This window comes from Fulvivirga imtechensis AK7 (genome assembly GCF_000331535.1).
In the GTDB taxonomy this organism is placed as follows: Bacteria; Bacteroidota; Bacteroidia; order Cytophagales; family Cyclobacteriaceae; genus Fulvivirga; species Fulvivirga imtechensis.
This window is the reverse complement of sequence record NZ_AMZN01000050.1, coordinates 1-57,671: the sequence shown is the minus strand read 5'-3', so window position 1 is coordinate 57,671 and position 57,671 is coordinate 1. Positions and strand designations below refer to the sequence as shown.

At 41.3% G+C, this 57,671-nt stretch carries 55 protein-coding genes (1 of these 55 running past the window's edge); 25 read left to right on the top strand and 30 right to left on the bottom strand.

The features are described from left to right. On the bottom strand, positions 1-109 hold the 5' portion of the coding sequence (locus tag C900_RS15010; RefSeq protein WP_009580865.1) for a hypothetical protein. The gene continues 362 nt to the left of window position 1, outside the view; only the first 109 of its 471 coding nucleotides appear in the window; its start codon is at positions 107-109; the stop codon falls past the left edge of the window. Positions 110-205: 96 nt separating this feature from the next. Here C900_RS15010 and C900_RS15005 point away from each other — a divergent pair, with 96 nt between their 5' ends. Continuing rightward, positions 206-1,321, top strand: coding sequence for an NAD(P)/FAD-dependent oxidoreductase (locus C900_RS15005; RefSeq protein ID WP_009580861.1), 1,116 nt, complete (start codon positions 206-208; stop codon positions 1,319-1,321). A 129-nt stretch (positions 1,322-1,450) separates the two neighbouring features. On the opposite strand, the gene htpG is transcribed toward C900_RS15005, so the two are convergent. The 3 genes from htpG to C900_RS14990 all read right to left on the bottom strand — a co-directional run bounded on the left by htpG (position 1,451) and on the right by C900_RS14990 (position 4,809). Further along, positions 1,451-3,343 (bottom strand): molecular chaperone HtpG, encoded by a 1,893-nt coding sequence (gene htpG / locus C900_RS15000; protein WP_009580859.1) that lies wholly within the window; start codon positions 3,341-3,343, stop codon positions 1,451-1,453. A gap of 226 nt (positions 3,344-3,569) precedes the next feature. Further along, positions 3,570-4,064: a hypothetical protein gene (locus tag C900_RS14995; protein WP_009580857.1), complete on the bottom strand. Its 495-nt coding sequence runs from the start codon at positions 4,062-4,064 to the stop codon at positions 3,570-3,572. A gap of 265 nt (positions 4,065-4,329) precedes the next feature. Further along, positions 4,330-4,809 carry a DUF4293 domain-containing protein gene (locus C900_RS14990; RefSeq protein ID WP_040496873.1) on the bottom strand — a complete coding sequence of 160 codons (480 nt, stop codon included), beginning with the start codon at positions 4,807-4,809 and terminating at the stop codon, positions 4,330-4,332. Between the two features lie 68 nt (positions 4,810-4,877). Between C900_RS14990 and C900_RS14985 the strand changes: the two genes are divergently transcribed. The 9 genes from C900_RS14985 to C900_RS14945 all read left to right on the top strand — a co-directional run bounded on the left by C900_RS14985 (position 4,878) and on the right by C900_RS14945 (position 11,923). Next, on the top strand, positions 4,878-6,077 hold the full coding sequence (locus C900_RS14985; RefSeq protein ID WP_009580853.1) for an acetyl-CoA C-acyltransferase: 1,200 nt from the start codon (positions 4,878-4,880) through the stop codon (positions 6,075-6,077). A 12-nt stretch (positions 6,078-6,089) separates the two neighbouring features. Further along, positions 6,090-6,719, top strand: coding sequence for a chloramphenicol acetyltransferase (locus C900_RS14980; RefSeq protein WP_040496872.1), 630 nt, complete (start codon positions 6,090-6,092; stop codon positions 6,717-6,719). Beyond that, on the top strand, positions 6,716-7,462 hold the full coding sequence (truA, locus tag C900_RS14975; protein WP_009580851.1) for a tRNA pseudouridine(38-40) synthase TruA: 747 nt from the start codon (positions 6,716-6,718) through the stop codon (positions 7,460-7,462). Before C900_RS14980 ends, truA begins: the two co-directional genes overlap by 4 nt. Before the next feature lie 66 nt (positions 7,463-7,528). Continuing rightward, positions 7,529-9,241 carry an ABC transporter ATP-binding protein gene (locus tag C900_RS14970; RefSeq protein ID WP_083867505.1) on the top strand — a complete coding sequence of 571 codons (1,713 nt, stop codon included), beginning with the start codon at positions 7,529-7,531 and terminating at the stop codon, positions 9,239-9,241. A gap of 144 nt (positions 9,242-9,385) precedes the next feature. Then, positions 9,386-10,021 (top strand): hypothetical protein, encoded by a 636-nt coding sequence (locus C900_RS14965; RefSeq protein WP_157494039.1) that lies wholly within the window; start codon positions 9,386-9,388, stop codon positions 10,019-10,021. An 18-nt stretch (positions 10,022-10,039) separates the two neighbouring features. After that, positions 10,040-10,630, top strand: a complete 591-nt coding sequence (locus tag C900_RS14960) for a hypothetical protein (RefSeq protein ID WP_009580848.1) — start codon at positions 10,040-10,042, stop codon at positions 10,628-10,630. Positions 10,631-10,643: 13 nt separating this feature from the next. Beyond that, a complete protein-coding gene (locus C900_RS14955; RefSeq protein WP_009580847.1) occupies positions 10,644-11,162 on the top strand; it encodes a hypothetical protein in 519 nt (172 codons plus the stop codon). Positions 11,163-11,267: 105 nt separating this feature from the next. After that, positions 11,268-11,510, top strand: a complete 243-nt coding sequence (locus C900_RS14950; RefSeq protein ID WP_009580846.1) for a DUF6364 family protein — start codon at positions 11,268-11,270, stop codon at positions 11,508-11,510. Further along, entirely contained in the window at positions 11,510-11,923 is a 414-nt protein-coding gene (locus C900_RS14945; protein WP_040496871.1) for a type II toxin-antitoxin system VapC family toxin, read from the top strand. The genes C900_RS14950 and C900_RS14945 overlap by 1 nt, the downstream gene beginning before the upstream one ends. Before the next feature lie 14 nt (positions 11,924-11,937). Here C900_RS14945 and C900_RS14940 read toward each other — a convergent pair whose 3' ends face one another. Then, positions 11,938-13,728: an ABC transporter ATP-binding protein gene (locus C900_RS14940; protein WP_009580844.1), complete on the bottom strand. Its 1,791-nt coding sequence runs from the start codon at positions 13,726-13,728 to the stop codon at positions 11,938-11,940. A gap of 220 nt (positions 13,729-13,948) precedes the next feature. Between C900_RS14940 and C900_RS14935 the strand changes: the two genes are divergently transcribed. From C900_RS14935 to coaE, 7 genes are all read left to right on the top strand, one after another. Next, positions 13,949-15,052 (top strand): Glu/Leu/Phe/Val dehydrogenase dimerization domain-containing protein, encoded by a 1,104-nt coding sequence (locus C900_RS14935; protein ID WP_009580842.1) that lies wholly within the window; start codon positions 13,949-13,951, stop codon positions 15,050-15,052. A 353-nt stretch (positions 15,053-15,405) separates the two neighbouring features. Beyond that, positions 15,406-16,515, top strand: coding sequence for a transcription antitermination factor NusB (gene nusB / locus C900_RS14930; RefSeq protein WP_009580841.1), 1,110 nt, complete (start codon positions 15,406-15,408; stop codon positions 16,513-16,515). An 11-nt stretch (positions 16,516-16,526) separates the two neighbouring features. Continuing rightward, complete coding sequence (locus C900_RS14925) at positions 16,527-16,844, top strand: YtxH domain-containing protein (protein ID WP_009580840.1); 318 nt, start codon at positions 16,527-16,529, stop codon at positions 16,842-16,844. A 90-nt stretch (positions 16,845-16,934) separates the two neighbouring features. Further along, positions 16,935-17,480, top strand: coding sequence for a DUF1573 domain-containing protein (locus tag C900_RS14920; protein ID WP_040496869.1), 546 nt, complete (start codon positions 16,935-16,937; stop codon positions 17,478-17,480). 105 nt (positions 17,481-17,585) lie between these two features. Then, positions 17,586-17,912 (top strand): preprotein translocase subunit YajC, encoded by a 327-nt coding sequence (gene yajC / locus C900_RS14915; protein ID WP_009580838.1) that lies wholly within the window; start codon positions 17,586-17,588, stop codon positions 17,910-17,912. Beyond that, complete coding sequence (locus tag C900_RS14910) at positions 17,909-18,871, top strand: YbbR-like domain-containing protein (RefSeq protein WP_040496868.1); 963 nt, start codon at positions 17,909-17,911, stop codon at positions 18,869-18,871. The genes yajC and C900_RS14910 overlap by 4 nt, the downstream gene beginning before the upstream one ends. Beyond that, entirely contained in the window at positions 18,861-19,472 is a 612-nt protein-coding gene (coaE, locus tag C900_RS14905) for a dephospho-CoA kinase (RefSeq protein ID WP_009580836.1), read from the top strand. Before C900_RS14910 ends, coaE begins: the two co-directional genes overlap by 11 nt. A 189-nt stretch (positions 19,473-19,661) precedes the next feature. On the opposite strand, the gene C900_RS31035 is transcribed toward coaE, so the two are convergent. The 6 genes from C900_RS31035 to C900_RS14875 form a co-directional block, all read right to left on the bottom strand. Then, the gene (locus C900_RS31035) at positions 19,662-19,823 is read right to left on the bottom strand and encodes a pinensin family lanthipeptide (protein ID WP_221408138.1); all 162 of its coding nucleotides are present in this window, start codon (positions 19,821-19,823) and stop codon (positions 19,662-19,664) included. A 46-nt stretch (positions 19,824-19,869) separates the two neighbouring features. Further along, positions 19,870-21,495 (bottom strand): thioredoxin domain-containing protein, encoded by a 1,626-nt coding sequence (locus tag C900_RS14900; RefSeq protein ID WP_009580834.1) that lies wholly within the window; start codon positions 21,493-21,495, stop codon positions 19,870-19,872. Positions 21,496-21,958: 463 nt separating this feature from the next. Continuing rightward, a complete protein-coding gene (locus C900_RS14895; RefSeq protein WP_009580833.1) occupies positions 21,959-23,764 on the bottom strand; it encodes a tetratricopeptide repeat protein in 1,806 nt (601 codons plus the stop codon). Between the two features lie 193 nt (positions 23,765-23,957). Further along, the gene (locus tag C900_RS14890; RefSeq protein WP_040496867.1) at positions 23,958-24,566 is read right to left on the bottom strand and encodes a hypothetical protein; all 609 of its coding nucleotides are present in this window, start codon (positions 24,564-24,566) and stop codon (positions 23,958-23,960) included. A 318-nt stretch (positions 24,567-24,884) separates the two neighbouring features. Beyond that, the gene (locus tag C900_RS14880; protein ID WP_009580829.1) at positions 24,885-25,943 is read right to left on the bottom strand and encodes a lysylphosphatidylglycerol synthase transmembrane domain-containing protein; all 1,059 of its coding nucleotides are present in this window, start codon (positions 25,941-25,943) and stop codon (positions 24,885-24,887) included. 4 nt (positions 25,944-25,947) lie between these two features. Next, a complete protein-coding gene (locus tag C900_RS14875) occupies positions 25,948-26,694 on the bottom strand; it encodes a segregation and condensation protein A (protein ID WP_009580828.1) in 747 nt (248 codons plus the stop codon). A gap of 187 nt (positions 26,695-26,881) precedes the next feature. Here C900_RS14875 and dxs point away from each other — a divergent pair, with 187 nt between their 5' ends. The 3 genes from dxs to C900_RS14860 all read left to right on the top strand — a co-directional run bounded on the left by dxs (position 26,882) and on the right by C900_RS14860 (position 31,023). Beyond that, positions 26,882-28,807: a 1-deoxy-D-xylulose-5-phosphate synthase gene (gene dxs, locus C900_RS14870; RefSeq protein ID WP_009580827.1), complete on the top strand. Its 1,926-nt coding sequence runs from the start codon at positions 26,882-26,884 to the stop codon at positions 28,805-28,807. Positions 28,808-28,810: 3 nt separating this feature from the next. After that, on the top strand, positions 28,811-29,584 hold the full coding sequence (locus C900_RS14865; RefSeq protein ID WP_009580826.1) for an alpha/beta fold hydrolase: 774 nt from the start codon (positions 28,811-28,813) through the stop codon (positions 29,582-29,584). 128 nt (positions 29,585-29,712) lie between these two features. After that, positions 29,713-31,023 (top strand): M20/M25/M40 family metallo-hydrolase, encoded by a 1,311-nt coding sequence (locus C900_RS14860; protein WP_009580825.1) that lies wholly within the window; start codon positions 29,713-29,715, stop codon positions 31,021-31,023. 75 nt (positions 31,024-31,098) lie between these two features. Here C900_RS14860 and C900_RS29925 read toward each other — a convergent pair whose 3' ends face one another. Then, a complete protein-coding gene (locus C900_RS29925; RefSeq protein WP_009580824.1) occupies positions 31,099-31,236 on the bottom strand; it encodes a hypothetical protein in 138 nt (45 codons plus the stop codon). 149 nt (positions 31,237-31,385) lie between these two features. Here C900_RS29925 and C900_RS14855 point away from each other — a divergent pair, with 149 nt between their 5' ends. Next, on the top strand, positions 31,386-33,515 hold the full coding sequence (locus C900_RS14855; protein ID WP_009580823.1) for a S9 family peptidase: 2,130 nt from the start codon (positions 31,386-31,388) through the stop codon (positions 33,513-33,515). A gap of 30 nt (positions 33,516-33,545) precedes the next feature. Here C900_RS14855 and C900_RS14850 read toward each other — a convergent pair whose 3' ends face one another. From C900_RS14850 to C900_RS14825, 7 genes are all read right to left on the bottom strand, one after another. Continuing rightward, a complete protein-coding gene (locus C900_RS14850) occupies positions 33,546-34,259 on the bottom strand; it encodes a YqjF family protein (protein WP_009580822.1) in 714 nt (237 codons plus the stop codon). A gap of 540 nt (positions 34,260-34,799) precedes the next feature. After that, positions 34,800-35,012 (bottom strand): DUF5615 family PIN-like protein, encoded by a 213-nt coding sequence (locus tag C900_RS30245; RefSeq protein ID WP_009580821.1) that lies wholly within the window; start codon positions 35,010-35,012, stop codon positions 34,800-34,802. A 101-nt stretch (positions 35,013-35,113) separates the two neighbouring features. Further along, positions 35,114-35,224: a DUF433 domain-containing protein gene (locus C900_RS30625; protein ID WP_245558443.1), complete on the bottom strand. Its 111-nt coding sequence runs from the start codon at positions 35,222-35,224 to the stop codon at positions 35,114-35,116. Positions 35,225-35,308: 84 nt separating this feature from the next. Beyond that, positions 35,309-35,902: a hypothetical protein gene (locus tag C900_RS14840; RefSeq protein WP_040496865.1), complete on the bottom strand. Its 594-nt coding sequence runs from the start codon at positions 35,900-35,902 to the stop codon at positions 35,309-35,311. Further along, the gene (locus tag C900_RS14835; RefSeq protein ID WP_245558442.1) at positions 35,892-36,383 is read right to left on the bottom strand and encodes an RNA polymerase sigma factor; all 492 of its coding nucleotides are present in this window, start codon (positions 36,381-36,383) and stop codon (positions 35,892-35,894) included. The genes C900_RS14840 and C900_RS14835 overlap by 11 nt, the downstream gene beginning before the upstream one ends. Then, complete coding sequence (locus C900_RS14830; protein ID WP_157494038.1) at positions 36,370-37,227, bottom strand: alpha/beta fold hydrolase; 858 nt, start codon at positions 37,225-37,227, stop codon at positions 36,370-36,372. The genes C900_RS14835 and C900_RS14830 overlap by 14 nt, the downstream gene beginning before the upstream one ends. A gap of 108 nt (positions 37,228-37,335) precedes the next feature. Continuing rightward, on the bottom strand, positions 37,336-37,896 hold the full coding sequence (locus C900_RS14825; protein WP_009580817.1) for a hypothetical protein: 561 nt from the start codon (positions 37,894-37,896) through the stop codon (positions 37,336-37,338). A gap of 315 nt (positions 37,897-38,211) precedes the next feature. Here C900_RS14825 and C900_RS14820 point away from each other — a divergent pair, with 315 nt between their 5' ends. From C900_RS14820 to C900_RS14810, 3 genes are all read left to right on the top strand, one after another. Then, positions 38,212-38,436 (top strand): FeoA family protein, encoded by a 225-nt coding sequence (locus C900_RS14820; protein ID WP_009580816.1) that lies wholly within the window; start codon positions 38,212-38,214, stop codon positions 38,434-38,436. Continuing rightward, a complete protein-coding gene (gene feoB, locus C900_RS14815; protein ID WP_009580815.1) occupies positions 38,437-40,551 on the top strand; it encodes a ferrous iron transport protein B in 2,115 nt (704 codons plus the stop codon). Between the two features lie 138 nt (positions 40,552-40,689). Continuing rightward, a complete protein-coding gene (locus C900_RS14810) occupies positions 40,690-42,489 on the top strand; it encodes a MutS-related protein (RefSeq protein ID WP_009580814.1) in 1,800 nt (599 codons plus the stop codon). Between the two features lie 80 nt (positions 42,490-42,569). Here the strand turns inward: C900_RS14810 and C900_RS29920 are convergent, their stop codons facing one another. From C900_RS29920 to C900_RS14760, 11 genes are all read right to left on the bottom strand, one after another. Beyond that, entirely contained in the window at positions 42,570-42,773 is a 204-nt protein-coding gene (locus C900_RS29920) for a pinensin family lanthipeptide (protein WP_009580813.1), read from the bottom strand. A gap of 171 nt (positions 42,774-42,944) precedes the next feature. Continuing rightward, positions 42,945-44,711: an AMP-dependent synthetase/ligase gene (locus tag C900_RS14805; protein WP_009580812.1), complete on the bottom strand. Its 1,767-nt coding sequence runs from the start codon at positions 44,709-44,711 to the stop codon at positions 42,945-42,947. Positions 44,712-44,759: 48 nt separating this feature from the next. Next, on the bottom strand, positions 44,760-46,604 hold the full coding sequence (locus C900_RS14800; protein WP_185113973.1) for a tetratricopeptide repeat protein: 1,845 nt from the start codon (positions 46,602-46,604) through the stop codon (positions 44,760-44,762). Between the two features lie 390 nt (positions 46,605-46,994). After that, entirely contained in the window at positions 46,995-48,743 is a 1,749-nt protein-coding gene (locus C900_RS14795) for an Ig-like domain-containing domain (protein ID WP_009580810.1), read from the bottom strand. A gap of 3 nt (positions 48,744-48,746) precedes the next feature. Further along, positions 48,747-49,625 carry a class I SAM-dependent methyltransferase gene (locus tag C900_RS14790; protein WP_009580809.1) on the bottom strand — a complete coding sequence of 293 codons (879 nt, stop codon included), beginning with the start codon at positions 49,623-49,625 and terminating at the stop codon, positions 48,747-48,749. Between the two features lies 1 nt (position 49,626). Continuing rightward, a complete protein-coding gene (gene mnmG / locus C900_RS14785; protein WP_009580808.1) occupies positions 49,627-51,492 on the bottom strand; it encodes a tRNA uridine-5-carboxymethylaminomethyl(34) synthesis enzyme MnmG in 1,866 nt (621 codons plus the stop codon). A 91-nt stretch (positions 51,493-51,583) separates the two neighbouring features. Next, positions 51,584-52,006, bottom strand: a complete 423-nt coding sequence (ybeY, locus tag C900_RS14780; RefSeq protein ID WP_009580807.1) for an rRNA maturation RNase YbeY — start codon at positions 52,004-52,006, stop codon at positions 51,584-51,586. Continuing rightward, positions 52,006-52,407 (bottom strand): ATP-binding protein, encoded by a 402-nt coding sequence (locus C900_RS14775; RefSeq protein WP_009580806.1) that lies wholly within the window; start codon positions 52,405-52,407, stop codon positions 52,006-52,008. The genes ybeY and C900_RS14775 overlap by 1 nt, the downstream gene beginning before the upstream one ends. 6 nt (positions 52,408-52,413) lie before the next feature. Further along, on the bottom strand, positions 52,414-55,704 hold the full coding sequence (locus tag C900_RS14770; RefSeq protein ID WP_040496862.1) for a coiled-coil domain-containing protein: 3,291 nt from the start codon (positions 55,702-55,704) through the stop codon (positions 52,414-52,416). Between the two features lie 271 nt (positions 55,705-55,975). Further along, positions 55,976-56,347, bottom strand: coding sequence for a hypothetical protein (locus tag C900_RS14765; RefSeq protein ID WP_009580803.1), 372 nt, complete (start codon positions 56,345-56,347; stop codon positions 55,976-55,978). Beyond that, a complete protein-coding gene (locus C900_RS14760) occupies positions 56,344-56,691 on the bottom strand; it encodes a carboxymuconolactone decarboxylase family protein (RefSeq protein ID WP_009580802.1) in 348 nt (115 codons plus the stop codon). The genes C900_RS14765 and C900_RS14760 overlap by 4 nt, the downstream gene beginning before the upstream one ends. Before the next feature lie 89 nt (positions 56,692-56,780). On the opposite strand from C900_RS14760, the gene C900_RS14755 reads away from it, so the two are divergent. Then, complete coding sequence (locus tag C900_RS14755; protein WP_245558441.1) at positions 56,781-57,419, top strand: ComF family protein; 639 nt, start codon at positions 56,781-56,783, stop codon at positions 57,417-57,419. Positions 57,420-57,671: the final 252 nt, after the last annotated feature.

Sequence of the window (57,671 nt, the reverse complement as noted above, 5' to 3'; positions counted from 1 at the left end):
GGATTCCTTTTAGCTTCTCGTAAATGTTGCTAAGTTCAATAGGGTTATTACCCAATAAGAATACATTAATAGAATCACCAATGGGTTGTTTAGTAGATAATGTTGCCATAGACATCGTGTTTTTTTTATTAAACGTTTTTTTACATCATAATGTTAATCTGGTTGGTTTAAAAAAATCGGTAGGTATATCATTCATTCTTGAAAATTGAGAAAGGTAATCATCATAGGTGGTGGCTTAGCCGGTTTAATAGCTGCCATATGCCTGCGCAGGCATAAAATAGACGTATTATTAATAGAAAAAAAAGTTTATCCCTTTCAGAGAGTCTGTGGTGAATACATATCTAACGAGGTAAGAAATTTTCTTGAGCATCTGGACATTTACCCTCACCGCCACGTTCCATCACAGATCAACCGGTTGCAACTTTCTTCTGTCAATGGTAAGTCTGCCTTCCTGGCGCTTCAATTAGGTGGCTTTGGTATCAGCAGGTTTACCTTTGATCATTTTCTTTATGAAAAAGCTGTTGAAACAGGGGTCGACTTCATGCTGAACACACAGGTAGCAGATGTGAAATTCAGCCAGGATCTCTTTACTGTAGCTACCGATAGCGGGGAAACGCTGCAATCAACGGTGGTAATAGGCGCCTTCGGTAAGCGCTCTAAGCTGGATAAGTCGCTGAATCGGCCATTCTTTAAACGCAAGTCGCCTTATTTGGGCGTGAAATATCATGTAGAATATGGCTCGCATGCCCATGACCTTATAGCACTGCATAATTTTAACAATGGCTATTGTGGTATTAATAAAATAGAGGATGGAAAATATAATCTCTGTTACTTATCAGCGCGGTCTAACCTGAATAACAACAGGAAGATTTCCGAAATGGAGCAAAATGTACTCTGTCGAAATCCTGAGCTGGAAAAGATATTTTCCTCGGCCAAATTCCTTTTTGACAAGCCTGAGGTGATCAATGAAATTTCCTTTGAAACGAAAAAACCTGTTGAACAGCATATATTAATGTGTGGCGATGCTGCCGGCATGATTACACCCCTTTGTGGCAATGGCATGGCTATGGGCATTCATTCTGCCAAAATCCTTTGCGAGGAGATCGTCCCGTACCTGAACAGCCACAATTCGAGATTTCTGCTGGAGCAAAATTATGTACGCAGATGGAATACGCTTTTCAAAAACCGCCTTTGGTCGGGAAGACAGATACAACGGCTATTTGGCTCTGAACTGGTCTCGAACTTTGCTGTGGAGGTAGCCCGGCGGTCCAAACCTATCTCGAACTTTCTGGTAAGGCAGACTCACGGCAAGCCATTCTGATGGCAAAGCCGGTACTTGTTCATGAGCATCTAATCGGAATGGCTGAAATCTGAGCCGGATATGCCTGATAACAAAAAAGGGGCTCTGATGACCCAGAACCCCTTTAATGTAAATATAATACGGAAGGAATTATTCTCCCGCCAGCTCTATGCTGCGCTTTATAAAATTGGTCAGATCTGAACCGGAAAGCATATTTTGAGAAAGCATAGCCAAATCGTATGCTTGTTTGGCCAACTGCTGCTTCTTTTCATCCTTTTTAGCTCTGAGTATCTTACCTATAATAGCATGGTTGCCATTGATGGTCAGGTCAAACTGATCAGGCATATGGCCCATCATGGCGTAACCTCCACCTCCCATCTTAGCCATATCTTTCATCCTTCTCATAAATTCGGACATGGTGATCGTTACGGGCATTTCGTCCGGGGAAAGAGACTCAACAGAAATATTCATGTTCTTGTTGTTCACCGCTTTTTCGAAGATCTCCTTTACCTTTTCCTCCTCATCCTTACTTAATACGCTTTCTATTTTCTCATCCTTATCGATAAGCTTGTCCATGGTATCGGCATCGACACGCTTCAACTGTGTTTTTTCCAGCTTTTGCTCCAGGAAGTTTACGAAATGGCTGTCGATGATACCGTTCATAAGCAGTACATCATACGACTTGCTTTTGGCTGCCTGTATGTAGGTATCCTGTTTTGCCGGATCGGAGGTATACAAGTACACCAGGTTTTTATCCTTGTCCTCCTGATTAGTCTTTACGTGCTCCTTGTACTCATCCAGGGTAAAGAACTTGTCATCCAATGTTTTCAACAGGGCAAAATCCTTGGCTTTTTCATAGAATTTTTCTTCGCTAAGCATTCCATATTTTACGAATATGCCTATGTCATCCCACTTTGACTCGTATGACGTTCTGTCATTCTTGAATAATTCTCCTAACTTATCCGCCACCTTCTTGGTGATGTGGTTATTGATCTTCTTCACGCTACTGTCAGACTGCAGATAGCTTCGGGATACGTTCAGTGGAATGTCGGGAGAATCGATCACTCCATGAAGCAGCATGAGAAACTCAGGCACTACGTCCTTCACTTCATCCGTAATGAATACTTGTCTTGAATAAAGCTGGATCTTATTCTTTTGAACTTCAAAATCGGTTTTTGCTTTAGGGAAATAAAGTATACCGGTCAGGTTAAAAGGATAATCAACATTCAGGTGTATCCAGAACAAAGGATCTTCTGACATAGGGTACAGTTCCCTGTAAAACTTCAGGTAATCTTCGTCTTTAAGATCAGCCGGAGCTTTGGTCCAAAGCGGTTCAGTGTCATTGATAATCCTGTCTTTGGTTACGGATTTATACTTTGGTTTGTCATCTTTGTCTTTACCATCTTCTACCTGCTCTTCTCTGGTGCCGAATTTAACAGGCACTGGTAAAAACTTGCAGTACTTATCAAGTATGGACTTTATCCTCCACTCATCAAGGAATTCTTCAGAATCATCCGCTATGTGCAAGATCACTTCGGTTCCTCTGTCTTCTTTATCTGCTGTGGTAATTTCAAACTCCGTAGAGCCGTCACATGTCCACTTGGCAGCCTCTGCCCCCTCCTGGTATGATTTGGTGATCAATTCAACTTCTTTGGCCACCATAAAGGCAGAATAAAAACCTAAGCCAAACTTACCGATGATGTCTTTGGCATCACCTTTATCTTTGAACTTCTCCACAAACTCTGCAGCACCGGAAAAAGCAATCTGATTAATGTACTTTTTGACCTCCTCAGCGGTCATCCCGATTCCCCGGTCGCGGACGGTTATAGTCTTTTTCTCTTTATCAAAACTTACTTCTACGGTGGTGTCACCGATTTCCTCCTTTAGCTCTCCAAGTGAAGAAAGTCTTTTGAGCTTCTGCGTTGCATCTACAGCATTGGATACCAACTCACGAAGAAAGATCTCATGATCCGAGTACAAAAACTTCTTAATGATCGGAAATATGTTCTCGGTGTGGATTGAAATTGTACCTTTTTCAGCCATTTTATTTTTGGTTTTAAAACTTAAAATTCAGGTTTTTTGAATTTTAGCTTTCCAAATTCCATTCCAGCCGCTAAAAGATGACAGAATGACAGTTCGGGTTTCGAAAAGTCATTGATTCAGGCGAAGAAGAGGCAAGCGTAACGCGAACATTGACGTTTTCTTAAAGCCACTTAGAGCTTTCTTACAGACACTATTTATATGCCTGAATGATCAAAAAATCAAGGATTCACTCTCTCACCAGGCCCAAAGTGAGCACAGTTTGATCCCTGTCATCGTGATCAATGGCTGTATTGTCGTAGAGATAGAACTGCATCACAAGATTTTCACCCAGCCATTCTTCAGCGCCTACCACACCCTGCTCTGCGGTATTAAAAGGAGTTGACATGCCATAGTCCGTTTGCAAATGAGAGAGCAGTAAAGAAAATTCGCCTTTGTCAAGCTTGTTAAAATAAACATCCAGATATTCTAATTGATCATCTCTGAAACCGAGCGTAACCTGTGATGGCTTTTTTCCATATAGTTGCTTCAGAAGCGGTCCTTTATATTTATAATACTTTACACCATATGAGATCACCAGGTCCAACTGAAGACTGCCTTTGATGCTTTCTGGCGAACAGCCAAAAGTGAAGCCTAAAAAAGATCTGGTTTGGTCTACGTGATCAAAACTTTGGCTGTAGACAGTGGTGCTCAGAAATAACAATATCACAAGTATGACTCTCATATGTGTCGTTAGTTATAGGGACACTCTTAATTAGTGTTTGTAAGAAAACCCACAACTTATCGTCATTGCGAACGAAGTGCGGCAATCCCCTCATCTTTGGCGTCCATTAAGAGGGGATCGCTTCGATTCCTCCCCGTGGCAAGCCCGGGACAGGCGCGATGACGGCAAGAGTTTTCTTACAAACACTAATTAACCACTGAGGCCAGAGAATCGCATTTTGTAGTTCGTATTGCTGTTCCTTTTCTCAATACTCACAACTCTCGCGCTACCTGATACGATCGACTGATCGCACCAGTTTTTCATCTTTTCGAATAAATCGGTTGGCGATCACGTTGCAGATCATAGCTGCTGCGGGAAAAAATACACCCATTCCATAGTTCCAGCCATATTTAAGCTGTTTTTCATCCATGATCTCACTGGCGAAATATAACCCCAGACCCATAGCCCCTGCCATAAACAATGAATTGAGTGCGCCCAGTTTCATTTGAAGCAAGCGATTCTTGAATTTAGCAATCTCAATTACCCCTACAATGGCCGCTGCAATAGCCAACACCGCCACAAAAGCATACGGGAAGTAAATTCTTTCTGCTAAAGCTGTGCCTTCCTTAGCATCAAGGTAAAAAGAAGTAAGCAGGTAAATAGTGCCCGCGTCTTCCGACTGGTAGGTCCATAATGGCAGAATTAACATAACTAGCATGAGGAGAACTACAAGTAACAGAAATACGGTTTGAATCCTTTGTAACATATGGCTATTGGCTTAAATTGCGACTGCAAATTTAAACCAACCCTTCCGGTTTACAAACGGAATTAGATATGAAAACTGCATATATAGTAGATATTGTAAGAACGCCCATCGGAAAATTCGGTGGTACACTGGCTTCTGTGCGTCCTGACGACCTGGCAGCACACGTTATTAAAAAGCTGATGGAAAGGAATCCGCATTTTGATGCAACTTTGCTGGAAGACGTAATTTTCGGAGCGGCTAATCAGGCTGGTGAGGACAACAGGAATGTGGCGCGTATGGCGCTCCTCATGGCGGGAATACCTATAGAAACAGGGGGAGTAACTGTAAACAGGCTGTGTGCTTCCGGTTTGCAGTCCATTATGGATGCTTCCCGCGCATTGATGCTGAACGAAGGGGCCGCTTACCTGGCGGGCGGAACAGAGAGCATGACCCGCGCACCATTTGTAACTGCCAAGGCAGAAAGCGCCTACAGCAGGTCGGCTGAAACCTATGACACTACTATTGGTTGGCGTTTTCTCAATCCAAAGCTTTCTAAGCTACATTACCCTTTTGCCATGGGAGAAACAGCCGAAAATGTAGCCGAAAAGTGGGGCATCTCGCGAGAAGAGCAGGATGAGTTTGCCTACAATTCCCAGTTGAAGTATAAGCAGGCCCACGAGGCCGGCAGGTTTAAAAATGAGATCGTAGCTGTAGAAATTCCACAAAGGAAGGCTGATCCGATCATTTTTGACACTGACGAACACCCTCGTTTTTCTCCTATCGAAAAACTGGCCGCACTAAACCCGGCCTTTAAAGAGGGTGGGACTGTCACCGCGGGCAATTCCTCAGGAATCAATGACGGTGCTGCTGTTTCGCTGATTGTTGATGAAGATACCCTGAAAAAATTCAATCTGAAGCCCATGGCCCGTGTGGCAGCTATGGCCGTAGCAGGTGTAAGTCCAGATTGTATGGGCGTTGGCCCGGTGCCAGCCACTCAAAAGGCGCTTAGAAGGGCCGGCCTTCAGACTAAGGACCTGGATCTCATAGAATTAAATGAAGCCTTCGCCTCACAATCCATTGCCTGCATGCGCGATCTGGATCTTGACCCTGAAAAGGTAAATGTTAATGGTGGCGCTATAGCTATCGGGCATCCACTAGGTGCAAGCGGCACGAGAATTACAGCAACACTTTTACATGAGATGCAAAAAAGGGATAATGCGAGGTATGGATTGGCAACCATGTGTATAGGCGTTGGTCAGGGTGCAGCAGTAATTTATGAAAAGCTCTAGTTATAAGTAATAGTGAAATCATATCTGAACATTGACGACTGGCCGAGGAAAGATCACTTCTTTTTTTTTAAAGAATTCAATGAGCCATTCTTTGGAGTCACTGTGGAGGTAGACTGTACAGTTGGGTATAGATATGCAAAAGAGGATGCCAGCTCCTTTTTTTTATACTACTTATACCGCTCTTTGAAAGCTGTCAATACTATTGAAGAATTCAGGCTTCGGATAGAGGGTGATCAGATAGCGATTTATGACCATGTTGGGGCTTCCTCCACCGTACCCAGACCTGATGGTACATTTGGCTTTTCCTATATGCCATTCAAGGAAAGCTTTCAAGAGTTTTACGCTTCAGCAAGTGCCGAAATAGAACGGGTAGCCAACAGCACCGGCCTGGAACCCTCTGGCAATAATGAACATGTTGTCCACTACTCCACACTGCCCTGGATCAACTTTACCTCCTTATCTCACGCCAGGCATTATGCCACAACTGATTCAGTGCCAAAAGTCAGCTTCGGTAAGCTGCATGATAAAGAAGATAAAAAAGTGATGCCTATGTCTATACATGCTCATCATGCATTAATGGATGGTTATCACGTAGGAAAATATATCGAGCTTTTCCAGGAGCTGATGAACACCCGGCTATGAGGTATTTTTTCGAAATTTCTTATGATGGTAGTCATTACCATGGATGGCAACGTCAAAAAAATGCAATTTCCGTACAGGAAGTAGTGGAAGATGCGCTTTCCATGATACTCCGTAAGCCCATTGCCATAACAGGCAGTGGACGAACCGATACCGGAGTGCATTGTGAACAGCAATATTTTCATGCCGACATTGACAATCCTGTCAAACCAGAACAATTAAGGCGCCGGCTCAACAGCTATCTGCCTGCGGATATCGCTATACCGTCAGTGAAATGGGTATCAGAGGATGCACACGCGCGCTTTTCAGCCGTTTCACGAAGTTATGAATATAGAATTACTACCGAAAAAAATCCATTTCTTGAAAATTTCAGCTACTTCTATCCAAAATCACTGGATATCCAAACCATGAACGAAGTAGCTACGTTATTACTCGGTGTACATGATTTTGAAGCTTTTAGTAAAGTTAGAACAGATGTTAATAACTTTGTCTGTGAAATAACAGCGGCCCAATGGGTGAAGGAAAAAGATCTGTATATCTTTAAGATCACTGCTAACAGGTTTCTTCGCGGAATGGTGAGGGCTGTTGTTGGTACATTATTGAATGTTGGCAAAGGCAAAATGCCCCCCGGACAATTTAAAGAAATTATAGCAAGCAAAGATCGCAGAGAGGCCGGGTCGGCAGCCCCTGCCTGTGGATTGTTTTTAACAGAAGTGAGGTATCCGGCAGAAATATTTTTAGACTAATCAGGGTTGGAAAAAGAAAAAGTTAATAGCGGAAATATAGTAGACTTCAATGTACTGAGGCGACTCATGAGGTTTTTAAAGCCTTACAAGGGCCGGTTCTTCTTTCTCATATTTCTCACCGTAGCGCTTGGCATCCTTGCCCCGGTAAGACCGCTACTCATACAGGTTACTTTAGATAAGCACGTTGCATTTGGCGACTACAACGGCATGGTAATGATGATCGTGATACTTATCGGATTACTGATCTTGCAGGCCACTGTACAATACTTGCACACCTATTTGTCCGGTTGGCTTGGGCAGTACGTGATCAGAGACATCCGGGTACAGCTATATGAGCACCTTGTAAAGCTTAGGCTCAAATTCTTTGACAATACTCCGATTGGCAGGCTGGTTACACGGACGATCTCTGATATTGAGACCCTTGCCGATGTATTTAGCCAGGGGCTGGCCGCCATGATGGGGGACCTGCTACAACTATTGTTTATCCTGATCATTATGTTCTATAGCGATTGGCGGCTGGCGCTAATCAGCCTGTCAACACTGCCAATACTTTTGGTAAGCACCTATATCTTTAAGGAAAAAATTAAGGTAGCCTTCAATGATGTGCGAAATGCCGTCTCTAACCTGAATTCTTTTGTTCAGGAACACATTACAGGGATGAGCATCGTACAGATCTTCGGTAGCGAACCTCGCGAATATGATAAATTCAAGGAGATCAACAGAGAGCACAAAAGGGCCAATTTGAAGTCTGTATTATATTATTCTGTTTATTTTCCTGTGGCGGAAATTATAAGTGCGGCCGGTATCGGCCTTTTAGTGTGGTATGGTGCAAAGGGCGTACTCCATGAGGCCATTACCGGCATTACCATGGGTAAGCTGATAGCTTTTATTATGTATATTCAAATGTTCTTCCGCCCGATACGTATGATCGCTGACCGGTTTAACACACTTCAGTTGGGTATTGTAAGTTCATCACGCATACTAAAGCTACTCGACAATGATGAGCATATTCCCAATGATGGAAAATATACTCCTGATCACATTGATGGGGCCGTTGAGTTTGATAAAGTGTGGTTTGCCTATAATGAAAGTGAGTATGTATTAAAAGATATCTCCTTCAAAGTTAAACCCGGGGAAACATTAGCACTTGTAGGTGCTACCGGAGCAGGAAAATCATCAATCATCAATCTTCTGAACAGGTTTTACGACATCAATCGCGGTACAATAAGGGTTGATGGTACCGACATTAGTGATTTTGAACTCAGCAGCCTGAGAGAAAAGATCGGGGTTGTGCTTCAGGATGTTTTCCTCTTCAGTGATACCATTTTCAAAAACATTAGCCTGGGCAACGATAACATCACAAAGGAACAGGTGATGCATGCTGCAGAGTCGGTTGGGGCCCGGAAGTTTATTGAGCGCCTGCCCGGAGGGCTTGAATATAATGTGATGGAGCGAGGGTCAACCCTTTCAGTAGGACAGCGTCAGTTAATATCTTTTGTAAGGGCTATGGTTTATGATCCGCGCATACTGGTGCTTGACGAAGCCACATCATCAGTAGACACTGAAACAGAGGAACTTATACAGCAGGCTATCGATAAAATGATGACAAACAGGACCGCTATCGTCATTGCTCACAGATTGTCAACCATTCAAAAAGCTGACAAGATCATCGTACTCGACAAGGGCGAAATTATGGAAGTCGGCACACATGAAGAGCTGCTCTCCAAAAATGGCTACTACACTCAACTGCATAAAATGCAGTACAAAGAAATTATTTGATTATTTTGCAGAGTTTTACACAATTTTCCGGTTAAGCAATTAATTTGGCATATTTGTAGCTCGATGTTATCCACCTTAAGGTACCTTGCATTCATATTGCTCTGTTTGCTGTTGGCTGATCATGCCATGGCTCAGAAGCACAAAATGAAACCTTTCTACAAAGGCAGGTATAAATCTATAAGGGTATCTAAGAGTAAAGCGCGTGTTGTATGCCCTATTTTCGAGCAGAGTAAATACCCCTATCAGGGCATCGGGATCAAATTAGGTGACCCCTTCGCTGTTACGTACAAGTTCTATGCTACAAAGAATTTCGCCATCGCTCTCGATTTTGGCTCTGCAGCCAGCGGCTTATATAATAAATACCACCGGGAAAATTTCCCCTTGTATACCGAAACAGACACTCTTGGTAGTTCGCAAAATATCAGCTACCTCGGCCACAAAGTAAAAACCGAATGGGTGGGTGAAGGAAAACTCCTGTACCATCACGATGCTTCCAAGCTCCTGAAGGGATTGCAATGGTACCTCGGTGCTGGGTGGCAATGGCGAAAATTAAATATCGATTACGAATTTTTTTTAGAAATTAGTCCTAATGAAAATGAAATAGGCCTATTCAACGTTGATAGATTTACAATGGGTCCGACAGGTGTCCTTGGACTGGAGTATGCATATTTTGAACTCCCGATTTCTGCCTTTCTGGAGGTGGAGGTGTTTAAAGATGTGCTCGAAGATCCACAATGGATACGCTTTCAGGGCGGTGTCGGCCTACGGTACGTTTTTTAAAAACTAACCATTCTATCTATGAAAAAATATTATAAAGCTTCGGGCTTTATAGTTGGCTTATTGTTTATTGCTTCTTTTTCAAATGCACAAAAGTATGATCAGGGCATTGGTTTGCGCATAGGTGATCCTCTCGGAGTAACCTATAAACTATACCTCCCCGGCTACAGCGCTGTGGAATTTAACTTTGGTACCACTTCCCGGAACTGGCATTCTTCTTACTACCAAGACACTTTCAATGGTTTGAACAAGTATGATGGCTTCAGGTATTCCGGCCATGATGTAAAGTATACTGTTGCATTGCAGGGGCGCTATCTCCTTCACCAGTCATTCCCTGCCAATGTTGAAGGCCGGCTAGACTGGTATTGGGGACTTGGAGGCCAACTACGACTATCCAAGATCGAATACACGTACTTCACACAGGAGATGCTGCTCGATTCAGACACCAAAACGAACCTGGACCTGGGTCCTGAGGGTATACTTGGTGTAGAGTATGAATTACAAGATTACCCGATAGTGGGTTTTGGCGAAGTGAGTCTGTTAGGAGAAATAGTAGATAAACCCTTTAGATTTCGTTTATTTGCCGCAGTGGGAGTAAGGTACTCCTTCTGATCCGTTTTTGATTATGGTAAAAAGAATATTAATAGCGCTGCTGATCCTGCTCGCTATAGTAACATTTATTTTCTATTATAAACTGGGGGGAAGTCAGCCTTTGGAATTTAAAAAGGCGTCACATCCGGAGTTTTATGTAACAGGACAGTATTTTGAGGGCAAATACCACGACCCGAAAATTGAGAAGTTATTTTTTGATGCCAAGGCAAGGACGGAAAAGGAACAGGGCGCTACATTAACCATTGTTAACTACGGTATACATGGAGATAAAATCATCCGGCAATTCATTGGGACAGGTACTTTAACCCCACCGGGTCAGTTACCTGCTCCTTTGGAAGTTCGGAAATTTCCAAGGCACGAGGTAATATTTACGGAGATAGCGTCACACAATGTAGTAATGCCAACACCTGGTGAGGTACTAAAAAAGGCCCGGGTTTTTGCTGAAGAGTATGGATACGAACTGGACACCATCAGCTATGAGAGTTATATTTCGGACCGGGAGCTGAAGGTGAGTTTTTTGGTGAAGGAGTAAAAAATTATGTGAAGAACCGAAAAGAGCAATTAACAAGAATGGACTTTTTAGTCTTTGTTTTATACGTAAAGATTTATTATTTTTATACGTGCAAGATCAGGTCATATGGATTCAAAATTAACATTAAAGCTTAACCAGCAAATAATTGATCAGGCTAAGAAATACGCTAAAGAGAATAATACAAGTCTTTCTAAGCTAATTGAAAATTACCTGCAGGCAGTTACTTCACGTAAAAAAAAGCGTTCAAAGATCAGTCCTTTGGTGGAGAGTTTAACAGGTGTTATAAAGGCCGAAAACACAGACTATAAAAAAGACTATACAGATTATTTATCTCAAAAATATTCGTAGTGGATAGAATCCTGGTAGATACAAATATCGTCCTCGATCTGTTGGCTAAAAGAGATAAATTCTTTTCTGAAGCTCAAGAGTTGTTTACACTATCCGATCAACGAAAGATTAGGCTTTTTGTTTCCTCATTAACATTTGCCAATACTCATTACCTACTTTCACAAAGTTTAAAAATAGGAAGCGCTCGTAAAATATTGAGAAAATTTAAAGTATTGGTAGAAGTCCTTCCAATGGACGATAAAATAATAGATTTATCCCTGGATTCTGACTTTAAAGATTTTGAAGATTCAATTCAGTACTACACAGCGATTGAAAATAACCTTGATCTTATTATCACACGAAATTTAAAGGATTTTAAATTGTCAAAAATCCCTGTTCTCACTGCTAAGAATTATCTGGAGTCTAATCGCTAATAATATTTGGCACATCATTCCTCCAGTGTCTCTTCAGCAAGCGTCTGCTTGTCATAAAGTTCACGATACATGCCATTTTGCTTCATAAGCATGTCGTGCGTACCAGCCTCCACCACATGCCCGTCATCAAGCACGATAATTTTGTCCGCAAGCTTGGCCGATGAAACGCGGTGGGAGATAATCAAAGAAGTGCGCCCCTTCATAATGCGCTTCATACTGTTTAGTATGGTGTTTTCAGTTTTGGTGTCAACAGCAGAAAGGGCATCGTCAAGCATCAATATCTTCGGGTCCCGGGAAATAGCCCTGGCTATGGATACCCGCTGTTTTTGGCCTCCACTCAATGTAATGCCACGCTCACCAACCCTGGTGTTGAACCCATTGGGAAAATCCATAATATTGTGATAAACATCGGCCTCTTTAGCCGCATCAATAATCCTTTCCTCAGTAGCCTCAGTAGCACCAAAGGCTATATTATTATAAATCGTGTCACTAAAAAGGAAAACGTCCTGTGGCACATATCCGATCTGGCTCCTCAGGCTGATGAGGTTGTATTTCTTAATATCTCGTCCGTCAATCAATATCTGGCCGCCGCTAGTATCATACATTCGGGAGATCAGGTTGGCAATTGTGCTCTTTCCTGAGCCAGTAGTGCCAATGATTGCTAAGGATTGCCCGGGGTGGACCTGAAATGACACATTCTTCAATGCCTGAATGCCTGAGTCAGGATAGGTAAAAGCCACATCTCTAAACTCTATCTCTCCTGCAAGTTCCACCTCAAGGTCTTCCGTGCTTAAAATATTATTTTCTGTTTTCAGAAACTCATTAAGCCTTTTCTGAGATGCAGCAGCTCGCTGAATAATACTGCTGATCCAACCCAGGGATGTAACGGGCCAGGTCAGCAAATTTACATAAATAATAAACTCAGCAATATGACCAAAAGTAAGCGTACCATTGATCACCTCAGCACTACCTGCATATATTGTCAGGATTGTACTCAACCCGATAAGCCCTAATATCAAAGGGAAAAAGAGCGATTGCACCTTCGTAAGCTCCAGGGAGCGGTCTTTATATTCATCGCTTTCCCGAGTAAATTTCATGACGGAGTCTTTTTCCCGAGTAAAGGATTTCAACACACGGATACCGGAAAATGCCTCCTGTACAAATGTGGATAAGCCCGATTGGCTCTCTTGTATCTCCTCCGACCGCCTGTTGATGATATTGTTAACATAATAAATGCTGATAGATAATATGGGCAATGGTATCAGCGCATACAGCGTCAGCGATACACTGATAGACAGCATGTAAGGAATAAGGATTGCAAATAATGTGATCAGATTCAGGCCGTACATGATAGACGGACCCAGGTACATGCGCACCTTGCTTACATCCTCTGAAATTCTGTTGAGCAGGTCTCCGGTGTTATTCCGCCTGTAAAAGCTTAAGGGCAAAGACTGGTAGTGTGCATAGATCTCATTTTTCAGGTCAAATTCGATAAGTCTCGACATCACAATAATGGTTTGCCTGACCATAAATAGAAACACCCCGCGCAGTAATGCCAGAATTAAAATGAGCAACGCATAAATGACTATGCTACTTGCAAATGCATCATAAATATTGTTTTGTAAGTCCAGCCCTTCGAAAGCCCTGTATACGCTGATATTCTCGCTGACCAGGTTTAGTGCATACCGCACCATCTGTGCAGGGATGATTTGAAATATATTGGAAATGACAGTAAATACCACTCCTAATATCAGGTGATATTTGTATTTCCACAGGTATTTATTCAGATAACTTAATTCCTTCATTCAGCGTCTTTCCTGCTTGGCGGAAATGCCTCTCAAAGAGATAAAACCGAAGATTATCAGGTATTCTCAATAAAACGGACAATAGCTCCTAAGGTTTTTCGCAAACGTATGCGGAATTGAAAAAATAACAAAAAAATCATAGCTTTGCGCCACCTTATCTTTTGGAACATTCCTCTTAATAAGGTTCAAAGCTACAATAAACAAATTATTTAACATTATCATGATGGATATAAATGAACTGGCACGAGTAGATGAAGATTCTGTCTTTGGAGGGCTCGCAGAACTTAATCATGAGCAGGTAGTATTCTGCCATGACCAAGCCACAGGGTTGAAGGCTATCATTGGAATTCACAATACAGTGTTAGGACCTGCTCTGGGGGGAACGAGAATGTGGAATTACGCTTCTGAAAAAGAAGCGCTGACAGATGTACTTCGTCTCTCAAGGGGGATGACTTATAAGGCGGCTATCACCGGGCTTAACCTAGGTGGCGGCAAAGCAGTGATCATTGGGGATGCTTCCACAATGAAAACAGAAGCTTTTCTGAGAAGGTTTGGAAAATTTGTAGAAAGCCTGAATGGTAAATATGTTACTGCCGAGGATGTAAACATGAAGACGCGTGATATGGAATATATTTCCATGGAGACCTCGCATGTTACGGGCCTTCCTGAAAACAGAGGCGGTGGTGGTGACCCCTCTCCCGTAACGGCCTTCGGTACGTATCTCGGAATGAAAGCTACCGCCAAAAAGGTATACGGCAACGACAGCCTGACAGGAAAAAAAGTAGCCGTTCAGGGTGTTGGTCAGGTAGGAATGTATCTGGTGGAATATCTTAAAAAAGAAAATGCCGAAGTGTTTATCTCAGATATCAATGAAGACAAGCTGAAGAAAGTAGCGGCCGAGCATGGAGCCAAAGTGGTTGGTATGGATGAAATATACGGGCTGGATGTAGATATTTATGCCCCATGCGCTCTCGGAGCTACATTGAACGATACCACCATTGAAAGGTTAAAGTGTCAGATAGTAGCAGGGGCTGCCAACAACCAGTTGAAGGATGAGAAAAGGCATGGGTATATGCTGATGGACAAAGGTATTACCTATGCTCCTGATTTTCTGATCAATGCCGGTGGTCTCATCAATGTTTATGAAGAGCATCTGGGCAACTATAACCGGGAAAGGGCTTATTCAACAGCAGAAAAAATCTACGATACCTGCTTAAGTATTCTGAATCTATCGGACAGCCAGGGCATTTCACCCCAGGAGGCGGCCATTCAACTGGCAGAAAAAAGGATTGCAGATATAGGCCGGGTGAAGTTGTCCCGATAAGCAAATAATTATTTAATTTTGCAGTTGAAATGTGGGGCCATCTCAAAGCGGAGCCACCCAATGCTATGAAGTTAAGAATGTCATCCCGACCTTTGGAGGGATCTATACACAGATAATTGCTCCAAAGGTGCATGGATCTCTCCCTCTGGTCCCGAAAGCAAGTTCGGGACAGGCGAGATGACTGTACTTCTTAGATGAGTTTTTTCTTAACTCAATAGCATTGCGGAGCCACCTCTAAAGGTGACTATCCGATGAATCGGGCTTTCGGGATGGCCTCTGCTATTTCACACAATTAATATATGTTCTTTCAATTTTTGTAAATGCTCAATAGACGAACGTTAAGAATCAAAGTCATGCAAACCATTTTTGCCTTTCAGCAATGCAGGGAGGCTAATTATGGAATAGCATTGGAATTCATTAAAGAAAGTTTCGCCCCGGATCTGAACTCTATGGAAGTACAGGACAAGGAACTGCTGAAGGCTCAGGCCCAGGAGGCGCGACAGGTTTTCAAAGAGAATTATAAAAACAAAAACTTCAAAAGTACTGCCGGGTCTGCCGACAGAATAAATGAAGTAGTAGACGAAGCCCTCAGAGACTATTACCAACAGATCGATAAAGATTTCCGGTTCTTCAAAAAGAATATGGTAGCTGAAGCGGAAAAGATACTCGATCGCTATATATCTGTCCTTAACCTGATCATTGAATTTGCCCAGCTTGCTGAGGACGATACCCGGCAAGATCATCGCAACTTTGTTAAAAATTTGTTAATAAAGGCGTTAAAATTTAACAAGTCGCTGGAAAATATTAGCTTGAGGCGAAATATCAGTTGGGCCAATGATAAGGCTGAGGTCAGACAGTGGTTTAAAGACCTTGTAAAAACAGATGCGGCTTATAATGACTATTTAAAAGCAACGCAACCTGATTTTGAAGAGGATAAAGCAATAATCACTCATCTCCTGAAAAATATTGTGTTTAAGAGTGATCTGATAGACAAGCACATGGAGGAAAGTGACCTCAATTGGGATGAGGACAGGCCCATTGTCAAAAGTCTGGCAACAAAAACCATAAAATCGATGACCCCGGAATCGGGAGAAGATTTTGAGTTGCAGGAGTTGTCCTATAACTGGGAGGATGACAAATCGTTCTTTATAAGATTGTTTGAAGAGACCATTAAGGTTGAAGCTGAGTTTGAGGATCTGATTGCCAAAAAGACCAAAAACTGGGATATTGAAAGGATTGCCATTACTGATAAAATCATTTTGGAAATGGCCATTTGCGAAATGATTAATTTTCCGAGCATCCCTGTAAAAGTGACAATTAATGAATATATTGAGGTCGCTAAAAGATATAGCACACCAAAGAGTAAAACTTTTATAAATGGGGTGCTGGATGTAATAGCCGAGGAACTTACCAGTTCGGGAACTGTTAAGAAAAGTGGACGTGGATTAATCGACAACAAATAAATGCATTAATTATGAGTAAGAAATCTGGAAACTCTTTTTTGGCCTTTTTACTTGGAGCAACAACAGGCGCCATTGTGGGAATTCTTTATGCTCCGGATAAAGGCTCTAATACCAGAGATAAATTGACCTATCGCCTGGATAAATACAAGAAAATGCTTGAGGACCTGGTGGATGACCTGGTCTCCGAAAAGGATTCCGGCTTCAGTGAAGCTAAAACTCACGGGCAAAAAGTGGTGAATGACGCCAAGGAAAAAGCAGAGCGGTTATTAGAGGATGTGGATCAGTTGATCACCCACATAAAAAGTGGTGAAAAAAATGAAAAGAAGTAAAAGGAACCATTTTTTTATAAATATGTTTAACCAAATACTGCCTGTAAAAGGGGTAGTAAATATTTAATTTTTATAAATAGTTTTTACGATATGAACAAGGGAATCAAATTATCATTATTAGTGGCTGTTTTCGCAATGATATTTGTGGCATGCGGAAATAACAAAGAGTCAGAAAAGCGTATAGCAGAACTGGAAAGCAGGCTTGCTGAAATAGAAGGAGGCAACCATGCCAGCCATGCGACTACTGCTACTCCCAAGCCTGAAGAAAAGCCTGAAGGACCACTTCCTTCTTTTGAATTTTCAGAAGAAGAGCATGATTTTGGTACAATCGAAGAGGGTGAAGTAGTAGAGCATGTTTTTACTTTCACAAACACTGGCGAAGCTCCTCTGATCATTCAAAATGCACAAGGATCCTGCGGATGTACCGTGCCTACCTGGCCTAAAGAGCCAATTCCTGTGGGTGGTACCGGAGAGATTGTTGCTAAATTTAATAGCAAAGGCCAACCTAACGTTCAGAACAAGACCGTAACCATTACTGCAAACACATGGCCTAAGCAAACCCGTTTAAGAGTTAAGGCTAACGTAACTCCGAAAGCATCAACAGAAACTCCTGCTGACGGACCGGTGAAGAAATAAGAATAACTAAAAGAAATACTTTTTTTTCATCCCAGCTCCTGCAAAGGGGTTGGGATGTTTTTTTTATTCACGTATTTTAGCAAAAATTAATGATTCACTAAGATTATGATCAAAACCATATTATTACAGGCCGGTGAAGGCGGAGGAATATCTTCACTTATATTATTTGGAGGTGTCGCCCTCGTTTTTTACTTTTTCATGATAAGGCCACAGCAGAAAAAGCAAAAAGAGCAAAAGAAATTTATAGAAGAGATCAAAAGAGGTGATCAGGTTGTTACTGTTGGTGGCGTGCATGGCAAAGTATTAAGTACTGACGATACTACAGTAGTACTAGAGGTAGATAAAGGTGTAAAAATCACTTTTCAGAAAACTGCTATCTCACTTGACGCCAGCAAACCTGCCGCAACACCTAAGGAAGAGAAGAAAAGTTGAGTCGGTTAAATGAAATACTGAAACCTTTAAGGCCCGATAAGACCAACCGTCTTCGGGTCATACTCTTATGCATATTTGCGGCAACTACTTTCTGGTTTTTAAACGCACTCAACGAAAATTATTCCACCTCGCTGAAGTACCCTCTACAGTTTATTTATGATAAGGAAAACTACATTGCCGTAGACGAATTGCCAGAATACGTGCAGGTAAATGTAAGCGGACTGGGATGGAACCTGTTTCGAAGCAGCCTGGGCATCAAAGTAACTCCTTTGAAAATAGTGCTTGACGAACCGGCCGCTGTAAAGAAGATCACCGGAGGTACCATTCCCGCACTTATTTCTGATCAGATGAATGATGTACAACTGAATTATGTACTTACAGACACTCTTTACCTCAACATCGATCTCAGGACAACGAAAACATTTGCGGTAAGGGTTGACAGTGCCGGAATCTCTCTCGACAATAACCATCGCATTGTCACTCAGGTGAGATATACACCCGATTCTGTAACATTAGAAGGGCCACAAAGTATCCTTAGAAAAATGTCCGATACCCTTCTCATTAGAATCCCTCGGCAGGATATCGATACAGAGTTTAATGAGGACGTAGCCGTAACATCACCTGGTAACGACCTTATTAAAAGAATGCCTCCCACTGTGAGGGTAACATTCGGGGTTGAAGAATTTGTAGCCCGGACGGAGGTAATTCCACTGAAAACAGACAATTTTCCTGAAGACGGAAATGCCTATATACAAGTAAATGATGTCAGGTTGGAATTTATGGCTGCTCAAAGCAAGGCTGAAAGTCTGAATTTGGAGGACTTTTCTGCTGTTGTTGATTTCAAAAAAATGGATAACGCTGACTCAACAATAGCCCCTGAACTTACTAAATACCCCGGGTTTATCCAGGATATTCGTTTGGATACCACAAAGGTTAAGGTTTATTTCAATGAAGAATAATACTCCTTTAAAGGTAGGAGTTACCGGAGGAATTGGATCAGGAAAGAGCCTCGTGTGTAAAATATTTTCAATTCTAAGTGTGCCCGTATACAAGGCTGATGCCCGTGCTAAGTGGCTAACTAATAATGACCCAGTCATCAAGGAGCGTATTGTTGAAAAGTTTGGAAAAGAGGCTTATAATTTCCATGGGTTGGACAGAGACTATATTGCCAATATCGTGTTTAACGATCCGGAAAAGTTGAAAATACTGAACAGCATCGTCCATCCCGAGGTGGGTAAAGACTATGACCGTTGGGTGTATGACCACAACTCTGCTCCTTATCTCATCAATGAAGCAGCCTTAATGTTTGAATCAGGTTCCTATAAAAAGCTGGACAGTGTAATTAATGTTTCCGCTCCTGAGTCGCTGCGTATCCAGCGTGTGCTGAAGAGAGATCCTTTCCGGTCTGAGAAAGAAGTTAAGGCCATAATCGCCAAACAGCTCCCGGAATCTGAACGGCAGGAAAGAGCTGACTACAATATTTTCAATGATGAAAAGCAAATGCTTATTCCTCAGGTATTGGGTATGCATCAAAAATTTTTAGCAAACAAGTACTTATGAGTATTCGGGCAGCAATAAATGTTAAGGTTTGCAGTTGAAGGAAGGGCTGTATCCCTGGATTTTGTTTGAAGATATGCTACGGGTGCCCGGATGATACTAAAGCCCAGCAGTAATGTTAATATAAAATGGCCCTGCATCTAACACAGGACCATCTTTGATCAAATAGAGTTTGCTATAGTTATGACTGGCCTAGCACCAACCAGGACAAGTCCGGTCTGTCTGGCATGGCTTCGATCCCGTTGGACAATGCCATTCTGTTCTCACACCTCCTTTGATAGCGTTATCGTCACCTAGCCTGGTAACAAAGCTTTTAACTTTCAAGTCATTGAGTTTTAACTTTTCCTTTTTCATAAAAATTTAATTTAGGTTATAAATTGATTTTGATTAATATTTGACATCATAACGCCGCCCGTTCAGTGGCTTCCTTTTCATACTTTTCTTCCATGTCATTCAACCGTCCAATTAGAAGCGGAATAAATTCCGGAATCTGTTGAATAGAGTACGGCGGCATAAGTTTGCGTCCATTGATGAAAAGTGTTGGGGTATGCATTATTTTATTTCTTCGACTCCACTCCTCATGTTTACTCATTAAAACACCTGTGTTTACCCTTTCAGTGGCTTTATATTGCTTTTTAAATTGAACAAGGTCCATTTTTTCATACCAGTCGTGAAGTACCCGGCCAACGGCAGTAGGTTTATTGAATATTTCGGGGTGAGAATAAATGTATTGCAATAGGTAATCCACTGCTTCCAGCACCTTGTCGCCGGGGTCTTGACCATCCACGGCAAAACGGATGGTTACGCCTAAATCAGCACTGTACCTATGCAAAAGATGCTGTACTATCATATGAGCCTCTGCACATGGCTGGCAAAAAGGATTACTGACTATTGTTAGCTGCAACAGAGCCTCCGGGTTGCCCATCTGAAGATCATTTTTCCACGGAGTAATATCTGCGGCCTTTTGCCGCTCCAGGTAAGCACAAAAAAGTTCAAAATTACGCTCAAATTGAAGCACCTGTATGTTGGTGCGTTCTTGCTCTTGCAGTCGCACCAACCAGCCTCTGACAATCGACCACAAAATTGCTACCAGAAGATAGATGCACCCTGCAGTGAACAGGTAGTGAAGGTCAATTTTCCAATCAAAATGAATGGTACTGATCAGTACTGTCAATGTCCATAATAGTCCTATAATAATTAAACAAAGGCTACACCATTGACGAGCAACTCGCCACTGATAATACAATGAATATATCGTTACGGGTAAAGCCAGGAAGGTGATAAGGAACATCATTTGTTGGAGTGATCTGCCAAAGATTGGGTGAGAAAAAGCTATACAGATTAACAGGCAAACCATACCGATAAAAAAGGACAGGGCCAGATCGGAAAATTTCATACTCAAAGGCAACCATAGCGATTGATTACGAGTCAGGGTCTCACACCCACCGGTTTTGTTGGTGCTGCAAAACCGGCTGCCAATCACAGTTTTAATTCCCAACTCTTTGAGTACAACCGATCCGCTAACTATTACGCCCCATAGCGCCACAACAAGTACGGCAATAAATTTTGGCTGTTCCAATTCATATACCGTAATAGCCAGCAATAAACATGTACTAATCACCAATATTGAATTGCTGATAAAATTATTTTCGGCAGCATTCGCATGTAAACCGGGTAGGTTGGTATTTAAGATTTCAGGTTTTTCGGCCACCACTACTACCCCCGTCCACTGATCAACAAATTCAGGTGATTGTCTTAATGTTTTATTTAAATCATCGACCAGAACAAAATTATCGTCACTATCGGTTTTAACATGAGCAAGAAAAGGGCACGGCACTTCCCTTAATGCCTCTTTTTCTGTTTGTACGGCAGCATGGTCTATGCCTAACTCACTCAGTAGGGAAGTAACACTAAGTAGCGATGGATAGTCTGGGTGTGATACTAATCGTTTAGTAACATAGTATTTAGGGATTTTAATATTTAATAGTTTCAGCCATTTATAAACGTTATAATTAAGATCTTTCATAGTTGAGGTTGTATGGTATGGCCCGCGACTGGATTCTTAAAAAGCCCAGAATTAATGAGGACCCCCACCGCGAAGTGGGAGTCTTCTACCTAAACCCAGTTATTAGCAGTCACAAACTTTTTTGCAATTGCCATAACTATCGCAGACTTTTATTGGATAGCCTCCACAGGGACACATCCCGCCTCTGATTGCTCGCTGTTGGGCTTGATTAAGTACTCTTGCTGAATTCACAAATAATTTCATGGTTTTAAGTTGTTTACAGATTGCCTACTCTTTAACAGGTTTTCGGCTTCCCCTTTGTGCAATCGCAGCGTGCGAATCGTGAAGTCGAAAAGTATTATATCTCTTCAATCCACGAAAAAAAAAGAGGTTAATTTAAGGTTAACAAGAGTAGTAAGTTACTGACTACCAGATTAATATCAAGATGTAGAGAGGTGTATTTGTGAGGAAACTAAAGGTTGATTCACCGCTTTTCCATCTCAATACCTATAATAAAGCTATTAAGTTCTTCATTAGTGTCAAGGGAAAGCCTTTTGCGAAGTCTGTGTCTGGCTATCTTCACGCTTTCAGGTGAAATATGAAGGATCTCTGCCATTTCTTTTATTGAAAAATTAAGCCTTGAAAGAGTACATATTTTTAGGTCTGTGCCGGTAAGCTTTGGATATTTACTTTTCAGGTAGCTCAAAAAATTTTGATGTACATTTTCAAAATACACCTTAAAATCCTCCCAGTTCTTATCTTGCCGACAGGCATAGCCAACCATTTTTTGAAGAGAGGATAGTTTGTCCAGAAATTCATTTGTGCGTTTACTATAACTAAGTACGGAAAGCTCCTTCCTGACTTCTTTCATGGTATTGCTTCTTTGAACCAGATCCAGTGCCATAGTGGTCAGCTCCCGCCTTTTTCGTTCCAATTCATTTTTTAGTTTACCCTCCTCTAATTCGAGATTTTGAATAGTTTTTAAATAAAATGTACTTGCCGCGCGATGGCGCTGTATCCTGTTCTGCTGGTGTTTGGCAACAACAATGCCTATAACGACTACCATACCGATAGAAAGGATAATGATGGTTATGACTCCCTTTTTCTTTCGAAGCTCCTGATTTTTGAGCGAGAGCTCTAGTTCCATAAGCTTAACTTCCTTTTCCATATTCATCTGTTCGTACCTGGATTCCGCCTCTATCATTTTTCTGATATTATTGAGGTTCAGCAAACTGTCTTTCAGACTGCTATACTGATTAAAATAGATAAGAGCAGCAGCGTAGTTATTGTCTTGCTCATATGCTTCTGATAATATTTGAAGTGATTCTTTTTGAGGTTCAACCATATTAATTTTTTTGGCAAGTTCCAGGGCTTCCCACGCGTACCGGATAGCTTCCTCAGTGTTTTTCATCTCAAGGTAAATTTTAGCTATTCGTATTGAGGTGTTCATAACTCCATATGGGTAGTCTATGGATTTTCTTATATCCAAAGATTGAAAAAAATAATCAAGAGCGGCAGGCACATTATCCATCTCAAAATACAATTCACCTATATTTCCCAACACAAGAGCCTCTCCTTTTATATCACCAATTTCCTTTTTTATACGCAACGATTGTTGGTAAGTGAATAAGGCATTTTTGAATTGACGCTGATTGAGGTAAACACCGGCAATGTTATTCAATACAGATGCTTCCGATACCTTTTCGCCGGTGGATCTTGCCAGATCCAGGCGTTGATCATAGTATTTGAGAGCGCTATCGTATTCTCCCCATTCTTTGTAGGCCAGCCCAAGATTATTAAGTGCGGCTAGTCGATTCGATACAGAGCCTTTTCTTTCATATAATTCAAGAGATCTTTTGAAATACAAAACAGCTTTGTCAAACTCTTTTAGCAATTGATGAATATTACCCAGGCCTTTAAAGCCGTAAGCTAATCCAAGTGTGTCAGAGAGCTGCTCTCTATATGATATCGAGCTCAAAAAGTACTCCTGAGCTCTGTGATAATTACCTTGCATGGCATACACGATACCAAGGTTACAATGGCTGTTGCCCATATTTCGAATGTCTGTCCGAGCCTCAGCCATAGTATAAGCCTCTTCACCATATTGTATTGCTTTTTTAGTATCTACCTGCTTAAGTTCCCAACAGAGCTGACTCAGGATTTCAATTCTATCACTGTCAGAAGCAGCGCTCAGAAGATTTTCAAGGCTATCCACAGAATTCACTGCCTGACTGTAGATCAGGGAAGGAAGACATACCAACAACCCCAGGGATAAGATTATGGCATTCATAACATGGTTTGGTTAAGGTTGAAATATCGAAGGCTGAATTAAAAAGAATGTAAACGAAAAACCGAGTTGATTTTGTTTGAGTGCAAATAGTTTCGTTTATCCGGTATTTCAACACCATACAGTGGAAAAAAATAAGGCTGTATTATCAAAATACAGCCAATTGCCAAATTGTAATGTAGTATATTGCTATACCTTATAGCACATACTTTTTAACGTCTCCGTTAACCTCTACTTCCAACGTTGCGCCCAAACCAATCTCTTTCAAATTGTAAAGTCGGCTGAAGATATTTTCGAATGATTCCACCGTGCTGTATACAAGTTTTTCATTACCATCAAATATTCTGATACTTGCTTTTACTTTACCCGGATTTACAATCGTAAGTTTGTAAACAGACTTCTCACCAGTCAAAGGATCAACTTTCACAACTTCCGGATAAGTCGCCTCTTCTTTAAGTACGGGAGCAACTACACCATGAAAAATGAGTTTTTTGCTTACCGTTCTTCCTTCTATAATTTCTAAAGTGTACACACCATCCGGCATTTGGCTGAAGTTGTAAGGCCTTACAAAAGCATTGATCTTTTTGATTGTTTCTGTATAAACCAGCTTATTTTCAGCGTTCCAAATGTTAATGGTGGTTTTTTCATCGGTTTTTCCCATGAAAAGTAGTTTGTAAATGTTTGCCTCATTTGAAATTACCTCCACTTTTGGAGTGGCCATCGTGCCTTTCTCTCCTTCTGTCGCAAAGGATGCTATGCTGATAACTGTTAAAAGCATAGTGAAAATTAAATTTTGTGTTTTCATGTCTGTTTTAATTTGAATTTTTAATGTTTAATTACACTGCAAATGTCAACAGGAAAAACCAGAGATGTAGTTATCAGGCAATCAAGGCATTTTTAAGTCTTCATTACCGACTAAATGAAAATCGGGAGGGTATGTTATGTTTTTTTGAAAAAGGACAGGTGATTCTAAAAATACCCTTCATGGGGGGATTTTTAAATGATGCCTACCCTGAAACACTATTTTGTCCGGCTACAGTACACAAAATTTTATAGCGTATTTTCTCTGAAGTATGCCTTAAAAGTTGGGGTAATAATTCCGTAATATGGAAACCGGCTCTGATTATGATTCCTGAACGTACGGCTTTTTCTTTTCTTCCTTAAAAAACACTTTTCTTATCCATCGGGGCAGAATAAGTGCACCGATTATAAGGTAGGGATAATAGGTTACAAGTCGCCAGAACAAAGTGGCCCCAAGGGTAAACTCATTTAGGTAGGTGTTGAAAAACTGGATGAAGAAATTTTCGGCCACACCTGATCCTCCGGGGGTTGGTGAGATGAGCATCACTACCCATAATATGAGATGCTTACCCAACATCAACAGGTGATCAGCTATTACCAGCCCATCCGTAAATGCGGCAACTATACAATTCAGGATTGCATAACGAGCCACCCAGGCTACAATGGTAGCTGCTATGATCTTAAACCAGTAGCGCTTCTGCTTTCCTTTGATCAGTGAAGATGCCCACATCACTTCATTTCCATGTTGATAAGCGGCATACCTCCACCTTCTCAGAAACTTAATAGAAGTGATCTTGATCAATATCCACTTAAAAAGGCGTGGGCGGAAGAAAAGGGCAAAGATCATGATGAAGGTATAGATAGTGATAAGTGAGTAGCTGGAAATAAACAACCCCCGGAGTGTGCCGCCAAAATCCGGAAAGCTGCTGTCTCCGATCAAGAGAAGAGCAAGTGGGGCGAAAACAACAAAAAACATGTTATCGAGGATGGCGGTAAGCATTACATAAGCCAGTGATTTGCCAAGGTTGATTCCCTCTTTCAGTAAAATAAAAACAGCTACTGCCGTACCTCCGACCACAGAAGGTGTTACTGCTGAGGCAAATTCCCAAAGCAGAATGACATAAACACTGCTCGTCCAGGTAAGGTCCTTATCGGTGAGTGTTCTTATCCGGTAAATGTATGCCAGCTCTTTGATGAGCAGTACCAAAAAAGCGAGAATCACAGGAAAAATCCTAGCCTGAAAGACCAGGTTTAGCTTTTGTGGTGTGAAATCATCATCGCTAATGATCATCCAGGCAACAAAACCCATACTAATAGCCACCGGTAACCAGATCTTGTTCGGGTTGAGGGTTTTCAGTATTTTCTTGGTATCCAGATTCATCCCGTCAGGCAGCCACTCCCTCCAACTTTTCTACCCAGAAGTTATTAAATCCTTCTCCAATGTGTAATGTAATGAGGTTCATTTGAAGCAGTTCCAAAATGGCAAGAAAATTAAATATCACGGCAATCTTCACCGGTTCATCTTCAATGATCCTTTCAAAAGGGAGCTTGGGTATTGCTCCCAGTCTGTTCATAATGTAGTCGCGCTGGCCGGAAATGGTGTAGGGATACTGGATCACCTCATGTCGTGGTTTATTCTTTTCCACTTCGTAGCGCTCCATTACCTTTTGAAAAACGCGCATGAGTTTATAGAGGTCGAGATCCTGAAGCTCTGATTCCACATTAACACTCTCTGAAAGAGAGCGGATCTCCTTCATGATATTACCGCGCTTTTCCTTAGCGATCTCCGCCTCCTCCATTTCTTTCAACTGCTCCAGCACCGATTTGTATTTTTTATATTCCAGCAGGTGCCTTACCAGCTCCTCACGAGGATCTATTTCATTTCCTTCTTCATCAAGCTGAGGCCGGGGTAGCAGCATTTTGGATTTGATACGCATCAAAGTGGCTGCTACCAAAATGAATTCACTGGCCACCTCAATATTCATCTCCTCGAGGCGGTGCAGATAATCCAGAAAGTCGCTGGTAATCTTTGAGATCGGAATATCATGTATGTCCAGCTCATCTCTTTCTATAAAAAAGAGCAGAAGGTCAAAAGGGCCTTCAAAAAGCGGTAATTTGATCTCGAAACTCACTATAGATTGATACGTTAACTACGTAAATGCAGAACTTCAAAGATATTACTTATAGATCGAAATAATATCCTGTTGTTAAAAAAAATGTAATTTTGCATTTTGTAGCCAATACCATGGTTTGCAATAGGTAAATAAAACACTTACCTTAAGTTATTGTTTAAGAGTTATATATTCGAAATATACATAAATGCTTATTGAACCAGGAAAACTTCTGGCTGCTGTAAATAACCCTGACGATCTAAAAAAATTGGATCAGACCCAGTTAGTACAGCTTTGCGATGAACTCAGAACTTTTATCATCGATAACGTATCTGTTTATGGTGGCCACTTTGGTGCGAGTCTTGGTGTAGTGGAACTAACGGTCGCCCTTCACTATGTATTTAACACCCCTCAGGATCAGTTAGTATGGGATGTAGGCCACCAGGCTTATGGCCATAAAATACTTACTGGCCGAAGAGATGTGTTCCACACTAACCGCATGTATAAAGGCATTTCGGGATTTCCAAAGATCAAAGAAAGTGAATACGATGCCTTTGGTGTAGGGCACTCTTCTACTTCCATTTCTGCTGCTTTAGGCATGGCAGTGGCATCGAAGTACAAGGGCTCCGAAGACCGGCAACATATCGCTGTGATCGGTGACGGTGCAATGACGGGGGGTCTTGCATTTGAAGCAATGAACCATGCAGGCGTATCAAACTCTAACCTGTTGATCATCCTCAATGACAACTGCATGTCGATAGATCCTAATGTTGGGGCGCTTAAGGATTATTTAACAGATATCACCACATCTCATACATATAATAAGATGAAAGATGAGGTGTGGAATATTCTTGGGAGGATAAGCAAGTTCGGACCTAATGCCCGAGAGATCATTTCAAAAGTAGAGAACAGCATAAAATCATTCCTGCTGAGCCAAAGCAACATGTTTGAGTCGCTTAACCTGAGGTATTTCGGACCGGTAGACGGTCACGATGTAAACCACCTGGTAAGTGTGCTTGATGATCTGAAAGATATTAAGGGGCCGAAGATACTACACTGTGTTACGCGAAAGGGTAAAGGATATGGTCCGGCAGAAACAGGCAATCAAACCACCTGGCATGCTCCCGGAAAGTTTGACAAAGTAACCGGAGAGATCCGTAAGAAAACATATGACTCTCCGCAACCACCTAAATATCAGGATGTATTCGGGCATACTCTAGTTGAGCTGGCCGAGAAGAATGAAAAGATAATCGGTATCACTCCTGCCATGCCTTCAGGCTCTTCGCTTAACATCATGATGAAGGCCATGCCTGACCGGGCTTTTGATGTGGGAATTGCCGAGCAGCACGCAGTCACTTTCTCGGCAGGACTAGCCACACAGGGGCTTATCCCATTCTGCAATATCTACAGTAGCTTTATGCAGCGGGGCTACGATCAGGTGATCCACGATGTTTGCATTCAGGACCTGCCCGTAAACTTCTGCCTCGATAGGGCTGGTTTTGCGGGAGCTGATGGCCCGACACACCATGGTGCCTATGACATTGCATACATGAGGTGCATCCCGAATATGATCGTCTCATCACCGATGAATGAAGCTGAACTTAGAAATTTACTCTACACATCACAGCTTCCCCGTGATGGAAAAGCATTCACCATCCGTTATCCTCGTGGGCAGGGCGTAATGCCGCAATGGAAAACGCCAATGGAGGAGATAAAAGTAGGTACCGGGCGAAAAATAAAAGGTGGTGAAGAAGTAGCCATATTAACATTGGGCCATGTTGGTAACTATGCCGTTGAAGCTTGTAAAAATCTTGAGACAAAAGGTCTCAATCCTGCACACTATGATATGCGTTTTGTAAAGCCTTTGGATGAAAAGTTATTACATGAGGTCTTTACCCGCTATAAAAAGATCATTACCGTTGAAGACGGATGCCTGATGGGCGGCTTTGGAAGCGCTGTGGTAGAGTATATGGCAGATAATAATTATTCCGCTCAAATCAAGCGACTCGGAATACCTGATGAAATAGTAGAACACGGAGAACAGATAGAGCTACAACGCGAATGTGGTTTTGATCCGGAGGGAATTGAAAAGGCTGTAATTGAAATGACCGAACAAATTCTCGCAAAAAGCTAATCCATGGCTATTGCATATAGCGACACTGGCAACGGCTTCCCCGTAGTGCTTATACACGGTTTTTGTGAAACCAATAGTATTTGGGACGGTTTCATTCCTGAGCTTTCAAAAAAATATAGAATCCTAAGCCCTGACCTGCCTGGTTTTGGCAATAGTCCTTTACCTGAAGGGGAATTTAGTATCGATGATATTGCCGAAATAGTTTGTGAGTGGCTTGATGCGCTGGGTATTTCTGAAACTGTTGTAATCGGTCACTCTCTTGGCGGCTACGTCACGCTGGCAATGGCCGATCGCCACCCTGAGATGCTTAAGGGTTTTGGATTATTTCATTCCACTGCTTTTGCTGATGATGCTGAAAAGAGGTCTTCACGAAACAAGGTTATTGAATTTGTAAAAGACAAGGGAGTTGAAGTCTTTGCTACGTCATTTGTTCCTCAGCTTTTCTTCCATAAAAATAGAAATGCCCTAAAAGCGGATGTGGATCGCGCAGTGGAAACAGCCGCTAAAACTCCCCTGGAAACCTTAGTCGCTTATACCAGGGCTATGCGTGACCGTCATGATAGAGCAGATGTGCTCAAAACTTTCAACCAGCCGGTACTTTTTATTGCTGGAGAACAAGACGCTTCAGTACCTATTGAAAAAACAGACGAACAGATCCTGCTTCCTCATAAAGCCATTGTGCATATCTACGATCAGGTAGCACATATGGGCATGTTTGAGGCAAAACAGGAAAGTCTGCAGGCTCTGAAGCAATATCTGGAGCATGTGATTGATTAGCATGGTAAACCGGGGCTCGCTTTGAATCCACGCCCCGCAAAAGTGGTCCGGTTATTTCAAAATGATGTGAGTGGTTTCAACAGAACCAATAATTTCAGTATTTTGACCCTGCAAAACCAGATCCTCTCATGAGAAACATTATCCTTTCTATCTGCCTTGTTGTATTTTCATCGGGCCTACTACTGGCACAGCTTTCTAAGACGGAAAAGAAAATTGTCAGGTCTGTAGATCAAAATAACGAACACTATACCTCTCTGCTTAAAGAGATCGTCAATATCAATAGTGGCACCATGAATTTTGAGGGAGTAAAACATGTGGGTATGGTTTTGAAAAAAGAATTTGAGACGCTCGGCATGGAAACAAAATGGGTGGATGGAGCAGCCTTCGGTCGTGCCGGACACTTAGTTGCGGTTAATAAAGGCCAAAAAGGTCCAAAAATGCTATTGATAGGTCATTTAGATACTGTATTTGAGCCGGATAGCCCGTTTCAGCAGTACACCATGCTTAATGATTCTATTATGAAAGGCCCGGGTGTTGCTGACATGAAGGGTGGTGATGTAATTATCTTACTGGCGCTCAAAGCGCTTAAAGAGGCAAATATACTGGATCAAATGCAGGTAGAGGTGGTGCTTACGGGTGACGAAGAAAAAAGCGGAAGTCCGCTGGAGCTTTCCAAAAAAAACTTGGTGGAAGGAGCAAAAAGGGCAGACATAGCATTGGCTTTTGAAAATGCTGACGGAGATCCCAAAACCATTGTCGTTTCTCGCAGAAGCTCATCAGGGTGGACATTAACAGTATCGGGTAATGCAGCGCATTCTTCACAGGTATTTACTGACAAGGTTGGTGTAGGAGCTATTTATGAGGCTTCCAGAATACTGCGGGAATTTTATGAACAGCTTTCCCGTGAAGAGAACCTGACGTTTAACCCTGGTGTAATTTTAGGAGGGACAAGCACAAGCTATGATGCCGGACAAAGTGGAGGCACAGCTCTTGGTAAAAGCAATGTGGTTGCGAAGGAAGTAGTCGTAACGGGAGATATCAGAGCCGTTTCGCTTGAGCAGCTCGAAAAGGCAAAGCGTATCATGCAGGAGATCGCTGCCAATAATTACCCCGGTACTTCTGCGGAAATAATTTTTAACGAAGACGGTTATCCGCCTCTTGCCCCTTCTGATGGAAACCGAAAACTTCTGAGCTATTATGATAAAGTCAGTAAGGACCTTGGCTATGGCCCGGTTGAAGCGGTGAATCCACGTAATGCGGGTGCTGCTGACGTATCTTTCACATCGGGTTATGTAGATATGGCCATTGATGGCATGGGCCTTAGTGGGGCGGATGATCATACCATCAATGAAACCGGCAATTTAAACATGCTTTCAATCCAGGCCAAAAGAGCCGCTGTTTTAATGTATCGACTTGTTTCTGCCCGCGTGAAAGAATAATCAAATAATTCCGCATTAGAGAGGCAGATTTTAAGGCCTTTATTTAACAGGAGCTTTGGGCGTCAAAATAACCATTCACCCTCCACACCCAAGGTTTTTCTTCAGATTTCTTTCAGGAAGGCCTCCATAATCTTTTTCATTCGCCTCTTCGTCAGGCTTTACCTTTTTGATGAGCTCTTTTTCCTTTTTTGCTTTTTTTTCTTTATTCCTCATGCCATAATACTACTTAAGTTGCCTCTTACATCGCTATTTAACCGGATTACAAACGGTTTGTATCAGTTTTAACATTTTTTTCGTTCATTGAGTTTACCTAAATCTTTGAATATTACTATAGTCTGTAAACCATTATTACCTTAACCTCAATGAAAATTATACAGCAATTACCGCTCGCTCTACTTATTACCTGTATTTTTGCAGGCTGTAAAAATAATGAAGAGCGAACCATGACTAAACCTCTACCTCCAAAGGCAGAAAAAATTGAAAAGCACCTTACAGCACACGGTCAAACCAGAATTGACTATTACTATTGGCTCAATAACCGTGAAGATCAAAAAGTGATCGACTATCTTGAGGCTGAAAATGCCTATACCGACACTATATTGAGTCATACCAAAGGTCTTCAGGATAAGCTTTTTGAAGAAATTGTTGGGCGCATAAAACAAACAGACGAATCTGTACCATACAAATCCAATGGGTACTGGTACTATACACGATTTGAAGAAGGCCAGGAGTACCCTATCTACTGCCGGAAAATGGGTGGTATGGATGGTGAAGAGGAGGTAATGCTCAATGTGAACATTATGGCCGAAGGCCATGAATACTACCAGGTGACGGGGCTAAATGTAAGTCTCGACAACAAGCTACTGGCTTTTGGTGTGGACACGGTGAGTAGAAGAAAGTACACCATTTACGTCAAAAATCTTGATACCGGCCAATTGCTGGAGATGTCTATTCCAAATACTACGGGAACAAGTACCTGGGCTAACGACAACAAAACCCTGTTTTATACAAAGAAAGATCCTAAAACGCTTCGTTCAAACAGAATTTACAGACATCGGCTGGGTGCAACAACCAAAGATGAACTGGTCTACGAAGAAAAGGATGATACCTTCTATACAGGTATATATAAAACCAAGTCTGATGAGTTTCTGGTTATCTGGTCAGGTAGCACAGTAACGAATGACTATAGGATACTCAATGCCAATGACCCGGAGGGTGAGTTCAGACAATTTACACCACGGGAACGTGGTCTGGAATATTCAATTGAACACTTTGAGGACAAGTTTTATGTAGTTACCAATCTGGATGCTGTGAATTTCAGGCTAATGGAAACTCATGAAGATGCGACTACGAAAGAAAACTGGAAAGAGGTGATCGCCCATCGTGAAAATGTATACATTGAAGACATTGAGGTCTTTAAAAAATTTCTCGTTGTAGAAGAACGATCAAAAGGGTTAACTCATCTGAGGATTATCGATCAAAAAACTAAAGAAGAGCACTATATGGATTTTGGCGAAGAAGCCTATTCTACCTTTGTTTCCATTAATCCTGAATTTGATACCGTGCTGCTTCGTTATGGCTATACTTCCTTAACAACGCCTAACTCGACATATGACTATAATATGGAGACAAGGGAAAGGACATTGCTCAAACAACAGGAAGTGGTTGGTGGATATAACCCTGATGAGTATGAAACAAAACGTTTGTATGCTGAAGCAAGAGATGGAGTAAAAGTGCCGATTTCTCTGGTTTACAAGAAATCCCTTAGAAAAAAAGAGGGTAATCCAACACTGCTCTATGGCTATGGTTCATACGGAGCCACCATGGACCCGGCCTTCAGTTCTGTACGGTTGAGCCTGATAGACAGAGGCTTCATTTTTGCCATCGCCCACATCCGTGGTAGCCAGATAATGGGACGTCAATGGTATGAAGATGGAAAAATGTTCAAAAAGAAAAATACTTTCAACGACTTCATAGACTGTGCCGAGCATCTGATAAATGAGAAGTATGCAGAGAAGGATAACCTTTTTGCCATGGGGGGAAGTGCCGGAGGTTTATTGATGGGTGCGGTGGTGAATGACCGTCCTGATTTGTGGAAAGGGGTTATTGCGGCAGTACCTTTTGTAGATGTAATGACCACAATGCTCGATGAAAGTATTCCGCTTACAACAGGGGAGTATGATGAATGGGGTAACCCAAATGAATTAGAATCATATGAGTACATGTTGTCGTACTCGCCTTATGATAATGTGAAGCCTCAAGGTTACCCAAACATGTTGGTAACCACCGGTTTACACGACTCACAGGTGCAGTATTGGGAGCCGGCTAAGTGGGTAGCCAAACTACGTGAGGTGAAAACAGATGACAATATTTTGCTGCTTGAAACCAATATGGATGCCGGTCATGGCGGTGCATCAGGAAGGTTTGAGCGGTACAAAGAAACCGCGTTGGAATATGCATTTATTTTAGACCTGGCAGGAGTGAAAGAATAACAGTAGACCGGCTGTACAAGCCGGTTATACCTATACCTTCTCTTTATCCCAACTTACTACCGATACGCCGGGTGAATAATGTGCTCTTGCAGGGACACCTGTAAGCAGAGTATAAAAACGCTTGTAGCTGACTTCCAGCTCGTGAATGTGCAGCGTATAAAGAGGCCATGGCTGATGATGGACCTGGTATTTAAAGATATCAGGCCCTGAATCCTGAAACAAGGCATATCGTTCTGTTAGCCAGATACCCAGAGGATCCTTCTCATCGATCTGCCCGATGTCATACCTAATATTGAAATGGTCATCGTAAACCTGATTTTTAGAAGTGTAGGTATATTTATCTCTTTCCATTTTGGAGTACCGGTACGGCAATACCGATGTCATTTTGGCTATCTTGCATGACAGCTTTTTGGCACCTTCCATGCTCAAAAAGTATACCCCTGAACTGTTGTTCATTTTTACGTACGTTCTGATATTCACCTCGTGAAAATCAGAGACGGGAGGAAATGGTGGTAGATTTCTAAATCGGACTTTATTCATAGTAAACGCCACTAATGAGACCCAGCATTGGCCTTCGTGGGTGTCGAATTCTAATTCTTCAGGAACAAATTCTCTTAACTTCTTCCGTGCTACCTGCCAGTGAAGAAATATCACATTATTCCATTCCTGATAAAATTTCCAACGACCGGTCGGCAGGTCTTGTGATCTGTGGTCTACTGCATTTAGAAGTTGCTTGGGTCGCATAAAAAACATGCCTTATCTACTTCGATGAAAAACACCGGAACGGATGGAAAGCATCAGATTGATTAATTGTGAACACCTCTGGTTGTTAAACGATATCATTCGAGGCCAGGTTTTATTTCTAAAACTCCAAAATCAATTGGGAGGCAGTTGCTTTTCGATTAAGGAAATATATTCAACCAATGTCTGATACCGATTATTTGTTGCAATAAGTACGATTGACACAATGCCGAATAGTTTTAGATTTTGCTGATGTCCGAGGTTTCTGTCGGAGGTTAGTAGTATTTTGGGTTCCCTGAAAATTGATTACCGAGAGGCGGGGGGACGTCCACGGGCAGCGTGGCCCGTTTGAGGCATTGCGTGTAAGCGGCTTTAAGCGTTGGGGAATGAGCGTTTAGTGCGGAAAACGGGCTTTGCCTGTGGCGCCCTTTTCTTTTGTTTCGTTTTCTTTTGGGCGAGCAAAAGAAAATGAAAACCGAAGTAGAAATCTCAAAATTCGGAGAAACTGATAAATTTTGAGGTTGTGAAAGCTGAACACTCGGATTAAACCCATCCGTAGGTCGCTAGAATATGGATTTCCCTGGGAAAATAATTATCAAGGATGCCTATTTTAAAGTAGTTGTTTTGCATCAGTTGGAGCAGCTCCGCATCTTTCTGTGAATTCCACCCTTCAGCACTTACCGTACTAACCGTAATCTCCGAACTAAACCGATATTTTAAACGGACGGGTAAGTTTTCATCAAGCAGCAGCTTCATTATCCGGTAAGTGAACGGTTAAAATGCTTTCCGCTAAGGATAAAACCTTTAGGGCGTGAGTACATGAAACGGAAGGAAAATCTTGCAAAAACTCTTCCAGACTATCCCCCCTTGATGTAGTCGAACAGGTTTTTTATTGGGACACGAGTATTGTAGAATACTGGTGTTCCGTTCAAAATTTCCGGGGATATCGTTATTAGCTGTGAACTCATCTTACTCCTCTAACACGATAATAGCGATTTTTCTTTACTTTTCATTCATATAAATAGAAGACAAGGTCTTTGGGCTGCTGTAGATCACTCAACGTTCAACTCCTCCTGCAACTCTGCAACCGCTCTTAAACGTTCCATCTCATCATTAATTCCTTTTTTAATAAAAAATATCAGAATAATGGCCATGGGAATATATCCTACATCCATGATGATCACCCACTTAAGCGGCAGATAGGTGGCAAATTCGGGAGTAAGCATATAAAAGCCCAGAGAGTAGAGTGCTACAATAGTAATGGTGACGGGCCCATGGATCTTTTTTCTCCATTGATAAAAAACAGATGTTTTTTCCATAGCCGATCTTGCATCAATGCTATATTTTATACTGTTAGATCTTTTCCGGCTTATCACTTCTATAGTGATCCGCACTATTACACCACCGATCATAAGTACGATACCCATTCTACTGATCAGCTCCTGCATGGGGGCTTTGTAGTAAAAAAATGCTGAAAGCACAAATACCAGTACGGATAGTATAACTATGGTCCATCGGTGATGATGAACCGATCTTTGTTGGCTGCGGATGGCCTGCTCGAGCATGTTGCCATGGTCTAATTTTGGGGATGGCTTAACTTTGCGTTGGCCCCATTTATTTTTTAATGATTCAAATTTATCTTCCATTGTTTCTCATCAAGTCATTTAATTTCTGTTTGATCCGATGTATTCGCACTCGCAGCGTTCCTTCGGCTATACCGAGTATAGTCGCCATCTCATCATATTTCACTTCATCCAACACCAGTGTAATGATAATCCTGTCCACCTCGGGAAGCAGACCAATTACATAATACAGTTCGTCAAAATCATCCTTATTCGTTGCCTCCTGAGGTATACTTTCATGGGACTCACTGATATAGTCAGCCTGCATGCGTTTGAATTTTCTAAGATGAAGCAGGCAGGTGTTCACACTGATCCTGTATATCCAGGTTTTTGGTGAAGCTTCTTGCCTGAAATTAGGCAGCGCTTTCCAGACATTAATGAATATTTCCTGCGTCAGGTCCTGCGCCATTTCTGTTTGACCTTTCATATAGCCCAGGCATAGGGAGTATACCATAGGCTGATATGAATCATAGAAATTATAAAATTGCTCTTTATAGTTTATCACGGTCTGTACTAAGTAGAAAAGACTCAAGTTGATCAAAAAACCAGGCCTTTTGATCAAACATGATAAAATGCTTACTGGAAGTAGCTATTCTTATTTCCTTTTGTGACAATTTTTCGAATTGCTGTTCCAGGTTTTTATTTACAGTCTCTTTGTGGGGAAAATCCGCGGCAAGGATCAACGTCCTTGCTTTAATATCGGCAATTTTCTCACGCTGATCCAACTTGAGCAGTTCGGTATATCCATATGTATATGTTTTTCGGTCTGCCTGCATGATCCAATTGATCAGGTCGTTTGTTTTGTCGGTGCTGTTGGTCATGTTTTGTGCCATGTAAGTAGCATTTTGTCTGAAAGCTTCATCGTCCATGTTCAGCATCCGCTGGTTATACGGATTGTCCAAAGTTATATCCTCTGCCTTCAGGTGTGGCATCATTAATTGCCTGATACATGGCAATGCATCTACTAATACCAGCTTAGTTACCTTTTCAGGCATTTCTGCAGCGAGGTCCATGGCCAGCATGCCTCCCATACTATGACCGACAATAATCAGATCTCCCATTTTCTCAGACTCTATATACCGCTTTAGATCCTCCAAGATCGTACTGTACCAGGGTAATTCAATGGGTTCGATGCCATTAAACCCGGCATAAGATATCTGATGGTATTGATACCGCTTTCCCAAATGTTCAACCGTCTCATTCCAAATCTCTCCGGGACAGGTAAAGCCGGGAAGCAATAACACAGGAATACCTCCTCCGTTTTTTTCCACAGCAAAAGAATAGCTCTGGGCGTAACTCGCTCCGAAATTTATAGCCAGTAAGGCCAATAACATTAACTTTCTCATCATTGTATTCATTGTTTTTAATACTTGGATACAAATGTTTTGAGATTGTTACATGGAGGGGAAATTTTTCGGAAGCTTTAAGGTCTACTGTAAATTTGGCTCCAGGTAACCTTAATAGAATGGATGCCCATCCGGCTTTCCCACCCAAACGTGGCTTTCTCCTTCATATTTCTTTTCCTTGTCGAATTGCCGGTAAGTTGGATCAACAAGAACAGTGCCTCCAGCAGGATAAGTAAAACTAAGGGCATAGTGTTCTCCCCCCTCAAAACTGTGGCGGGCCGCTATCTTTCCAACCGCAGGATATGTCTTTTCAATATATTCACGTACGGCAGCACAGGTTTCGCCACAGAGGCCGGTCCTTTTGCCATCATCAACCTTTTCCTCTATTCCGAATGCTTCATTTGCCTTATCAAGTTTGGCATAGTGTGCAACAGCAACGTTATCAATTTCTGCCTTTTTATCAGACAGCCATTTTTCCAATGCCTCTGCAGAATCAATCCCGAGATCCTCGAGATTATCTTGTTTTTGAATGGGTGCTGTCAAATTATTGGCGATGGCGTATAACTGAGCCATTTGCCTTACCTGATGACTATTATTGGCGATGGCTTGCAGCCTTCTCGACTGAATGGCCTCTGACCCATTGTCGACCAGAGGAGAGCCGGACTTTTGCATATTTTGGCCTTTTGAAGTTGCATTGCGGCCTAATGTTGTCTTAAGTTCCCGGCCAGTGTCAGCGTGGATAGTCATCATTCAAATCTGAATAGTAATCCAATCTAGCAGCTTTTTCACATTTTCAAAAGTTTTATTTGCTATTGAAGACCTATTTGTATCCGGTTCTTCTTAATCGTGTATGGATCTTTTCTACCATCTATCAAAAAATGATAAAAATCAGTTATTTATCTGAGTTGTTTTTCTGCTATTTTTTTGGGAATCACGTCTCCAGCGCATATCTTCGCAATAGTTTATAATTAATCTAAATAAAGGAAAGTGAATATACGCAGTGTAGCAGACCTAACCCCGGGAGAAAGTGGCATAATCAACGGATTTATGGACGATGCGCTTTCCTTAAAACTTTTGGAAATGGGTTGTCTGCCCGGTCAGCCTATCAAGTTTAATTTTGCAGCTCCTTTTGGCGATCCTATTTGCGTGAGTGTTGCAGGGTATAATCTTTCGTTGCGTCTGGACGAAGCGATTACTATTTCTATTCAATAAATGTCGAAACGCGATATCCCAAAAGTTGCATTAGTTGGGAATCCCAATTCTGGCAAATCTTCCCTTTTCAATCATCTCACCGGTCTCAATCAAAGGATAGGCAATTTTCCTGGTGTTACTGTAGATAAGAAAACCGGCTACTGTTCACTCAATGGAGAGACAAAAGCTGAGATCATCGATCTGCCTGGTACATATAGTATTTATCCTAATTCTACAGACGAAAAAATTGTATACGATATTCTGGGTGACAAAACTAACCCGCTTCATCCGGATGTTGTAGTAGTAATTGTCGATGCTTCAAATTTTAAGCGGAACCTATTACTGTTTACCCAGATCCATGATCTGAACATTCCAACGGTTCTGGCATTGAACATGATGGATATTGTAGAAAAGACAGGCCTGGCAATAGATGAAAAGAAGTTGTCGCAGGAGCTGGGCGTTCCGGTGATTCCTATGAAAGCGCGTAAAGGTAAAGGAATAGACCTGCTGAAAAAGACATTGGTCGAGATATGCCCCGCCAACTATGAGCCCATATTCAAGGCACATGATCATGCCCCCGAAGCAATAGATAAAGTAAAAGAAGCCTTTTCTATTAAAGATGATTATGTAGCCTACCAAATGTTGCAGCAATACCGCATCAACCAGGCACTAACTGAAAATGAGAGAAACCTGCTGGCCGATATTTCTGAAAAGTATAGTTTCAACCGTGACGAGCTCAGACGTAAGGAGACACTTGAACGATATGCTGCCATCAACTATTTTATTGACGGTGCGGTGAAAGAAAATTTCACTCAATTACCTAAAAGATGGACTCAGAAATTGGATAGCATTTTTACCCATAAAATATGGGGTTATTTTATTTTCTTTTTGATCCTGTTTCTCATCTTCCAATCCATTTTTGCATGGGCCACAATACCCATGGATTTCATAGACCTTACTTTTTCTGAACTTAGCTCATTTTTAAAATCAACATTGCCGGAGGGCGCCCTTTCGGACCTGCTGACCGAAGGTATCATTCCTGGCATAGGTGGCATAGTCATTTTCATTCCGCAGATTGCCATTTTGTTTGCATTTATCGCTATTCTCGAAGAAACCGGCTACATGTCGAGAGTAGTTTTTCTCATGGACAAGATCATGAGGAAGTTTGGTCTAAACGGCAAGAGTGTTGTCCCATTAATTTCCGGTGTCGCTTGTGCTATTCCAGCTATTATGGCTACCCGGACCATTGAAAACTGGAAAGAAAGGCTGATCACGATTTTCGTCACTCCGCTGATGAGTTGTTCCGCACGCTTGCCTGTTTACACCATTCTCATAGCACTGATCATTCCCGATAAAACCATTTTCGGTATTTTTAATCTACAGGGTTTAGCGCTCATGGGCATGTATCTCCTGGGGTTTGCCGCTGCAATTATCTCTGCGCTAATCATGAGGTTTATTTTGAAAACCAAAGAAAGAAGTTTTTTTGTGATGGAGCTTCCTACATACAAGGCCCCACGCTGGAAAAATGTGGGCATGACTATGTATGAGAAATCCAAAACCTTCGTACTGGAGGCGGGTAAGATCATTCTGGCTATTTCAATTGTACTTTGGGTATTGGCTTCTTACGGGCCCGGGGACCAAATTGAAAATGCCGAAGCCTACGTGCAGGCAGAATACAGTACAGTACAATTAACTCAGGAGGAAATCGAAAATAAAATAGAATCATATAAACTGGAGCATTCCTATGCCGGGATATTCGGAAAGGCCATCGAACCGGTGATCCGGCCTTTAGGCTACGACTGGAAAATAGGCATTGCACTGATCACTTCATTTGCGGCAAGAGAAGTTTTTGTTGGTACCATGGCCACTATCTACAGCATTGGTAATGTGGATGATGAGAGTACCATCAAAAATCGAATGAAAAATGAGATCAACCCCGAAACAGGCAAAGTGCGTTATGACTTTGCCACAGGATTATCATTGTTGGTATTCTATGCTTTTGCGATGCAGTGTATGAGCACTATGGCAGTAGTTTATCGTGAAACCAAGGGTTGGAAATGGCCGCTGGCTCAGCTCGTGTACATGACCGGGCTGGCTTATGTCTCCGCGCTGATCATATATCAATCACTTTCGTAAAAAACTTTCCGTTTGATGTAAGTACACTGCCGTATGTGATACTATCATCAGAGTTGACCGTTTTTTAGACAAATATCATTGTTTAGAACCGGTAACAGCCCTTGAATAATATATATTTGTTCACAACAAAACCAAAAAATGAACTTGACGCCCGAAGCAATTTTTAAACAAAGAAAAGAGCGATTTGATCAAAGTTACAATTCACTGAACCAGAAGTACAATGGTATTGCGGCCACGCGTATTGCAATTTTTGTTATTTCGATAGTCCTGGTCGTTTTGTTTGCGAACTACCGGCTAGGGTATGCCATAGGCATCACAGCAGTTGCTTTTCCTGTCATCTTCGGATTGGTAGTGAGGCATCACAATCGCATAACTGCCAAGCGAGATGTGGCATTGGCTTCTGCATTGATCAATGACCAGGAAATACAAAGGCTCACCGGCAACTTCAACGGCTTGAGTGAGGGTGAGGAATTTAGAGATAAAAAGCACCCTTACCTATCTGACCTTGACGTATTTGGAAAAAATTCGCTATACCAGTTGGTAAACAGAAGTGTAACCCCCAGTGGCAGAGCGACTGTGGCGCATTGGCTTCAACAACCTGCCACAACACAAGAAACCAGGGCAAGGCAGGAAGCAGTTAATGAGCTCAGGCCCCAGGTGGACTGGCGTCAGGAGTTTCAGGCTTCGGGCATGCAAAAATCCGATGACCACCATGTAGAGCTGCTCCTTTCCTGGATAAATGAGCCTAATCGGGTGCTGGATAAAAAAATTTATCAAGTAGCCGCCGTTGTACTCCCGGTAGTAAGCATTGCTCTTTTGCTGCTTAATATTTTTGCCGGGATAAGCTTCTATTTCTTTGTTGGAATGTTAGCCATCAATGGGCTGGTGTTGAAAAAATTTGCTGACTACGTAGAGAACATTACAGAAAAGACCTTCACCGGAATCAAAACACTCCAGTCGTATGGAAGGATGATCAAAAAAATTGAAATGGCTGATTTTTCGTGTACAAAACTTCGTACACTTCAAAGCGTTTTTGCGCATGATAATGTCAGCGCTTCCGATTCGATCCTGAAATTACAGAGAATACTTGACTACTTGCAGGCTCGCAGCAATCTGTTTTATCTCTTTTTTAATTTTGCTTTGCTTTTTGATCTGCAGTTGGTCATCCGTGCAGAGAAATGGAAAGCCCGACAAAAAGGAGATGTCAGCCTGTGGTTCGATCACATCGGTCAACTAGAGGCTATCAACAGCCTTTCCGGTTTGGCGTTTGCTAACCCTGAGTATTGCATTCCTGAAATCTGCGATGATCCCTATTATTTTCAGGCAACAGATCTGGGCCATCCTCTTATCCACATTTCAGAGCGTGTTGTCAATGACTTTACGATGGAGGGAAAAGGCACTATTAATATTATTACCGGTTCAAACATGTCGGGCAAGAGTACATTTTTGCGCACCATTGGTGTTAATACTATACTGGCTTCAACTGGCGGACCGGTTTGTGCTGGCTCCATGAAGGTTTCCAGAATGCAGGTATTTACCAGCATGCGCACTGAGGACAATCTTGAGGAACACGTTTCTTCTTTTTATGCTGAGCTGCGTAGGATCAGAATGCTTCTGGACATGCTCGAAGAAAAAAAGCTGCCTGTTTTGTTTATGCTTGATGAGATACTGAAGGGCACGAATTCCAAAGATAGACATGCCGGGGCTGCTGCTTTGATCAGACAGGTGTCGTCAACTGAATCCATGGGTTTTGTTTCTACCCACGATCTTGAACTCGGCCAATTAGCTAACGAACTTCTTAATGTGAAGAATTATAGCTTTAACAGTGAAGTAAAAGATGATCAGATCATTTTTAATTATCAGTTGGAAGAAGGCATTTGCCACAGCTTTAATGCCAGCAAGCTCATGGAGAATATCGGGATAAATATGAAGCGGTAGTAGATTCGGGCAAAGGCTGGAAACAAAAGTCAGGCAAGGAATTACCTGACTTTACAGAAAGCTAAAGATGCTTTGTCAAATTAACAACCTGGTTCGCCTTGCAAAGTTGCACCCGCCATACATTTTTCAGGTACACACGATTCTTCTCCACAACTACAAGAAGCAGGACCGCAGCTTCCTGCTAAACTTCCACCCGCCTTTAAGGTAAGGCTTTCATTGGGGTTAAAAGAGGTAACGAAGCTTTGTACGTTCAGGTCCTTTAGGTTTAATCGAGATTTTTTCATGATTGTTGGTTTTTTGTTTAGAATATTATTGAATGGTATTCAATATAATAAAAAAAACTCAGTAGCGCTGTGACTGAAGCTGAGCCTTGCGCCAGTAAGTATCTCCGGTATCTCTTTTAAGTGAAATTTTCCAGGCAGATATTAGTCACTGGGTTTTTTAAATTGAAAAAATCACGCTGACACTTTTTCATAGATCTTATCAATCTCATGCTGGTAGTGTTGCTTAATAACCTTTCTCTTTAGACTAAGCTTCGGGGTAATCTCTCCTTTGTCGATCGTCCATGGCTGCGATAGCAGCCGGAATTTTTTAATTTTTTCGTATTGAGCAAAACTTTCATTCATTGTTTCCAGCTCCGACTCGTATTTTTTAATTACCTCCGGATGTTCAATCATCTGTTCATTGGTTGTATAGTGGAGACGATGCCTATGACAATAATCTTTCAACTTTTCAAAGTTTGGTACTATCAGTGCTCCCGGAAATTTCTCTCCTTCACCTACTACCATAACCTGGTCAATGATCATTGACTCTACAAACTTGTTTTCCAAAGGCTGCGGGGCTATGTACTTTCCTCCTGATGTTTTGAACATCTCCTTCTTACGGTCCGTGATCTTTAGAAATGTACCATCGACCATCTCACCGATGTCACCTGTATGAAACCAATCACCCGTCATAACTTCTGCCGTTGCTTCCTGACGTTTGTAATAACCCATCATCACATTATCACCTTTCACCAGGATCTCACCATCTTCAGCAATTTTTACCTGCACCCCGTCCAGTAAAGGACCTACCGTCCCTATTTTAACCGCGTCAAGCCTGCTAAAACTCACGCCTGGTGATGTCTCCGTCAGACCGTAGGCTTCAAGTACTTTTATTTTTGCCGCCCAGAAAATATGCCCTAGTCTCGGCTGCAATGCAGCTCCTCCGGAAACTATAAATTCTATGTTATTACCCAGCGCCTCTCGCCACTTGCTGAATATAAGCTTGTTGGCCAAACTAAGTTGGAGATTATACCATGCTCCTTGATTTTTATCCATATCATATTTTTTGGCAAGCTCCAGCGCCCAAAAAAACAGAGATTTCTTCAAGCCTTTTAATTCGTAACCTTTGGTTACAATTTTTTCATAGACCTTTTCCAACACACGAGGTACCGTTGCAAAAAAGTGTGGTTTAATTTCCCTGATATTATCACCTATCGTCTCCATGCTTTCCGCATAGTAAATAGACACTCCCATTTGCATATAGGTATATAGTGCTGTGCGTTCGAAAATATGGCACAAGGGCAAAAAGCTGATCGTTCTATGCTCAGGACCACCCATGGCGAATGCCTTATGAACCGATCTGGAATTGGAAAGGATGTTTTTATGGGACAACATCACTCCCTTCGGATTACCCGTGGTTCCGGAAGTGTAGATAATAGTGGCCAGATCTTCATAATTAATCTGTCCTTTCAGGCCTTCTATTTCAGACAGGTCATTTTCTGTAACCGGTTTTAGTGCCTCTTGCCAAAAAGGGGTTCCTTCAATTTTGTCAAACGTATATAGGGCTACAATATCTGTAAGCTGTTCGTTGGCTCTTCTAATTTTGTGAGCTATCTCTGCATCTCCGGCAAAAGCGATCTTCACCTCGGCATCGTTCATGATGAAAGCATAATCTTCTGCAGTAGAGTTAGGATACATCGGAATATTTATGGCCCCTATTTGCTGAATGGCATAATCTGCAAAAACCCATTCCGGTCTGTTAAAAGAAGCAAGCGCAATCTTGTCTCCCTTTTTTACACCCAGTGCCAATAACCCGGTAGATAATTGATTGACAACTTCAACTACTTCGGCGGTTGCATATTTTTTCCATTGTCCTCTCACTTTGCAAGCGAGAGCATCCTGTTTAGGAAAGTGAGTTAATTGATATTGAAGAATATCGAATAGTCTGGTGATCTCCATACTGCTTTTTGGTAAATGGAGATTAAATTACGCAATTATTACCAGTAATTATAGCTCATTATTGATGAATTGTTGATCTAGCTCATTATGGTCTCCTCGCAATTGCCGGAATCTTTTTCTGGCCTCCGCCACATACACACTTCCTGGGTATTTTGTGAGCAATTCTCGATATATCTCCATGGCTTTTTCCTTGTTGTCAAGTTGCCTGTCGTATATTGAACCTATCATAAAATAGGCATCATCACTTAAAATATCATAGTCGTATTCATTAACAATTTTTTCAAGCAGTGCGATGGCATTCTCAAAATGGCCTAGCTTCTTTTCTATATCAGCTTCAAGCCATAGCAGTTCATCTGACAGGCTATGTCCCTGGTATTTTGCTCTCATTTGCTGTATTTCATGCAAGGCTTTGTCTATTTTATTTTGAAAAAGCAACAGCTCAATAGCTGCGTACTTTTTCATCGCAGTTTCTGTACTGTCAAAGGCAATGTTGTCTTTGATCAACAAGCCTAAGGCCATGGCATCATTGGCAATTTCACGGGTAGTCGCCTGTTTCAGGATGTCAAGGTGCTCCTGTGCCAATTGAAAATCACCTTTAAAGTACGACAGTTTTGCATTTCGCAATTTTGCCTCATATCCCAGGAGATCTTCTTTGTGTGACTTTTCTACCTGTGAATAGAGCAAAGTAGATTCCCATGGTTCTTCTGTTAAAATATAAATATCGCCCAGGTCTAGTTTCGACTTTGCTTTAATATCCGGATTCGCGCGGGGAGTATCTATTATTTTTTTCAATATTTGAATTGCAGAATCCTTCTCATCAAGATAAAATGCATGCAGCAAAGCCTTATTTCTCAAAGCCTCCAATGTGTTTCTGGAAATACCTAATTCATTGATAAAGTTGTTGTAGTCATTAACCAAATTTCTGATCTCCCGCTCATCAACGGGATAAGTATTTTTCACACGTTTTTCATAAGAACGTATCAAATACATTTTGGCCAGGCCATAATTGTAACTGCTGGGATATTCCTTGATAATATAGCTAAAAATATTGATGGCATTATCATAGTCATTATTCTCCAGTGCTATCAAACCAATGTGTATACTCCTGCTACCTTCAGTTTTCAGACGCTTGTCGATAGCACGTGCCTGCACAAAGGCACCATAAAAATTTTTTTGTTGCAAATTAACCCAGATGAGTAGCTCACTATATATTTCACTATTCGGCTCATTTTGAATTTTATCATACAAAAGCGCCTCCAGGCTTTGGAGTTCCTCCGGTTTCACCAATAGGCTCTGTAAAGTATTTTTTACATAATTAAGATTTGAGGGATTTTGACTAACGTAATTGAGATACTCCCGAACCATCAGATCCTTTTCGTTCATGATCCTGTAAATGTTGGCCATTTCCAACGAATAAGCATATGGATTATTAATAGCATCACGGGCATTCCGAAAAGTTTGTATAGCCAACGGGGTCAGTTGTTTAGTTACAAAATAATCAGCCGTAATACGGGTTCTGTAGTTGTCATGCTTTACTTCATTTATTATTTCAGCAAAGTATTTTTGTGCTTTGCCTTCCTGACCACTGTTTTTATACAATACACCAAGGTCCAGGTGGTAATAGAGATTATTCGGAAATCTTTTAATCAGCCGTTTTATATATTTCTCTGCTTCATTATGCTCGTTAAGCTCCATGAGCAAAAAAAAGTAGTTATTGTGGATAAGTGGAATATTATCCATGTTCCGCGCAAGATCATCGTATAGTTTTTTTGCTTTTTCATATTCTCCTTGCGAATAGTATTCATTGGCGAGCTGAACATCCTCTTTATTTTGAGCTATCAAAAAGGTTGTCGTTATGAATATAAAAAATAAGGAAGTAAAAAAATTTTTCATTTCAGCTTTATTAACATCCATCCACACACCTAATATTATATAATATAATTATATATAAAAGTTATTATTATATTTAACATGTGGATACGTGGATAAATTCTTCAGTTTTAATTTGCTTATATTAATTGTGGATGAAAGGTTATCTATTAAAGAATTTATCCACAATCAGTAACCTTTTAATTCATTGAAAATTAGGTAATTATGAATTGTCCACAGTCGTTATTATGGATTGTGGAAAAACAATTTACTTATTTTTATCTGTGGATTGCCACAGGTATAAAACGTATTTGTTGATAGAAATCAACAGTATGTTTATGCATGGAACTATTTGCTAAAGTTAAGCACATTTGAGCCTGCGTAATCCACATATTGTAATCATAGTTATCCACATCAAAATGAAATAACATGCGGACCCACTTCCCAGTTTGCACGTAGTGTAACGGTCTGGTTGCCTTCGCTGTTTTCATAAAAGATGACCGGCTCAGGTTCTTTATTTGCCTTAATATTGCCAATGTCCCATTTGCCATTATTGTCGCTGTCTATGAGAACACGGATCCGGTATTCTCCAGGTTCAATATTTTTGAATTCAAAAGCCTTGCCATTAATATTTTCGGCTACGACTGTATTCTTGCTTAGAAGTTGTACGATATAATTTGTTACTTCTGTTTGTATTTCTACGAGAATAACTCCTAACTGGTTGGGTTGTACAAAGCTTAGGTCCTTACTAAAAATTTTACTGGTGTCAGACTCAGCGCTGATGAATGCGCCTTGTCCCATGTATAAATGTGGTGGGACTGACACAGTTGGAGACCTGGTGGTGTCTGTTTTAGTGTCTGGGGATGACTCTTCTGGAGTTGTGATTTTTCCCACGCCCTGCGGCTTTTGAAATTGTGATGGTACTGATTGATTCTCTGTTTTTGTCACAAACAGATCGGGACTGATAGCCTGATTTATACTAAGGATATCTCCTGTGGTGTTCCACGTGGAATTTTCCTGTGTCATAAAAATCACATTGGCTGAATCAAGATAAATATATAAACTGTCGGGGTTTACGGAGCGAACCGGTTTATTGAATTTTATCTCCGCTTTTATGACAGGCGTTTTGGTGACGATGCGCTTCAGATCAGTTGATGTTGTAAAACTTACAGGACTTCGCTGGGTGGGCTCGAATTTAGCGTATAGTGTATCTACGGCTACTGTTTCAATTGAATCTGACGCTTGTATATAAAACAATATACTATCTTGGTAGTCAATGGGTTTGAATAGTTGTATAGATGTATGGGTGTCATCCGCGAAGTTGTTGTAGGTTAATGTCGTGGTATCTGGTAATATCAGTTTATAGTCAGTTACGTACTTATTGTATTTAATATTGAATGTTGTGCCTGATTGACGGGCATTTTGCAACGTAAACTCACGTACATCAAGAAAGTGTATGGGAATATCGATATTGGTAACGCTTGTATCCAGTTGTATGGGTTCTGCCAGGAAGCCGTGTTTTTCTGTTTTGCTGTCTAGCGTTAAGTTTTTGTTTTTGTCGCTCACAGCGTATATGTTGTAAATTCCATTCTTAAGATTTTCAAACAGATAGGAGCCATCTGCATATGTTTTTGTGAGGTATACAGGTGGGCTATTAAAAATGTCTAAGGTGTCGTTGGCTTTATAGAGTGCAACCATAACATCGCTTGCAGGGCTGCCAGACAGTAGATTTTTTACTTTGCCTGAGATCGAGAGGGAATCCAGAAAGTGACCTGTACTAAAGGCGAGCCTTAATGTATCGGCAGCATTTCCTTCTGTAAGGTCTTTAATACCCTCGCGAAAGTTGATTGAGTAGGTTGTACTGTCCTCCAGGGGTTTATCAAATTGAATGATCACTTTATTCTTGCGATATTTTATCTGGTATTCTTGCGTAGGTCTGGGTGTGATAATAAATTGTTCCTTGGCATTGTCTGTTCTTACCAGTTCATCGAATTCTAATACTATTTCATCGCCTTTGAAATTGAGTTGACCTTGTTTCGGAACAGATGTCATGAGTTGTGGCGGTGTTTCATCTTTAGGGCCACCTGTTGGCGCCACCTGGTTAGCGCAGGAATATAATAGAGCCAGAACAAAACAAGCGATTATACACGGAATACGATACATCTATTATTTAGTAATTATATATATTAAACTTGAATAATTTTTATTGTTTTTTTTAGCGTATATATTTGATTTCCAGCCGGTTATAAATGAATTCACATACTTTTTTAGCCCCGGTCGTTTGTATCCCTCGCTGAGCATACTCACATAGTAAGCGTCCAATTTCATAGGTACTATTTCTCTTACTTTTAATTGATGCTTGGCCATCAGTCGCAACATAGCATCCTGATCAAAGTGATATAGATGTCTGGGAACGTCATATCCAGCCCAGTATTCTTTATAATGTTGGGCATCGAACGATCTGTAGTTGGGAACTGCTACAATGATAGTTCCATTATTATCCAGTAGGTCGTAGAGTTTTGTAAGATATGAAGTGAGGTCCGAAACATGCTCCAGTACGTGCCATAGTGTTATTATGTCAAAGGTCGTTTCTAACTTGAACAGGGTATTAGTTATTTGGATACCTGTTTTATCAGAGGCTATTGCTCTTGCCGTAGGGTCCGGTTCTACCCCCATTGCTTGCCATCCTTCTTTTTGGCAGGCTTTAAGGAAATGGCCGGTGCCACAGCCTACATCGAGTACCTTGCCTGTAGTTGTTAGTCTTTTTAATAAACGTATTTTTGATTTGATGGTAAAATGACGGGCGATTTTGTAAATTAAATTGATAGGATTCGTGGACTTATTTTGATGCGAAATGTAGTTTTCTGATTGGTAATAGCTCGAAATTGTCTCTGCGGTGGGACGAGGATTGGTCAGTAGAAGGTGACACTGGTCGCATTGAGTGATAGTGAATTTTTCATGAGATACGGTGAAATCTTCACAAACAATATAATCATTAAAATGCCCGCCATTACATAGCGGGCAGTTATCTACTTTCTCCAACATATCATTTACTTAGGTAGACCATTAGAATGGATATATCTGATGGAGATACGCCACTTATTCTTGAGGCCTGCCCTATTGTTTGAGGTTTTATCTTTTTTAATTTTTCTCTTCCTTCTGCGGAAAGCGCCTTTACTTCATCGTAGTTGAAGTCATTTCTTATTTTTTTGTCCTCCAACTGTTCCATTTTTTCAGCAAGCTGTTTTTCCTTTTCTATATAGCTATCGTATTTCACTTGTATTTCGGCCTGTTCCAATACGTGTTGACTATACTTGTTCAGGTAATCCTTAAGATCGTCATTCAACAGTTTTATTTGTTGTATGTTTAGTTCCGGGCGTTTCAACAAACCTAGAACCGGTACTTTTTGACGAATGGAAGCAGAATTCATGTGGGTAAGGCTCTCGTTGGCATATTCCGGAGCTATCCTTTTTTGATTTAGATCGTTGATGAGTCTGGCTACGTCATTCTTTTTGTCCAGCATATTTTGTAACCTTTCATCTGAGGCGAGTCCCAGAGCATGACCTTTTTCTGTAAGACGTAGATCAGCGTTATCCTGTCGCAATAAAATTCTAAACTCTGCACGGGATGTAAACATCCGATAGGGCTCCTTAGTGCCCTTGTTAATTAGGTCGTCAATAAGAACGCCTATATACGCTTCAGATCTTTTTAGCACGAATGGTTCCTTTTCGGTGATCTTATTATGTGCATTTATTCCGGCGATCAGTCCCTGGCAAGCGGCTTCTTCATATCCTGTGGTGCCATTGATTTGTCCTGCAAAGTACAGGTTTTCAATTAGTTTGGTCTCAAGGGTAAGACTAAGCTGTGTGGGTGGAAAGAAATCATATTCTATAGCATATCCAGGTCTGAACATTTTGGCTTTTTCAAAACCCGGAATTAACGTAAGTGCTTTATACTGAATGTCTTCCGGTAAGGATGTTGAAAATCCGTTAACATAAATTTCTACAGTGTTCCAGCCTTCTGGCTCGACAAATATCTGATGTCTATCACGTTCCGCAAAGCGATTAATCTTGTCTTCGATAGAAGGACAGTACCTGGGTCCTATGCCCTGTATTCGTCCATTAAACATTGGTGATTTGTCAAACCCCGTTTGTAGAGTATCGTGAACGGCACTATTGGTATAGGTGATATAGCAGCTCCGTTGCTCGAGGAGCGGTTGTGTAGTATTGCTAAAGGAGAATTTTTCAGGTTCGTCATCACCTTTTTGCTCCTCCATTTTACTATAGTCTAAGGAGCGACCGTCTACCCTTGGAGGTGTTCCTGTTTTCATGCGCCCGGCTTCAAACCCTAATTGGACTAACTGCTCCGTTATTCCTTTGGCGGCCCTTTCTCCTGTACGCCCACCTCCAAATTGTTTTTCACCGATATGAATAATGCCATTAAGAAAGGTACCATTCGTGAGAACGACTGCTTTGGCCTTTATTTCCAGTCCTAAACTCGTTTTTATGCCCGTTACTTTATTACCAACGACTGTTATACCGGTAACCATTTCTTGCCAAAAATCCACATTTGGCGTGTTTTCTAATGCTATTCGCCACTCTTCAGCGAATCTCATGCGGTCATTTTGAGTACGTGGACTCCACATGGCGGGCCCCTTAGACTTGTTAAGCATGCGAAACTGGATCATTGATTTGTCAGAAATAATACCCGACATTCCCCCCAGCGCATCTATTTCACGCACAATTTGACCTTTAGCTACCCCCCCCATTGCAGGGTTGCACGACATTTGCGCAATGGTGTTCATATTCATGGTGGCTAAAAGCACTTTTGAGCCCATCATCGCCGCAGCATGTGCAGCCTCACATCCGGCATGCCCAGCTCCTACTACTATAACATCATACTCCTGAAACATAATATTTTTTAAATGGTGTTCCACGTGGAACACCTGATAATTGCAATAGTTCTTTTCCGTAGATGTTCCACGTGGAACACTTGTATATTTTTTATTGGCGCAAAGATAAGCAAGCCTCTTCTTTTTTACGCATCTGCGTTTTTTCATTCTCGGTTTTATCCCCGTATCCTATCAGGTGTAAAACGCCATGGATCATTACACGGTGTAACTCCTCTTCAAAAGGCAGGTTCAGATTTGAAGCGTTATCCTTTACTCTGTCAATACTGATAAAGATGTCTCCTTCTATTTGTTCTGCCGCTTCAGAGTTGTCGAATGTAATGATATCTGTAAATGTGTTGTGATCCAGATGCTCTACATTCATTTTATAGAGATACTCATCGGAGCAAAAAATATAGTTCAATTCTTTTAACCTACATTTTTCGGCCTTTATCACTTGTTTGACCCAACTGGCAATGGCTCGTTTATTTGCTAAGTCAAACTCAATTTCTTCTTGAAAGAAGTTGATAGAGGTCATTAATTAATATAGAAATTGAGTTCTACCACTTTACCCTCCTCTTTGAATACTACTTCATCAGATAGGTGCTTCATCAGGAATATGCCCCGACCGCCAGGTTTTTCCAGGTTTTCAGGAGAAGTGGGGTCAGGCAGGTTTTTAAAGTCAAAACCCTTGCCTTCATCGCGTACGATAAACTTGATAAGACTATCCTGAAGAGATAGAGATAATGCCACATTTTTTGCCTTGTCATGTTGGTTTCCGTGTTTTATGGCATTATTGACGGCTTCTGTTACCGCGATCATAATATTGCCATAGATGTCATCGTCCAATTGGAATTTTTCTTTGGCGTTATCAATAAAACTTTCGATCATTCGGATGTTCTCGGAAAGAGAAGGGATCTGAATTTTGATAGTATTCATTCTGATTTAATTATTAGGTTCTTTGCCTAGCCTTTTAAAATAGTCGTTTACTTCTTGCTTATAATATGGGTACAGCTTTGGCGGTACCGTTTTTAATAGTTCAATTTCTTTTTCTTTCATTTTGAAATACTCTTCAAAGGCTTTCGGCAGGGCCTTTTCATAGTCTTTGGCTGTCTCTCCTTTTCGCTCTTCGTCCAGTTCTCGCTCACGCATAGCATTCTCTGCTTCCAGAAGCCGGGTGAGTATTTCTTTTTGTCTTTTGATAGTTTGCTCCGTGATTTGCTTGTTTACCAAATCAATCTCCGTTTCTTCCATTTTTTCTGGAATACCATCTCCTGGCTTATTTCCATTGTCACCCGGCCCCATTTTTTCTTGCATTTCCTGCAAAGCCTGTCTTATCCTTTCCTGTTCCGCTGCTAATTTAGCCAACTCTTCTGAAAGTTGCCGCCCTGATTTTCCACTCTTCTTGAGGTTGTCAATCTTTTCATTTAGCTGTTGTTGCAATTCACTTAGTGAAGGCATCTTATCTTTGCCTTTTCCTTTCTGTGGTTTACCCATTGCCTCGCTCATGGCATTTTGCATCTGCTGCAATACATCGTCCAGCAATAGGGCTAAGTTATTCATGGAGGTCATGGCAAACTGCTGTTCCGAGGTAGCAATTGGCTTCTTTCGCTCTTTAATGGCTTCAACGCTTTTCTCCATATGATCATTCATATCCGCCACTTCGCGAGTTACAAATGATTCGATTTGGAATACACGCTTAGCAAGTGCCAGCAGACTGTCTTCTACTATTTGAGCATCATCCTGTAGTTTGAGTTGGAACTGTCCTAATTCAACAAATCGAGGATCGCTCTGGTTGACTTCGGAAAATTCTGTCATGAGCTTTTCCTGATCGAAGGAAAGCTTGAGAAGGTTGTGTACAATGTCTCGCAAATCGTCAAGGTTTTCCTGCATCATGGTCATTTCCATACTGCTCTGCATTTGCTGTAGCTTATCAGACATCTTTTGCATCTGTTGCTTAGCCTTCTGTTGAGACTCTTTCGCCTTTTTGCGCTTGTTATTTTCTAAAGATTCTTTGGATTCCTGTTGCTCTTGTTCGATTGCTTTTTCCTCTTCCCCGGTGTTTGGAAGAGATTCCGGATTTTTAAGCTCCTGGTTGAGTTCTTTAAGAGCACCCATGTCTTCTTTGAATTCTTTAAACTTTTCTTGTAATTGATCTTGCCTTTCAATCAGATCTTCTTTTTCCCTATTTTTATCAGAGGTTTCTTCAATAAGCTCTTCTTGTTTTTCTATCTGCTTATTGAGTTCATCGATGGCCTCATTGAGCTTATAGTCGAATTTCATACGTTTGAATAACTCCAGCGTGCGTTCCAGTTCCTTCTCCAGATTGTTCTCCTTGTTATTGAGGCGTTTCAAAGCATCCTGAATTTCTTCAACATCACTTTTTTCTTCCAGAAGCTTTTTTAGTTCTTCATATAATTTCTTCGTTTCTTCATCGAGAAGTTCATCCATTAGCTTTTGTAGTTGCTCAACTTTTTCTTTCATCCGCTCGTCCTGTTTAGAGAATCGTTCACGTTTTAGTTCGTTGCTACGGTTTTGTTCCTTCAGTTCTTCTATGGCTTTGTTTAACTCCTCCCTTTTCTTAATGATATCTTTCATCAGATTTTCATCCTGCCAGTTCAGGTCTTTTTTCCCTTTTAGCTTCTTTTCTGCCTTTTCGAGCTTTTCACGAAGTTCTTTTGCCTCTTCAACAGTTTTGTCTATATTTTTTTCTGTTTCATTAGTAGTTTTCTCAATATCTTTCTTTACCTCTTGCCTGGAGGGTATTTTGAAAACGTAGGTACCCGTTTTGGAGGTCTTGCTACCATTTACTCCGTCATTATCCCAAACTTGCAGGTAATATCTGATGCTGCTTCCCTGGGTCAGTTCCAGGGAGTCTAAATACCATTGATAATAATAGCGCTGGCTGCTTTGGCGACTGGCAATAGGGATGTTAATGGAGGTGTACTCGGATTGTTTGTGTTGTCCAACAATCTGATAATACAACTTGAGTTGCCGTAGCCCATAGTCATCAGAAATATTGCCGCCAAGGGCTATAAAGGAATAAAGTGTCGTGTCCTGATACACATTGAGATCGATCTGAGGATATTGATCGGGAATTACATCTATTTTATACAGTATCTTTTCTTTGTTTTCGCTGTATTCATTTTTTAAATTGATACCATAAATTTGCGACTCTTTGAATGTATCTTCATATTCAAAGAGTTGATTATCAACAGCTTTCAAATTAATCTCCTTTCCGGCATTCTGAAATTCGATGGATACTTCATCAGATTGTAAAGTGTTCAGTTGCCATTTTACAGAAGTGCCTTCCGGTATCTGCAAATTGCCTACGTTGTTCAGGCGTTCGTTTTTTTTACCCAAATAAGCTGGGTAGTCCAGGTATACATTGAAATTTCGCAAGTTTGGTCGATTAACGACCTTAATCGTGTTTAATGAAGAGAAAAATCCTGCTGCTTCAAACTTGAACGCTTTATCGTCCTGTATTTTCTTGAAAGTATAGGTGAACTCACCAGCGGATAACTTAGCCATTTTAATCTTGCGATCATTGGTAATGAGGTATACATTTTCAGGAATAGCACTTCCTGTTAAACTCAGATTTAACGTGAAGTCCTCATTTTTAAATGCCAGTAGCTCGTTGTTCTTTAGCACAAAATTGAAAGGAGCCTGAGGGACGAACTCATTGTTGAATTGAAGAATTCTGGTTGAGCTGGTAGTCAGAAATGAAGGGCTAAGTAATAGCACCCCCAGAATAATTGCCAAAGGGATAATTACATACTTTAGATACCGTTTGTTTTGTCTGATATCTACAGCATCCGGGAAGTAATAGTCTTTAATGCTTGCCGCTTTTTGGCTAATACTTGCCTGGACCAGGCTTCCCTGATATTTTCTCAACTGTATGATATTCAGCAGCTTATCTCCAATTTCTGGAAAAACAGCACCAATATGCAAAGCCGCCTGTTCCTCAGTAATACCCCTCCGGGCATTCAACATCTGATAGAGTGGTTGAAAAACATATTTGGCAAGAGCCCACAGGGCAACAGCTACAAATAAAAAGAGAAGACTTGCCCTTACCCAACTGCCAAACCGAAACGAATATTCAAGCGTATTGATCACCAAAAAAATGGACATAGTCAGCCCGAGAGAAATTATTAACCCGCGCAGAGTCAGGTTGAAATAATATTTTCTCCTGTAAGATTTCAGTTGAGACTGAATGTGCTGCTCATTATCTGTCATATGCCACTTGCTCCTTCCACGTAAAACTTTATACGCATTTAAAATAGCCAGAGTTTGCTGTAAACAGCAGAAGCTTATCTAAATAGTGTTCTCTAAGCAAACGTCAATGTCCGCGTTACGCTCGTTCAAAAATGCTCTTCCCCAACAACTGTACGGCACTACGGCTTTTGGAACTTCATCTCGCTTTTTAGCGCGAACGTTTTCTTAAAGCCACTTAGAATTTTTCTTACAAACACTAAATATAAAGCTTTATCACCATTTCAAACCAAAATCAATCGTTATAGTTCATTTCTAAACCTACTTCCTTTTCAAAATATTCGATCACATGCATTTTTAGCAGTTTTTCTTGTTCCAACAGGTCAAAATGAGGAAGCTTTTTTACCAATTTCCAATGGGGCCATCCCTGTTCATCCAGTCCCTCAAGTTGATAGAATCCTGATAAGCTGAGTACTTTGCAAATAGCTATATGCATAAGATCCTGCTTTTCTTCCTTTCCAAACACTTTTTTACCTTTTCCCAGCTCCTGAACACCTATAAGAAATAGTACGCTATTCAAATCTTTTGGTCGTTTGCCAACTATTCTCTCCAATTTTGCCAGGAGAGTGTTCCATGCTCGTTCGAGTTCAAGGTCTTTTTTAATCATTGACTGGTTTGTTCCAATTCTTCCCAATATTCTACAGCCCTTCGCAAATGAGGTATTACAATAGTACCTCCAACTAAATTCGCCACGGCAAACGCTTCAAACATTTGTTCACCATTAAAGCCTAATTCATGACATTTCCCTAAATGATATTTTACACAATCGTCACACCTAAGTACCATTGAGGCCACGAGGCCCAAAAGTTCTTTGGTTTTAGTATCCAGAGCTCCTTCAGCATAAGTATTGGTATCGAGGTTAAAAAGCCGTTTGATTACCTTATTGTCTGAAGCGAGGATTTTTTCATTCATCCTGCTCCTGTATTCATTAAATTCTTCTACTTTATTCATTAAATTAAGCCTTTGAAATAGGTGCAAATATATCGAATATTCAATCAATGCTCAGCGATTTCATTTCATTGTTCTTTCCCAGATATTGTATGGCGTGTGGAAACAGCCTGGTAAAGGGTGAAGAGGTTATCTGCCTGAAGTGTGATTATGAAATGCCGAGAACAGAAAGTCACGAGGATGCCCAGAATTTTGTTGCAATAAAGTTCTATGGTAAAGTAAGGCTTACTGATGCTGTTGCCTGTTACAAGTTTTCAAAACATGGAAAAGTTCAGAAGCTTCTTCATAGACTTAAATATGATGGAAAACCTTCTATCGGGGAGTTTATCGGCCGTAAGTATGGCATCGAGCTGCGAGACAATGGTTTTTCCGAATGTTATGATCTTATTGTTCCTGTCCCTCTGCACAAAATTAAGCTGAGGCGGAGGAAGTATAACCAAAGTGCGGTATTTGCAGACGGCCTGAGCCAGTCCCTGGGTCTTCCATTTTCGGACAGACATTTGGTTCGAACTATTAAAACATCTACTCAAACGAGGAAATCAAGATTTGAGCGTTGGAGAAATGTTGAGAGTATCTTTGAAATTAATTATCCGGAAGTATTAAAAGAAAAAAGGATTTTGTTGGTTGACGATGTAATCACTACCGGTTCTACAATTGAATCCTGTGCAAACGCTCTTTTATCTGCAGGCTGTAGATCTGTGGGTGTTGCTGCTATTGCCGCGGCTAAATAATGTGAGTTCGATATAAAATGCTTAAAAAAAGGGGCAGTTATCCTGCCTGTCCCGAACTTGCCTAACTTGCCTCGGGGAGGCAGCCAACAACTTTTTAGTTGATTTTGAGGATAATGACAGTTACCTGAACAGTCTTGAGGAAATGGCGTTAAGAATTTCAACGCCACAGGTACACTTTATAAATCACACTGTTTGAGCCCCAACTAGCGCGGAGTGTGCTGTGAGTGAAGCAAAGGCTTCACGTAACTGCAA

Coding starts and splice junctions, on each gene's coding strand:
- htpG (WP_009580859.1), bottom strand. CDS start 3,343: ATGGCTGAAAAAGGTACAATTTCAATCCACACCGAGAACATATTTCCG.
- C900_RS14995 (WP_009580857.1), bottom strand. CDS start 4,064: ATGAGAGTCATACTTGTGATATTGTTATTTCTGAGCACCACTGTCTAC.
- C900_RS14990 (WP_040496873.1), bottom strand. CDS start 4,809: ATGTTACAAAGGATTCAAACCGTATTTCTGTTACTTGTAGTTCTCCTC.
- C900_RS14985 (WP_009580853.1), top strand. CDS start 4,878: ATGAAAACTGCATATATAGTAGATATTGTAAGAACGCCCATCGGAAAA.
- truA (WP_009580851.1), top strand. CDS start 6,716: ATGAGGTATTTTTTCGAAATTTCTTATGATGGTAGTCATTACCATGGA.
- C900_RS14970 (WP_083867505.1), top strand. CDS start 7,529: ATGAGGTTTTTAAAGCCTTACAAGGGCCGGTTCTTCTTTCTCATATTT.
- C900_RS14965 (WP_157494039.1), top strand. CDS start 9,386: ATGAAACCTTTCTACAAAGGCAGGTATAAATCTATAAGGGTATCTAAG.
- C900_RS14960 (WP_009580848.1), top strand. CDS start 10,040: ATGAAAAAATATTATAAAGCTTCGGGCTTTATAGTTGGCTTATTGTTT.
- C900_RS14955 (WP_009580847.1), top strand. CDS start 10,644: ATGGTAAAAAGAATATTAATAGCGCTGCTGATCCTGCTCGCTATAGTA.
- C900_RS14950 (WP_009580846.1), top strand. CDS start 11,268: ATGGATTCAAAATTAACATTAAAGCTTAACCAGCAAATAATTGATCAG.
- C900_RS14940 (WP_009580844.1), bottom strand. CDS start 13,728: ATGAAGGAATTAAGTTATCTGAATAAATACCTGTGGAAATACAAATAT.
- C900_RS14935 (WP_009580842.1), top strand. CDS start 13,949: ATGATGGATATAAATGAACTGGCACGAGTAGATGAAGATTCTGTCTTT.
- nusB (WP_009580841.1), top strand. CDS start 15,406: ATGCAAACCATTTTTGCCTTTCAGCAATGCAGGGAGGCTAATTATGGA.
- C900_RS14925 (WP_009580840.1), top strand. CDS start 16,527: ATGAGTAAGAAATCTGGAAACTCTTTTTTGGCCTTTTTACTTGGAGCA.
- C900_RS14920 (WP_040496869.1), top strand. CDS start 16,935: ATGAACAAGGGAATCAAATTATCATTATTAGTGGCTGTTTTCGCAATG.
- yajC (WP_009580838.1), top strand. CDS start 17,586: ATGATCAAAACCATATTATTACAGGCCGGTGAAGGCGGAGGAATATCT.
- coaE (WP_009580836.1), top strand. CDS start 18,861: ATGAAGAATAATACTCCTTTAAAGGTAGGAGTTACCGGAGGAATTGGA.
- C900_RS31035 (WP_221408138.1), bottom strand. CDS start 19,823: ATGAAAAAGGAAAAGTTAAAACTCAATGACTTGAAAGTTAAAAGCTTT.
- C900_RS14900 (WP_009580834.1), bottom strand. CDS start 21,495: ATGAAAGATCTTAATTATAACGTTTATAAATGGCTGAAACTATTAAAT.
- C900_RS14895 (WP_009580833.1), bottom strand. CDS start 23,764: ATGAATGCCATAATCTTATCCCTGGGGTTGTTGGTATGTCTTCCTTCC.
- C900_RS14890 (WP_040496867.1), bottom strand. CDS start 24,566: ATGAAAACACAAAATTTAATTTTCACTATGCTTTTAACAGTTATCAGC.
- C900_RS14880 (WP_009580829.1), bottom strand. CDS start 25,943: ATGAATCTGGATACCAAGAAAATACTGAAAACCCTCAACCCGAACAAG.
- dxs (WP_009580827.1), top strand. CDS start 26,882: ATGCTTATTGAACCAGGAAAACTTCTGGCTGCTGTAAATAACCCTGAC.
- C900_RS14865 (WP_009580826.1), top strand. CDS start 28,811: ATGGCTATTGCATATAGCGACACTGGCAACGGCTTCCCCGTAGTGCTT.
- C900_RS14860 (WP_009580825.1), top strand. CDS start 29,713: ATGAGAAACATTATCCTTTCTATCTGCCTTGTTGTATTTTCATCGGGC.
- C900_RS29925 (WP_009580824.1), bottom strand. CDS start 31,236: ATGAGGAATAAAGAAAAAAAAGCAAAAAAGGAAAAAGAGCTCATCAAA.
- C900_RS14855 (WP_009580823.1), top strand. CDS start 31,386: ATGAAAATTATACAGCAATTACCGCTCGCTCTACTTATTACCTGTATT.
- C900_RS14850 (WP_009580822.1), bottom strand. CDS start 34,259: ATGCGACCCAAGCAACTTCTAAATGCAGTAGACCACAGATCACAAGAC.
- C900_RS30245 (WP_009580821.1), bottom strand. CDS start 35,012: ATGAAGCTGCTGCTTGATGAAAACTTACCCGTCCGTTTAAAATATCGG.
- C900_RS30625 (WP_245558443.1), bottom strand. CDS start 35,224: ATGAGTTCACAGCTAATAACGATATCCCCGGAAATTTTGAACGGAACA.
- C900_RS14840 (WP_040496865.1), bottom strand. CDS start 35,902: ATGGAAGATAAATTTGAATCATTAAAAAATAAATGGGGCCAACGCAAA.
- C900_RS14830 (WP_157494038.1), bottom strand. CDS start 37,227: ATGATGAGAAAGTTAATGTTATTGGCCTTACTGGCTATAAATTTCGGA.
- C900_RS14825 (WP_009580817.1), bottom strand. CDS start 37,896: ATGCAAAAGTCCGGCTCTCCTCTGGTCGACAATGGGTCAGAGGCCATT.
- feoB (WP_009580815.1), top strand. CDS start 38,437: ATGTCGAAACGCGATATCCCAAAAGTTGCATTAGTTGGGAATCCCAAT.
- C900_RS14810 (WP_009580814.1), top strand. CDS start 40,690: ATGAACTTGACGCCCGAAGCAATTTTTAAACAAAGAAAAGAGCGATTT.
- C900_RS29920 (WP_009580813.1), bottom strand. CDS start 42,773: ATGAAAAAATCTCGATTAAACCTAAAGGACCTGAACGTACAAAGCTTC.
- C900_RS14805 (WP_009580812.1), bottom strand. CDS start 44,711: ATGGAGATCACCAGACTATTCGATATTCTTCAATATCAATTAACTCAC.
- C900_RS14800 (WP_185113973.1), bottom strand. CDS start 46,604: ATGAAAAATTTTTTTACTTCCTTATTTTTTATATTCATAACGACAACC.
- C900_RS14795 (WP_009580810.1), bottom strand. CDS start 48,743: ATGTATCGTATTCCGTGTATAATCGCTTGTTTTGTTCTGGCTCTATTA.
- C900_RS14790 (WP_009580809.1), bottom strand. CDS start 49,625: ATGTTGGAGAAAGTAGATAACTGCCCGCTATGTAATGGCGGGCATTTT.
- mnmG (WP_009580808.1), bottom strand. CDS start 51,492: ATGTTTCAGGAGTATGATGTTATAGTAGTAGGAGCTGGGCATGCCGGA.
- ybeY (WP_009580807.1), bottom strand. CDS start 52,006: ATGACCTCTATCAACTTCTTTCAAGAAGAAATTGAGTTTGACTTAGCA.
- C900_RS14775 (WP_009580806.1), bottom strand. CDS start 52,407: ATGAATACTATCAAAATTCAGATCCCTTCTCTTTCCGAGAACATCCGA.
- C900_RS14770 (WP_040496862.1), bottom strand. CDS start 55,704: ATGACAGATAATGAGCAGCACATTCAGTCTCAACTGAAATCTTACAGG.
- C900_RS14765 (WP_009580803.1), bottom strand. CDS start 56,347: ATGATTAAAAAAGACCTTGAACTCGAACGAGCATGGAACACTCTCCTG.
- C900_RS14760 (WP_009580802.1), bottom strand. CDS start 56,691: ATGAATAAAGTAGAAGAATTTAATGAATACAGGAGCAGGATGAATGAA.
- C900_RS14755 (WP_245558441.1), top strand. CDS start 56,781: ATGGCGTGTGGAAACAGCCTGGTAAAGGGTGAAGAGGTTATCTGCCTG.